We start from the raw sequence: 57,671 nt of genomic DNA, 5'->3' as shown, positions 1-57,671 counted from the left end.
TCTCACCGGGTACGCCATTTGAAAATATCCCCGAAGACTGGGTATGTCCTGTCTGCGGAGCCGCAAAAGCGGATTTTGAACCATACGACGAGTAGATAGATGATATCGCATCTGTACGGAAAATATTCCGTGACATCGGCAATAGCTTGATTGTGCAACCTTTAAAAGTAGTGGTCATTGGCGGTGGGGCAGCGGGTTTTTTTGGTGCAATTACCTGTGCCGAAACTTATCCCCAAGCGCAAGTAATTTTGTTAGAAGCAGGACGACAACCCTTAACTAAAGTTCGCATTTCTGGCGGCGGGCGATGCAATGTTACTCATGCTTGCTTTGACCCCGGTGGTTTAGTGCAATATTATCCCAGAGGCGGAAAAGCGCTTCGGGGGGCTTTTAGTCGTTTCCAAGCTAAAGATACAGTCGCTTGGTTTAGCGATCGCGGTGTCGAATTGAAAACTGAACCGGATGGACGGATGTTTCCCGTCACAGATAGTTCAGAAACAATTGTGGATTGTCTGTTTGAGGCAGCAAAGGCATCTGGGGTGCAGATTCGCAGGGAGACACCTGTTGATGGGATTTCCCGGCAAGTTACTCCTGAGTTGAATCAACCACTCAACACCGGCTTTGAGATCAAGTTGAAGTCTGGAGAGATCCTCAAGTGCGATCGCCTTCTCCTCGCTACCGGCAGCAACCCCCAAGGCTACCGCTTTTGCAAAGTTTTAGGGCACACGATTGAACCACCCGTTCCCTCTCTATTCACTTTTACGATTTCCGACCCCCGGTTGCAAGATTTAGCTGGGGTAAGCGTGGAAAGTGCGCGTCTGCGTTTATTCAGTGCCGGTAAAACCCAGCTAGAACAAATAGGGCCATTGCTGATTACCCACTGGGGTTTGAGTGGCCCTGCTGCCTTGAAACTGTCGGCTTGGGCTGCCAGAGTGCTGCACGATTGCAATTATCAGGCAACATTGCAAATTAATTGGCTGCCCCAGTACAACCCAGAAAAGCTGCGGGAAATGCTCTTCGCAGTTAAGTCCCAATTGCCCCAACGCGCCGTTTCCACCAGCTGTCCGCTTCCCTTGCCTCGACGCCTTTGGCAGAGTTTAATTGCTGCTGTTGGGATTAGTGGGGAACAGCGTTGGGCGGAATTATCGAATAAAGTTCTCAATCAGCTGATTCAAGAACTTTCCGAGGGTAAGTACCAAATTCAGGGGAAGGGTGTCTTTAAGGAAGAATTCGTCACCTGTGGCGGTATCAACTTAAAGGAAGTGAACTTCAAGACAATGGAAAGCCGCATCTGTCCGGGGCTTTACTTTGCCGGAGAAATCCTCGATATTGACGGCGTAACGGGTGGCTTTAACTTTCAGAGTGCCTGGACGACCGCTTACTTAGCGGGTCAAGCAATGGGCAAGGAAGAAATTAAAAATTAAAAATTAAAAATTAAAAATTAAGAAGCCAAAGATTTAATTTTTAATTGTGTCTTGGCGGTGCAAATTCTTGATGAATCTTTTGTATAGCTGCCAATTTATTCACAGTTGTCCATTGATATGCCGATGAAATTTCACGAAATTGTCGAAAAACTGGGTGCTGCTGCCGCCTGCAATAGTTTGACCTCCAATACAGATTGCAACCCGGAAATTACGGGAGTGGCACCTGTCGATGAGGCTGCCGTTGCCACCCTCAGCTACATAGAGGGGGCGAAATTTGCGGCTTTTGTGGGGAAAACCTCTGCCAGTGCCTTAATTTTACCGCTGGATGAAAAGCTACAAGCACAAGCATCTGAGCGGGGAATTGCCTGGATTGCGGTATCCGATCCGCGATTAATGTTTGCCGCAGCGATCGCTCTTTTCTATAAACCTTTCCGTCCAGCGCCTGCAATCCATCCCACAGCAGTGATTCATCCCGACGCCAAAGTTGGTCAAAATGTCTACATCGGCGCTCATGCAGTCATTGAGGCGGGAACAGAGATTGGGAATGCTGTCATCATTCACCCGAATGTAGTCATTTACCCAGACGTGCAGATAGGCGATCGCACTATATTACACGCCAATTGTTCCATCCACGAACGCACCCGGATCGGCGCAGATTGCGTCATTCATAGCGGTGCCGTCCTCGGTGCTGAAGGCTTTGGGTTTGTCCCCACCCCGACTGGCTGGTTCAAAATGGAGCAGTCTGGCTACACTGTTCTGGAAGATGGCGTCGAAGTTGGCTGCAATAGTACCATTGACCGCCCCGCCGTGGGAGAAACCCGCGTCGCCCAAAACACGAAAATTGACAACTTGGTGCATATCGGTCACGGCTGTAAGGTAGGCTCTAACTGTGCCTTAGCCGGACAGGTGGGGATGGCAGGCGGCGTTACCGTTGGCAATCGCGTGCTGTTAGCCGGACAGGTGGGGATTGCCAATCAAGCGCATATTGGAGATGGCGCGATCGCTACCGCCAAAGCAGGCATCCACAATGATGTCGAACCCGGTGCCATTGTCACCGGCACTCCAGCGATTCCCCACAAAGTGTTCCTTAAGGCAGCAGCTATTTACCATCGTCTCCCAGAGATGTATCAAACTCTCAAACAACTACAACGACACCTGGGAGAAAAAAAATAAGATTTGCAGTAAATGTATATACGGCTTTAGCTGTATATATCCATCTCCTGGAAAAGGCTTTTTCTATCTCTTCAGTAATAACACAGAGAATGGGAAGTTTCCAGCTACAGAGGGATTTGGATTCTCTTGATACTCGATAAATTAAGAGTAACAAAAGAGGAGATTTACACATGAAGAATTCAAACTTGTCCAAATTGGTGGGTGCTGGTGTTCTTGCAGCTAGCGTCGCTTTGGTTCCCTTGACCCTACCTGCTTCCGCCCAAACTAATAATACAGCTCCCGATACAACCACCACCACTGCCCCTAGCCAAGGCGTAGATAATACGAATAACGAAGGCGATCGCGATTTTGATTGGGGTTGGTTAGGATTGTTAGGTTTGGCAGGTTTGGCAGGTCTTGCTGGTCGTAAGAACAACGAACCAACCGCTTACCGCGACCCTAATGAAGTAGGTTCCTCTACTTCTCGCCGCTAAAGCTGACAGGGTAGCTTTTTCGTAGACGTTTAATGTCTATCCATCAGTTTTAAAACCAATTTGCTGGATGGCGATCCTGTTGGAAATCCATCAGTTGGAAACATGAGAATAGGAGTTTTACAGATGAAAATTTCAAATTTGTCCAAACTTGTCAGTGCTGGTGTTCTTGCCGCTAGCGTCTCTTTGGTTCCCTTGACCCTACCTGCCTCCGCCCAAACGGATAATACACCTCCCGACACTACCACGAATACAGCTCCCGATACCACCACTGCCCCCCGGCAAGACGTGAATAACGCAAATTATGAAGGCGATCGCGATTTTAATTGGGGTTGGCTAGGATTGCTGGGTTTAGCTGGTTTAGCTGGTCTTTCTGGTCGTAAACACGACGAACGTGTAGCTTACCGCGACCCCAATGAAGCAACTTCTTCTACTTCTCGTCGGTAAAGCACAACAATAGTTTCGCCGTAGTCACTTAAGATTGATAACTACGTTTTAGAAACAACTTTAAAAATTCCTGGTGGAGACTAACCTCCACCAGGAATTTTGTTATTTATGCTTTTTGCTAATAGTTCATCGTTAATCGCTAATCGTAAAAATGCCAGTAATTATGCAAAATTCATCCGAAATTAAATATTCCTTGCTTATACATATAGCGTTCTTGTCGGTTCAATCCTCCTGGGGGATTGCGGTGGCAGATGTGGTGATGTGCGGCGAGTCCTGTCAATGCTAGTTTGGTAGCCTTATTTACCAAGTTTGACTAGAGACTGAACCAAGCTGACCCTGAACCCTTTGTGTTTTCGATAACCACTTATAAACGACTAGCGCTCAATGTGCATCTACTTGAGACCTTTATTTCCAAGTTAGATTTGTAGCCTACCTTGATAAAAAATCACCCCAACTACGAGGACTTACGCTTTTATAGGGCGATTGCTGCTTAATTCTGTCCGGAGTATTGTTATAAATAGTCTCTGACTACAGATAATTGGTTATCTGAGATATGGAGAGCGAGAAATAATCACCAGGACATGACGCATGAACACCTTTGAGTTCGAGATTACCATTCAGAGCAAGTCAGACGTTAGTAGCTGGCCCATTGTTGTCAGGTGTAAGCAACCGGATGGACTAACCATCCATTCAAAAGAAACTCTACAACTAAGTCAGAATGACTTTAACAAACTCACAGAACAGCAAGAGAACGAGAAGGAATACGGCACTCTACTAGGCAAAGCCCTTTTTCGAGGGGCTGTGTACGAGACTTTTGTTCGTGCCCTATCTAAGAGTAGTCAGGACTCCCCTTTGCGAATTTTGCTATCTATTGAAGCTGCTGACAATGACGAACTCAAAACCTTGCATTGGGAAAGATTGTGCGCTCCTATTGATGCCGATGGGACTTGGCGTCTTTTAGCTCGCGATCAGCGCGTACCCTTTTCCCTTTACATTCCCACGATTATCGATCGCCGCTTTCCTCCCATTGGGCGGCGTGACTTGCGGGCACTTGTCCTAGTGGCAAGTCCCTCTAATATAGGAAAGTATCAATTAGCACCTTTTGACGTTGAAGCTGTCTTATCTGGATTGAAAGAAGCCTTTGGTGACATTCCTTATGAGGTTCTGGCAAATAATATTGAAGGTGCTATCGGGCCACCAACGCTACAAGAACTGTCCAAACAACTGACGAATGCAAAGAAGCCGTACACATTACTGCACTTTGTCAGCCACGGCAAGCTGATGGATAACGGAGAAACTGTTCTGTTCTGGGCAAAAGCTGACAATCAAGTTCTGCCAGTTACAGCAGAAGACTTGCTCTTAGAGCTGAAGAATATCGGTAATTATCAAAGGGGATTACCTAACTTTGCCTTTTTGTGTACTTGCGAGAGTGCCGATCCAAGAGCAGAAGGAGCATTAGGTGGATTAGCTCAAAGATTGGTGAGAAATTTGGGGATGCCAGCTGTAATAGCGATGACCCGCAAGGTGAGCGTAGAGACAGGCTTGGCTTTAGGACAGAGCTTTTACCGACGACTGAGAGAGTCGGGAGAGGTAGACATGGCGCTACAAGAGGCAACAGCCGGACTGTCCAAGCGCCATGATATTACTGTTCCGGCTCTGTTCAGCCGTTTGGGTGGGCGTCCCTTATTTAGCGATCGCCTCGACGATCGGGAGCTGACTGACGAGGAAATCGAGTATGGTATTGGCAAACTTAGGCAACTCCTCGCAGAACGCGCCCCTAATGCCTCCGTACTCCAGCAGAGGTTTAAAACGCAGGTAGAGAAGCTCAAAGATACCCAAGGAGCAGAGTCACGCACAGCCCGTGAAGAGCGCAAGCAAGCAATAGTAGAGATCGATAACCTGTGCGACCAAGTCCTAGAAATCAGCTTTGATGCTCTGGCAGCTTTGGGTAAGGAACCACCAGAATACAAGGCTGAGTGTCCTTTTCCGGGTCTATCTTCCTTCAGCGATGAAAAATACCACAAGTTCTTCTTTGGGCGCGATGAGCTAATTAAAGACTTACAAAAAGAACTGGCGAAGGATAATTTCTTAGCTGTAATTGGCACTTCGGGTAGCGGCAAGTCATCCGTGGTGCTAGCTGGGCTGATTCCTAAGCTTCAAGAAGAGGAGCCAAGCTTACAGTCGGCTTACCTGACTCCAGGTAGGGAGCCGCTGCAACAACTAGAAAGACAATTAGAAAAACTATTAAAAATATCAGAGCAGTATTCAGTATTGGTGGTAGACCAATTTGAGGAACTGTTCACTCTGTGTGAGGATAAAGCCAATCGGCAAGAATTTATCGAAAAGTTGTTACACCTTGCCCAGCGGCGGAAAGTTGTAATTACAATGCGGGCGGACTTTTTGGGAGAGTGTACCTTCTACCCAGAACTGAGAAAGCGAATTGAAACACGACAAAAATTGGTTGGACCGATGGAACCTGCCGAACTAATTACAGCGATGAAGATGCAGGCAGACAGTGGGGGACTGCGCTTTGAAGCTGGCTTGAGCCACTCGATTCTCAATGATGTGCAAGGAGAGCCTGGGGCAATGCCACTGCTGCAATATGCGTTGCAGGAGCTGTGGAAGCGGCGGCGCGGACGCTGGCTGTGCGATGAGGAGTACGGGGCGATTGGCAGAGTTCAGCAGGCGATCGCTAAGACGGCTAGTGATTTTTACAATAGCTTACCAGCATTTGAACAAGAGCAAGTCCAGAATATCTTCTTGCGCTTAACTCGCTTGGATAAGAATGGCGTACAGGGAGAGAAAGGACGGGACACGCGCCAGCGAGTGGAGTTAGAGGATCTGGTGACAAGTGGGGGCGACTTGGCAGGGACTAAGAAGTTGGTGCAGCAGCTAGCTGGTGAAGGGGCGCGGCTAGTAGTCACCAGTCGGAACGAAGCTACCGGGAAGGAACAGGTGGAAGTCGCCCATGAAGCTTTAATCCGTTATTGGCCAACGTTGCAGGAATGGTTGAGCCAGAACCGCAGTGACTTGCAACTGCGAGAAACCATCAATCAGGCAGCAGAAGATTGGCATAAACACAAGGATAAGCCAGACAAAAACAGCTATTTAATACATCAGGGGGGAAGATTAGAAGATGCTGAAGTGCTGTTGAAACAGCCCAAATTTGTGCATCTCAACCAAGATGAGGTAGAATATGTCTTGGCTTGTGTAGAGTTGCGCGATCGCCTCCGCAGGCAAGAAAAACAACGCAGACATCGCCTGCTTTTCGCCGCTATTAGCTCAGCTTTTGTCTTTGCTGGATTTGCCATCTTTGCTGGATATCAGTGGCGCAAAGCAAAAATCGAGCAAATTCAGGCGTTAAGTGCTTCCTCAGAAGCTAAGTTGGAAACAGATCAATTAGAGGCATTAATCGGAAGTTTACAAGCTGCCAAAGAAGTTAAGCAATTGTGGCTGCCACAAACAACCTTAATTAATCAAGTAACGGGCAAGCTGCACCAGGTAACTTCTGAAGTCAACGAACGCAATCGCTTAGGAGGGTATGAAGGCTCAGTTACGGATGTCAGTTTTAGCCCAAATGGTCAGATGCTGGCGAGTACTGGAGTTGATGGCACAGTTCGTTTGTCAGACTTACACGGCAAAAAATTAATTAAATTTGTAGTCACTAAAGAGCGAATTAGAAATATCAACTTTAGTCCTGATGGTCGGCTACTGGCAACTGGTGCTGAGGATGGAGCTGCGAAATTGTGGGATTTGCAGGGAAAATTATTAAGAGAATTTCCGAGACATAGAGAAGGAGTATATAACATTACTTTCAGCCCTAATGGTAAGACTCTCGCCACTGGTTCTGGGGATGGCATCGTTCGCTTGTGGAATTTGCAGGGAAAATTATTAAAAAAATTTCCTGCCCATAATACTGGTATTAATAAAAAAGTCTGGGGTATCAGTTTCAGTCCTGATGGTAAGGCGATCGCTACTGGTGCTGGGGATGACACTGCCAAGTTATGGGATTTGAACGGCAAACTATTAAGCAAATTCCTGGGGCACAAAAATACGGTGTTGAGTGTTAGTTTTAGTCCGGATGGTCAAAAACTTGCAACTGCCTCTATGGATGGTACTGCCAAGTTGTGGGATTTGAAAGGAAAAGAGTTGAGAGAATTGTTAGGAGATCAAGATCAAAACTGGGTGTTTAGCGTCAGTTTTAGTCCCGATGGTCAGAACCTCGCTACTGGTTCCAAGGACGGTGTTGTTCGCTTCTGGGATTTGAATGGAAAACTCTTGAGGGAATTTAAAGGGCATTCAGACTCAGTTAGGAGCGTTATTTTCAGTTATGACGGCAAGCTTTTGGCTACAGCTGGATATGACAGTACTGTACGCTTGTGGAATTTGCAAGATCGCCAGCAGCTAATTGATTTCAAAGGGCACAAAGGCACAGTGTGGAGTGTCAGTGTTAGCCCGGATGGCGAGATGCTGGCGACTGCTGGAGCTGATGGCACTGTTCGCCTGTGGGATTTATCAGGCGAGCAGTTGGCGGAATTCAAAGGTCATAAAGGTGTAGTTTGGAAGGTTAGTTTTAGCCCGAATGGCAAACTTTTGGCTACATCAGGAGAGGATGGCACTGCCCGCTTGTGGAACTTATTTGGTAAGCAACGGAGAGAATTCAAGGGTCATAAAGGTGAAGTCTATGGGCTGAATTTTAGCCCGGACGGCAAACTTTTAGCTACATCAGGAAAGGATGGCACTGCCCGCTTGTGGGATTTGTCTGGTCAACAACTGAGAGAATTCAAAGGTCATAAAGGTGCCGTCCTGAGTGTCAGTTTTAGCCCGGATGGCAAACTGTTAGCTACCTCAGGAACGGATGGCATGGTTCGCTTATGGAATTTATCAGGTCAGCAGCTAAGGGAATTCAAAGCGCATCAAGGCTGGATCAACAGCGTTATTTGGAGTAATGACGGTCAAAAACTGGCTACAGGTAGTAGCGATCGCACTATCCGTTTGTGGGATTTGTCCGGTCATCAACTAAAAGAATTAAAAGGTCATATAGGTGCGGTGCAGAAACTCCGTTGGAGTAATGATGGTAAGTTGCTAGCGTCTGCCGGAGCTGACTCAACTGCTCGTCTATGGGATGTATCCGGTCAAGAGGTGGCTGTATTCAAAGGTCATAAAGGTGAGGTCAAGAGCGTCAGTTTTAGTCTTGATGGCAAGCTTCTGGCTACGAGTGGTCAAGATGGAACGGTTAAGTTGTGGCGGGTGGAAGGATTAGATGAGCTGATGGTGCGGGGTTGCACTTGGGTACGTGACTATCTCAATAATCCAGATTCCAAACTTATGCCCGAAGATCGCCCTCTTTGTGATGGTATCGGCACTGCTAATAATCCAGGCAAAGCTAAGTGATCTATTATCCCTTCTTGTATAGACACGTTGTATGGAACGTCTCTATACTTTTTCTTACGTGCGGCGATCGCTATTAACTTCATCCCTTCAACACATTCAACAGATTGGTGGCAATTGACATTGTTGTTTGAAGGGTTTCGCTGCCGTCAGCCAGAGCCTTGGGAGCAGTCTTGACATACTGCTCCAGTGCAGCGATTAGCTGCGTCTGAGCCTGCTTGAGGTCAGCTTCACCCGCCACTGAGTCCGTGCTGCCTTCTGCTTGTCTCGACTCGGCAGAGGGCAAATGCACAGTTTCAATAGTAGGGCGCTCGGCAGCATCTTTACTACTACTGACCACCAACCGGACTGCTGGGTCGCCGATAATCGCATAGTTGCGGGCGTCGTTATTAGCCGTCCACATCCCAGCCAAAGTCTTATTGTTGGGAGTCGCGCCAAACTTAATATCTTCTAACTCAATATTCAGGTCAGAGGAAATTTCGGCATAGCGCTCGTCAAAATACTCCACCGCCGAGCCGACTGGATGACCTTCCAGCAGACGCTTCACGCTACTTTGAAAAACTGCTATCTGCCGTTGCTCTGCACTTGAGCCGCGAATATCTGACCAAGAGAAAGAACAGCCCCAAGCTCGATCGATATGACCAATTACAGCTAAGGCACCTCCCTTGGGATGACTCAGAAGTTTCTGCGGCAAACGGGCAAGAAAGGCGTATGGCGCAATATCTGGTCGTTCAGAAAGAAATTTAGAGTGACCGTCGAATTCATCCTTTTGGGGACAGCCAGCACCATAGCAAGCAAAGTGAAAAGCAATCATTCCCAACAGCCGCGCTTGTTCGCCAATATCGTCCCCAGAAAAGTAAAAATCTTCTGGAATCGGTCTTCGTCCCCATTCCCGACCCGGCCAGTCTTGACAAAGTAATGCGCCTTGGTGAGGCAACTGTCGCGGATCGCCATTGGGAAAGCCCATGCCGTGACTGGCAGTGAAAAGCAAACTGGGCGTTTCGCTGCCTCCTAGCAGTTGCCCCAGACGAGCTTTGGTTGCTTCTTCTTTAAGAATCGTTTTCACATCCCAGTTAGAATGTTCCTCAACCACCCATTCCGATAACGGCTCAATCAGGTCTTGCGTGCTGAGATTAGTGGCAGCATCTCCTGAGTTGCACACGCCGAAAAAGGCAGCGCTAGGGGATAAGGATAGATTGCCAGTTTCCGCTTCTACTACACTGCGAGCGTACTGCGCGTACTCTTGTGCCGTATCAAAATAAATGCGCCCTACGGCGTATTGAACGCTAAGTTGGGACTGAAACCGATAGGGAATTGTGACTGGATCTCCCACAATTAAAAGGTAGTAGGGCATTTTATCCGGATCGGCAGGACCTGGCCCTAATCCCTGACGTGACAAGAACTTATTTTTTGTCTCGTATTGATTTTTTGCCTTATCGTAACGATAGCCTTTGGGACCAATGTATTCCTGGTAATAATGCTCGTGCTTTTGGGTGGCTTGCTTTTGGCGATGATCTAACAACTCGCTGAGCGCTTCTCGGATTGCTGGATCGGCATCGTAGGTAAAAATTACTCCCCAACCCGTTTCTGCGAGGTTTTTGGGATCTACTCCCTCTATAGGAGCAAAATCAGTCTCTTCTTTTTGTCGCTTTTTTAGCTCAATGTCTTCTAAACTTTCTGGATCGAACTCTTCGCCTTGGGCAATCTTAGATACTTGCTCAGCGCTCAATGGCGGCAGCAAATAATCGCCGCTTGCTCCATTAATTCCATTGAAGAATAGCAGGTCTTCGGACATCTCTTTGGTTCCTGATAATTTTCAGCGACTAACACTGCAAGACTGTTTGATTGACCTCTTTCCCCGCTCTTGTTTCGCAAGCAGAGGCGCATCCATTTCCCCTTTGGCTGTATAGCAAAGAGCTTGGAGAGAGTAGGCGGATCAAACAGTCTTAACTAACACTTGCAGTTAACTGACAGAAACTGCCGACCACACCACATGAGCTACTTCAGGCTTGGCAAAGTCGTTATGGGCACCAATAGACTTGTCGGTCACGTCATTAATAAACTTCCTGCTGTCTATGTTATAGATTTTGCCTGGTTTAAACTCATACGAGGTATTAGAGTCAAGCATATCGAGATATTCGGCTGTGAGGTCGTATCCGCAGATGCCATAGCTGCCAATTCCGCCATATTTAGGCAAGTGACCGGGGGCAAAGTCTACACTGCTCAAGACAATGCCCGCAGCCAAGGGATACATCTTGCCAACTGCATAGTCGAAGTCAGAGTAGGTTGTCACAATTGGACCGGTGACTTTATGTTGCTCCAAGATTGAGTTAAAGTAACCTGGGCGATCGCGTTCGTAGGGAATTTTTGCACAGTAAGACCAGAGCGACATCGCTCCTTGTACCAAAGTCACAGAATTAACTGGGCGGACTAATTTGCCTTCACCTTTTGCACCAGCTAGGGTGGAAGAAACCAGAATGCATCCAAAACTGTGACCCATCAGGTGGAATCGCACAGTTTCAGGAGTGTTCTCTTGAAGTTGTTTTAATAAGTTAAAACCACCGCTTTCACCGATTTTGCGAGCGCGGTCTTTCATTTTCCAAAAAGATAGCACTCTTAGGGGGTTCAAAACCGCATCCCAAGTTGAGCTGCTATCGGTACTGAAGCTAACTGGTTCCTGTTCGCTAGCTTGATAGATAGCTTCCGGATCAAAACCGTCCCAATCCGAACCCGGTGCTGCACTTTCACCTTCACTTTTCAAGTCTGCCTCTTGGTTCAATACTTGATAGGCATTCAGTACGTCTGGCGGTAAGCTATCAGATGGACTGCCTTCCATCGCTGCGGTGAGAATTGTTTGTAGCGCTTGCCGTGCTGTCTCAGTGTTAGCGATGCGTTCAGCATACTCATCGACGGCGCTATCGATGGGATCTGCGTCGTTCACGTCAAAGGATACCAAACCACTTTCTAAGTTTTCATCGCCCCAAGCTTTACTGGGCCAATGTACTCCGATCATTAAGGGATAAAATCCCGGTCGCGCTTGTGCGATTTTTTCGAGATCGGCTGATTGTTTAGCCATTGCGCCAATCCATCTGGTGTACTGATCTCGCGCTGCTGGAACGTCACCCATCCAACCGTGGCTCATGATGAATACATCTGTGATTGGCTCGCTTGCAAGTGCCTCCAAGACTTTTTGGCTCATCCGCCCGCCAGATTCTTCGCGTTCTTTACCTGCGGCATCAAAGGATAGCAGGTAATACTTTAAGGAAGTTCCGGATACTGTTTCAATTGGCATTTATAAATTACTTTCATCAATAAATATCTATCCAAGGTTAGATACCACTAGCCAAAAACGAACAGCCTTTGTTAAAAAACTTTGCAAAGTCTGGCTCAGAAAGTACCTACTTCAGTCAGGATCAGTTCACCTGGAAACTGATTGTTCTGACTGATAGTGTGGCTTGTCCCGACCGTCCTCCGTTCAAGGCAGCCGACTCAACAAGAATGTCGTATCGCCTACCTATGTCGTTAGGTAACTCTGGTTGGGTGCCAAGTAACCAAACCCGATGACGGTGCTGATAAACTTGATGTAATCCCAATACCCAGTGACCCGCTGACCAAGCTGGAACAGGGTTTGAGGCCAGTCGCAGGGGATAGTAATTTTGGGTTCAAAATTCTGCTTTTAGTCTGACGGCGATTGAACCACTACTCAACTGACATTTTCAAGATAGGTCTAATGTTGATTTTCACTGTTGTGCTTAGCCATTAGCAGCCTTAGGATGCTGCCTGCAATTCATTGAGACGCGCCAAAACCTCGGTACTGTGAATTGCGGGGTTTACCCCTGTAAATGTCTCGCGTAGCACTCCCTGTGGATCGACAATGAAGGTGTGGCGCATTGAGACAAATCCAATCCAAGAACCGTAAGCTTTGCTCACCTTGCCATCCGTATCAGCCAGCAGCGGAAACTTCAGCTTTTCCGTATCGCAGAACTTGGCGTGAGAATTGATGGAATCAGCGCTGACGCCAATGATTTGAGTATTTTTATCCAGGTATTTCGGCAAGTCTTGCTGAAATCTGCGGGCTTCTAGAGTGCAACCAGAGGTGAAGTCTTGGGGATAAAAGTAGAGAACCACCCATTTACCTCGGTAATCGGAGAGGGAGACTTCGCCATCGCCGATATTCGTTGGCAGGGTAAACTCTGGAGCCGATTGATTCACAGTAGGCAGCTTGCCGCCCAGTGCAGCCGCTGATGGTGAAATGCTCAACCAGGTGATGAGGGCGAAACAACTTGCGAATAGAGTATTGAGAAAGGTGCGACGGGAAATCATGATGAAAAGCGAGAACTTAATTTAACATAAGTTTACAATTTTAATTTGCTCTCCACTCTTATCTGGATATTCGTCGTTAATGGGGTAGTACTCTGTCAGGTTTGATCTCAGGACTTATGCAACATCACCGCATAGTAAGGGCAACCACAGGGGGATTGCCCCTACTTATCTGGATATTCGTCGTTAATGGGGTAGTACTCTGTCAGGTTTGATCTCAGGACTTATGCAACATCACCGCATAGTAAGGGCAACCACAGGGGGATTGCCCCTACAGAACTCTATATGTATAAGCTTTGCGTAAGTCCTGATCTGAAGGGTTCATTTACCGTAGAGGTAAGGGTTGATTGCGTCTGGAACAAACCATCAAAATTGTCTTAAAACTCAAGTAGGGGCGCAAAGCTTTGCGCCCCTACCGCGAACTCAGGAAATGACTGTATTAGCCTTTTTGGAGTTCTTTTTTAGGTTTGTAGTAAACCTTCCCCTCTGTATTCGGTACAAAATGGCAGGAAGGGTTAGAGCGTAGGAAGGCTTGGAAAACTGACCGATCGGATTTTCGGTAGTAATTGCCCAAAATGGGTTTAATCGCCTCAGTAGCTGTCTTCAGGTGGTAGTGAGGAATGCTGAGGAATATATGATGAGCTACATGGGTGCCAATATTATGGTGGATATCATTGATAAACCCATAGTCGTGGTCAATCGTAGATAAGGCACCCTTGAGAAAATACCAGTCTTTGCCACGATACCAAGGAATATCTGGGTCGGTGTGGTGCAGAAATGTTACTAAGGTCAGCCAGACGACAAAAACCTCGTATGGGCCTAGATAGTATTTGACCAGCCACATCCAGCCCCACTGATAAGTTAACCAGCCCAAGCAACCCAGCATCAACGTCCAGAGGGTTGTGCTAGTGATGACATCCCATTTTGCTGAGGGTCGAAACAGAGGGCTGCTGGGGAGAAAGTGAGAACCAGGCTTTCCAGGAGTCCCTTTAAACAAGTACAAAGGATAAGCCAGCAGTAAGGCTAATGCATTAAAGCGGATAAATTTTTCATACCAGGGCATCTGCAGATACTGGCTTTCTGTCATGGGATACCAGCTTTCATCCGTCTCAATGTTGCCGGTATTTTGGTGGTGAGTTCGGTGGCTGATACGCCACCCATGATAGGGCACGAGTATGGGAATATGCGCCAGATGTCCAATCAGGTTATTTAGCCATTTCTTTCTGGAAAAAGAACCGTGACCACAGTCGTGTCCGACTACAAACAACGCCCAGAACATCGTTCCCTGCGCCAACCAAAATACAGGCCAAAACCACCAGGAATCCAGGTAGCTGGCTAGAGCGTAGAGGATGCCTATTACACCTACATCTCCTAAAAAATAGCACAGCGATCGCTTGGTGGAGGGCACAAAGCAATCTGGGGGAATTGCGGCTTTCAAGTCTTGAAGGGTGAAGGGGGGTTCTGAGTGACCCAAATATAATTCTTCTTCGAGAGGATTATTTAACTTGATCAGATGAGATTGCACGAAGTTTCCGATTTGACTTGACTGTAGACCAAAAGGCATTATTCTACAGCGGCGTCATCAGTGCAATTGACGTTATAAGGACTGATTAGTCAAGAGTATGGCTGTTGTATACCTACCAAACCTATTTCACGGTAATTGCGGTTGCGCTTGTAGCATCAGATATGGTAGATAGCAAAGACACTTAGACTCAACCCTTGATTTAGGGACTGGCTTTAACGTGTCAGCAACAACGGCGGCATGGGGAGTTTCAGGGAAGCGATCGCAATTGACAGGTTAAACAATAATTAAACAAAAAGAAACTGCTTGAATCCGGAAAAATCTACGAAAAAAACTTATTTTAGGGTGTATAAGACCCGTGTTCAAAGCAAAGCCGCGTCCTCTCCGGAATAAATCGCTTATCAGATCGGGCTATTAATCATGTGGAAACCCTCTCAAAGCCGTACCGCCCTGATTGTTCTATGCAGCTCCGTAGCGTTTGGCAGTCTTGGCTGTAATAATGATGCTGCCAGCCCTCCTAGCCCACCAGCAGCCTCAGCCCCAGCGACTGTTGCCAGTTCTGCTGCTGCTCAACCGGCTAAACCTGCGTCAACAGCTAAGTCAAAAGCATTAACGGCGAGTAAAAAAACACCAGTTAACCAACCGATTAAGACTGGCCCTGACACCTATAACCAAGCGGTTGATACTGCCCTCGGCGCGATCGCAATTAGTGAATCTGCCAAAAGCCGAGATGATTGGCAATTAGTTGCTAGTCGGTGGCAAGAGGCAGTTGCATTAATGAAAGCCGTGCCAACTTCTAGCCGCAACCACGCGATCGCTCAAAAGAAGTTGCTTCAATACCAGCGCTTTCTAGCCTCGGCTCAGAAACAAGCGACTCCTCCGCCCAAGCCCAAACCCTCTGCACCTCCAATCGTTAACAAACCCTTTTTCACGGTTCCCATCAAACGTCGAGAAGGTGAAACGATTCCCGTCGTTGAAGTGACATTTGATGGCAAAAAGAAATATGAAATGTTTCTGGATACAGGGGCTAGCAAAACCTTGATCACGCGACGGATGGCTTATGACCTGAAGGTGAAACCTGTAGGAATGGCGGGAGTGAAGACGGCTAATGGAGTGGTTGGAATATACTTTGGATTTGTTAATTCGATTCAACTGGGTGGGAATCTCGTCAGAGATGTGCTGGTTGGGATCGGACAACCAGACTTAGACATTGGACTGCTGGGACATGACTTCTATGACGGCTATGACATCACCATTAAAAAAGATGTCGTAGAATTTCGTCGCCAGCGCTGAAGAACGAGCGCAATTTTCAATTGGGTGCAGTGCATTTTGACCTCTCCCCAATCCTCCCCTACAAGCGGAGGGAGCTGGATTTTCTGGCTTCTCTTTCCATACAAGCGGACGCTTGGGGCGTCAACGTGCCATTTAGTTAGCGATCGCACTTATTGATATTTTTCTCTTGAATCATTCCTGAAAAGCTTCTGAAAGACTGCCAAAGTCATAGAGTGGTTAAGTGGATTATCAAAACTGGCTATGCCAACACTGACACCAGACCAGCGCAATTACTACTACCTCTTAGAAGCGGAACGAACTGGCATTCACAAGCCGATTCTGGCAGCGCTTTATCAAGTGCTATCTTCACCGCTGCTTTCGGACGAAGAAAAGGGACTGGGCATCTCCCCAGCTAACCGCATTCCCCTAGAGGAGGTGGATTCTTTTCCCAAACAAGTGCAATATGCCGCCAATACCATCCGCAGTTTCAGCAACAATCTGGTGGCTCAGGGGTGGAAAGGACCGGATCTGTGGGAGCCAGAAAAAGGGCGCTACAGCGATCGCTTTATTCAAGCTGTGGCTGATGGTTATGCAGCCCCAGCGAGCGAACTGACGGCAGCGCGGTTGGAAGCGGGCGATGCCAAGGCGTTACTGCAAGCTTACCTGAAAGACATCGAAACCGATTTCAGTGCGGAAGGCTTGCCCCAAAATCTTGCCTACCTGGATAAAGCGCTACTGACGCTAGTGGAGCGAGTTCCGGAATACTATACTGGCTTGCCTCACCAACGGGATGCTGCCCTGGAAGTGGTGCGGATGTGGCGTCAGCTGGATACGGAGTCAGCAGCGATCGCATCTTTGGTGTCTCCTGGCACTGTCATTGGAGATAACTTCGAGGAGTCCCAGATAGATGTTCCTCTCAAGCAATTTATCCAGCGAATTTCTGCCAATTACTCCGGTTATCCCTATCAGCGAGAAGCCCTGCTGCGGCTAGCTCAGCTGTGGCGTCAGCTAGCATCGCGGGAAGTGGCGATCGCTTCTTTGAAAAACAACACCTCCCCTGATACGGGGATTAAAATTGTCGATCCTGCTCTGATTGCCTTTATCCAGCGCATCCCGCAGTACTATCAAGCTTCAGGCAACCAACGCAACGCTCTAACTGAGTTAGTTCGGATCTGGCGAAAGTTGGACTCTCGCGCTGGGGCGCTGGCATCCTTGGGAATCGATCCCCTATTGCTGAGTGGCATTACTAGCGATCGCACCAGGCTAGCAAATCTTGCCGCCCAAATGGATCGAGACTTGCTGGATTTTGTCCGGCGTCTGCCGATTGAGTATAAAGAATTAGACCACCAACGGGAAGCTTTAATCCGCCTGGTTCAACTTTGGCGCAATTTGGCGACCAGAGATCAAGCCATTCGCTCCTTATTTGACGATCTCAAACGCCTAGATCGGGCGCGGAAAGATTCTCAAGACGCCGCACCCAAGCCCGTCCCAATCGCTGCCGCCCAGCGTCCCGACAGGTGGACGCTGAGGAATATTCAACTGTCTGCCCCCATCGTTCCGGATGGCAACTTTACCTGGGCAGAAGCCACCCACGGCGGCACCCGGATGCCTCCTAACCAAGCGACGCTGGATGCCATGATTCGGATTGCGAGACTGGCACAAAGGGCACGCGATCGCATTGGGCGACCCTTCATCATCACTAGCTGGTATCGCCCTCCAGCGATCAATCGTGCAGTTGGCGGGGCAAGATACAGCCGTCATATTGTTGGAGATGCTATGGATTTTCTGTGTGAAGGTCTTTCTGGCGATCAACTTTACTGGTCTCTCGATCCCTGGTGGCCCGGTGGTTTGGGTCGTTACACCAGCTTTCCAAACCTGTGTCATCTTGATGCGCGAAGCTACCGGGCACGCTGGCGAAACTAAAATTAGGCAAAGGGGAGCGAAACCCAACCTACGACTTTTCAAGGGTTTCAAGAGTTTTGGAGAGTCTTGCAGATCGGGATTTTTGCAAAAGATCCCCTGACCGAAGTTCACAAACCAACGATAAAAGTCTCTCTGGTTTCACCCAGTCCGCGCGATCGCACCTTGCGCTAACACCACTTTCAAGTCAGGTCTCATGAAGTATGATTTGAGTCTAAACTAAAAGTCAAGCCGTCCGAAAAACGGTTTGACATGATTTCACACTCGATTATTTATCCTTGATACTTTTTACTTTGTAATTTTTCCTTTTTTGGGCATCCTGAAAATAGACATCAATTTTTTTTAGGCTAGCGACTATGTCCACTCCGAGCGTTTTTGTAGACTTGCTATTGGCTCAAACCCCTGCCAAGAAGACTCAACCTAAAGCCCCTGTCAAAAAAACTAAAACCGCCCAACCAGCAGCCGCAGCCGTCAACGCTCAACCCGCGCCCATCTGGATGTACGCCTCCGGAGGACTGCTGTTACTTCTCGTTGCTGGGGTAGTATTTGTCAAGATCAAATATGACGAAACGATGAAGAGAGCCAAGATCCAAGATTTCAAAGTCAAAGACCTCCAGAAAAAGTTAAAGTTGGCACTTGACTCTATTCACAGAATGGAAAGCAATCCTGACTTGGTTAACTCACGCGAGTTCAACCTGGATTACCTCAGAATGCGAATGGATGAAGAGGTATTTCACTTTGCCATTGTTAATCAAATAAAAGTCAGAGTAAAAGACTTAATCACTATCGCCCTGCGTCCTACTCAAGCATCGCAAGCATCGGTGGGCATTGCCAGTACAGCCGGACGCCAAGTTGATGAAATTTTTGATGTCATTTATGAGACGGGAGAGGGAACGAAGCGCTCTAAGCGGGTGCTTTTCCGCATTCAAATCAAGTTAATGAAATTACCTACCCAAGCGACTTCTGCTACGATTAGCCAAATTATTGATTGTATTGAAACGTTCCTCAGTCCAGCAGAAGACCACGATACTTGGCAACCAACAATTCAGGGTCGTCTTGCGAAACTACAATGGGATCAAAAAGCCAAGCCGACACCTTTGTTGGTGCTAGAACAATTGAGTGAAGGCGGCAATGTCACCATTCGCACGAAGCGCTAGGATGTTGAGAAAAAAGTACTTTCCCGTCAGCGATCGGGGTGTATTCTGCCCAGTCATTCCTTAGTGACGATAAGCTCAAAACAAAAGGCTTTCTCGAAGTGTAGATTGCCAATTAAAAGATTGCCTTTTGTCGATGAGCCATTAGCAAAAAACTAATGAGTGTATTAAGGGAAATCAAGCCAATTTAATCGAATTTCTAACTCAAAAATCTGACTTAAGCAGGCGTTTTTTCAGAAATAATCGCATCGCGGACTAGACGCCCATCTTCCATGTGAATAATTCGGTCAGCAACATCTAAAATACGATTGTCGTGAGTCACCATCAAAATCGTAGACCCTTGTTCCTTTGCCAATCGCTGCATCAGCTCGACGACATCGCGTCCGGATTTACTATCTAAAGCAGCAGTGGGTTCGTCAGCTAATACTAATTTAGGATGACTCACTAAGGCACGAGCGATCGCTACCCGTTGTTTTTGTCCCCCAGAAAGATTCTCCGGGTAGTAATTTACGCGATCGCCTAACCCCACTGCTTCCAGCATCGCTGCTGACCTGTTTGCAGCTTCCTGTGACGGAATATCCCTATGCAGTTCCACCGACATTTGCACGTTCTGTCGCGCTGTTAGACACTTCAGCAAATTGTGAGCTTGAAAAATATAGCCAATGTGCCGCCGCACTTGCACCATCTGGCTTTTAGAAGCTCCAATCAGTTCCTGTCCTAATACTTTCAAACTGCCTTCCTGAGGAGACCTTAAACTGCCCATCAAAGTCAACAATGTGGTTTTTCCCGACCCCGATGGTCCGGTCATGATCGTGATTTCTCCCGGTTGCATTTCCAGATTTATATCAAATAAAATCTGTTTCCTGAGCGAACCTTTGCCAAAGTAATGACTGAGATTTTGGATTGCAACAATCGGTTCTTGCGGCATAATGTTCCTACTTCATTACAATTAGCAACTAACTATCTTAAAAAATATCAGCGGGATCGGCAGCTCGTAGCTTACGGACTGCGATCGCGCCCGAAATCAAGCACATGAAAATAGTTAAAAGCAACACTACGGTTGCTCTAACAACAGTCATTGCAATCGGTAAATTTGTACCGCCTTTTATAAAAATATACAGTCCCGACGCCAACGAAAAGCCAGGAATATAACCTAAAAATGATAAAATTAAAGCTTCCTGAAAAACAACAATCAGCAAGTAAAGATCCGTATATCCTATCGCTTTTAACGTAGCATATTCAGCCAGATGATCGGCAACATCAGTGTAGAGGATTTGATAGACAATAACCGTACCAACAACAAATCCCATTAAGGTTCCCAAGCCAAAAATGAATCCAATTGATGTACTGGTTTGCCAATATGTCTTTTCAAATTCAATAAATTCTTCATGGGACAAAATTTGTATATCTGCACAATCTTTATTCATATTTTTTAAATCTTGGCATTTTTCATCATTTTTCTTTAAGTTAAAATACTCCTTCATATTTTGAATAACTTGACTTACATCCGCACCGGCTTCTAAATTAACCACTCCAATATCAATCAATCCTCTCTGTCGTCTAGGAAAAATCCGAAGAAAGTTCAAATCGCTCGTGATCAGATTACCATCTGCTCCAAAAGATGCGCCTAGCGTGAATAAGCCTTGTACTTTGACGCGACGGCTTTCTACTTCTGTTTCAACAGTTTTTCCCTGCTTAAACCATTCACCAACCGACCCAAATTCCGGACGAGACGCTTCATCAAATAAAACAACATCTGGAAGTTGAATTTTATCTCGGTTATTGTTAACTTGAGGTAAATTTAAAATTTCCGCTGCGGGATTAAATCCAATTACCATCAGTTGGCGAGTGCGGCGATTTTCTGGGTTTTTCCACAAGCCAAAGCCAAGATATACTGGACTGACCGATTTTACTCCGTCAAAGCTGAGAGTTTGATACAGTCGCCGCTGTGGAAAACTTTTCATAGCAATCAAAGCTGTGGACTGGGAACTGATCAAAAAAACGTCCCCCTGCATATTTTCATGCAAGCTTACGGAACTTTTAAAAAGGGCATCCCGAAACCCTAACTGCACAAACATCAAAATGTCAGCAAAACCAATACCGGCAAGTGCCACAAGCAGCCGCATTTTTTCACGGGTAAGCTGTAACCAGGCTAGAGGAATTTTCCGAACCATCTTCAAAAGACCGAGTACGCAGACATGATTTAGATTGCATCATAACAGCTGCGAGAGGTCAGCTATCTTCAGTTTTAAATGCTGAGAACGAATGAGTAGCGATCGCACCTGAAACAGGAAGCGCGATCGCCTTTGAGTGTTCTACAGGGGTTCTGGGTGCAAATCAACTAGACATCGCTGACAAACCTTACGCACCAAACGCTGCGCCACAATTCCCAATAAGGCATCGCTGACTAAACCGGGATCGAGACCAATATTTTTCAAACGGGGAATCGCAATAACATCATCCTTAATATGCAGCGTTGTCAGCATCAAGTGCTCCGTCAGCTGCAATAGACAAAGTAGCGGTCACAGAAAGGATTTTTAGCATGGTATGCCTGAAAATAACTGAAGAGTTGACTAAGGGGGAACCTGAGGAGCGATCGCCTTGAAGATGAGGGGCGATCGCTCTTAGACTGTTTATTGTTTGATGCCGTTTCTTGAGTTCCAGTAAGCCTGTAAAGGACTCATGGTACGATTTAGAACATCTTGAACATCGGCACTATAACTGCCTTTACCCTGACCATTTCTGACTTCATTCCCATACATAGAAGTCGTATAACCAGTATATGTACTGAGTACACCAAGATGTAAATGACCTTGACCCACTGTACCTAAAACAGTTTGTCCAGCAGTTACTTTGGTACCTACATTGACATTTCTTGTTGCTAGATGACCATACCACCAACGTCGACCTGTTTTCTGTCCATTTGCATCTAATTCATCAATGGCAATCCAGTAGCCATTAAAAGAACCATTCGTGCGATACTGAGGTCTGTTATCAACAACAATACCATTAACCACTGCTTTTAGGCTTGTTCCATTACTTGCACCAATATCCAAAGCAGAATGTGCGCCATATGATGGATAGTACCCCTTATCGTAGGCATAACCTGTAGTAACGACTTTAAGGGAGCCAAAAATAACATTGGATAAATCTTGGTAAACCCCATACACATCTGAAGGCATATCTACTTGCCACATATCGCCAGGAGTGGAGGCTCCACCAGGAAATTGTGCGCTTTCACCACCAATGCGATCCCACATATCAGTAATAGTTTTTTGACTCCAGTTTTCCTTATTAGTATTAGCTGTGTTACTAAAGAAGTTTCGGAGTACGGATTCAATATTAGAGCGATAACTAAGCTTGGACTTGTTCAGCCAATCTGATGATGCGGTAAATGTTTTAACCCTTCCTCCATCTGTGCCAGTAGCAAACAACGGTGTATTATTCGAGGTATATACAACAATATTTCCATCTGCTTGAATGGATAGAAAAGCACCAGGATTACCTGCTGTATCAGTTGCCCAAACAGGTTTCCCGCGATCGTAAAGCACAACATTTCCATCAGTTTGTACTGCCAGTAAATCAGCACTTGTTCTATCTGTTCCAGTTGCCCAAAGTGGTTTTCCCTGTGGACTATATAGCACTAAGTTTCCATCAGATTGAAATACAAACTTGTAGTTAGTAGAGGTAATCCATTGTTTCCCTCGATAAAAATTCAAGCTAGTTGTTCCTGGCTTGACAATGATATTATTGCCACTAGGAGCAACATAAGCACTGCTCAACCACCGTTGGTTAGAATTGCTACTATTACAATCCCATAAATAAACCTTGCCTCCATTATTCCGTGTGGGAGTATCAACACAAAAAGTTGTCTTAGTTCTTCTAATCAAAAACCGACCATTACCAACATCATCTAAATTCCAATTTTGGTCGATGTCATTAGCATCACATGGCCAAACATTTATCTCTGCCCCATTCCGCAAGTAACGTCCATTCAAGCACTTGCCAGTTGAACGCTGTTTTAACAGGCTACCACCACGATTTCCGGATAATTTGTCAAATTGTTGATCGGGATCGTTATTATTACGCTCCCAGATTGACATTCTAGGTTGACCGTCAATCTTGTTGAAGTTGTTATTGGTATTCAATGCTTTGTTATCTATAGAAAAGGTTTCAGCAGCTTGTGCTACTGCTGCACTGATAACTAAAGCTGAGGTAATAATTGCTCCTAGTGCAATTTGCCAAGATTTAATTGCCATAATTTGATGACTCCTGGTAGTTTATGTTTGAGGTTAAAGCAGGAAAATGAATGAAGCTTTTGTTTGGCCGAAAAATGTGGGACTATTGGGAAATCTTCCAGCCAAATTGGTGAGCTATCTGAGGAGGTAAACAAACAACGTTGCCATTACTTTCTCGACAAATGCTCTTATTCAACCAGTAGGGCGATTCCCATTTATCCCAATTTAAAAGGGAGAGAACAGGTAACTGGCTATTAGGTGCTGCTAGCAAAGATGGAATACTTGGTGGGATTGGTTCGTCGTAACCACCCGCTTGAGCTTTTGATCCCAAAATAAAGAAAATGAACAATTCCCAGAAGATTAATGAACATGAAAACATGAAAAAAATAGTTTTTTTTCCAAATTTTTGGTTTTTGTGCATGGCAGGTTTCCTTTTATAAGTGAGCAATTACTCAAGCATCAAACCTACAGCAACCTAAATCCAAGCCATGCAGATGGATGGACTGAGATTTAAAGGGTGCTTTGTGCTGGTCTATAGGAGTAAGGTGCTGAGGCTTTGTATCTGAATGTCAATTTCCTGTAGAATTGATATTTCAGATATTCAGGAGAATAACTGGGTATCTAGCCCAACAAGCAACCCAACAACCCAACTTTTTGTTGGGTTGTTAAATACTACCTTTCCCAAACTATTGGATTACACTTTTAAAATCTGCTCTTCAAACAGAAGGATTATTGCTAAGATGACACAACTCTGCTTAGAGTGTATAGAGGCTGAGGAAAAAACAGGAATAGATATAAGTCGTCTTTTAGAACGACTAACTTCCATCAAAGGCAAATTGCTTTCTCATTCAGAAACCATTTATTTATGTTTATCCTTATGTTGCTGTTATAGTAATTTACAAATAGCATATAGATTATCTAAACATCGATTTCCCACCTTAGAAGAGTTATCTTCTTGCGCGGATATAAAAAGAATAGAACGAAACATGAAAAGTGAAATGTCAGATAGAGTTAATGCTTATATTAAAATAATGATGAATTTAGAAAGTGATGAACGCCGACCTTCTTGGTTTAATATAATTGAATTTCTCAATAAAAATGGATACAAAAAAAATCAGGCAGTGAGTAAAGCCAGTTTAAATACAAAACAAGAGTTTTTTCTTCTGTGCGAAGGTAATAAACTTCCTGAAGAAGTTATTGAAATCTTGCGGCAACATGGTATGCGTACTCTGATAATCAAAAGAGTAATATAGCAATTCTAAATGATTCGTGAATTCCTGTAGAGATGCGATATATCACGTCTCTACACTAAGGCAAATACCCGTTTACGACTTAAATAGGATTGCTATATAAACCTTCAATAATATAAAAAGAGTAATTTATGAGCAAAAATCAAGATGTAAACAGCAGGAAATTGTTTGTATTTGAAGGCTCTCAGGAGGAATTTGAGCAAATTCAAGCTCTTTTTGAATCTGGAGAGCTGAGTAAGTTGCTTGGTGTTCAAGTCCTAGATGTGGGTGTAGTTCCCGAATCCCAACCCAATACAACTAGGCAGGTGCCAGTCAAGCTGAGCGATTGGTTTCAAAATATCTTTGAAGCGGGTTGGCAGACTGTGGAAGAGCTGTTTAGCACACAAGCAGGCAATCCAGCTTTTAGTGCTAGAAGCGTGAGAGAAAATAACGCTAACACCCCACCAGAAAAAGGTGTTAATCGGGGCAAACTGATTGATTTGGGAATACAGGTGGCTGGTAATCCTGTGGCTCTGATAGTCACTCTCACGCCAGCAGAAGCGGATAAAGAATTTGATGTTTGCCTGCGGGTTTATCCAGCTGATGGGCAGATTTATCTACCACCAAATCTGCAACTGGTTGTGCTGGATGAATCTGGAGCTACTTGCCTGGAGACTGAAGCTAGAAGTGCGGATAACTGGATACAGCTTGAGTTTAGTGGTCAAGCCGGAGAACGGTTTAGTGTCAAAGTGGCTTTAGGAGATGTTAATATCACCGAAGATTTTCTAATTTGAGTGCATCAACAAATATCAGGAGACAGTAATGGCAAAGCGAGTTATCCTCACGCTGATGGAGGGGAGCTTTGAGCAGGGGTTTCCAGTCATACTGCGGATTAAGGAGGATAGCGCTCCTGCTGAAACTGAAATCCAAGGTAAGCTGCCTCCTGGGCCTGATGTTCTGGAAGCATTCAACAAGTGGCAGTTAGTATATCGCCAGTTGGTGATGCCGAATTCTCGCATCAAACCCAAGCTAGCCCAAGTAACCAACTTTTCCTGCCCTCAGCTTGGCTTGGAGCTGGAAAAGCGCCTCAATAACTGGCTCAATTCGGGAATTAGAGACTGGCAAAAAATTCGGGATGGATTGCAGCGGAACTTGGTTGAAACTGAGGAGATTCGGGTCATTATCCAAACTGAGGACATTCGACTGCGGCGATTGCCTTGGCACTCGTGGGATTTATTTTCTAACCACTACACGAAGGCGGAAATTGCCTTGAGTGCGCCAGAGTATAAACCGCAAGGCAGCACCGCATCCCGTAACAATAAAGTTAGAATTTTAGCCATTTTAGGCGATAGTACGGACATTGATGTGCAGAAAGATCGAGCAATACTTGAGCAATTACCGAATGCAGAACCGCCAACCTTCCTTGTAGAACCTCAATGTCAAGAGTTAAACGATCAGCTTTGGGATAAACAATGGCAAATTCTCTTTTTTGCTGGACATAGTTCTAGCGAAATGGACGGAAATACAGGTAAAATTTATATCAATTCAACTGATAGTTTATCAATTGCCGATTTAAAGAATGCCCTGAGAAGAGCGATCTCACATGGTTTGCAGCTAGCAATTTTCAACTCTTGCGATGGCTTGGGTTTAGCGCGAGAACTAGCTGATTTGCACATTCCACAAATCATTGTGATGCGCGAACCTGTGCCAGATGTGGTAGCGCAGGAATTTTTGAAGCATTTTCTGACAAGCTTTGCCAAAGGCAAGTCTTTATATTTAGCAGTAAGGGAAGCACGGGAAAGATTACAAGGTCGAGAAAATCTATTTTCCTTTGCGTCTTGGTTACCTATAATTTGTCAAAATCCGGCAGAATTACCTCTAACTTGGCACTCTTTGCGGCATGGAACTGTTAGCGATCGCAACCGTATTATTCAATGGTTATATAAGCCGCTTCTTCTAGTGCTTACATCGTTAATATGGGCTTGGACAATCAATACATTGAGAACAACTGTGCTAGACAACTCTTCCACTACAACACTATGCTACGGTCGTTCCTGTATTAACCGCGATCCAGCAGACAATAAATGCAGGATTAGGGATGAGCCTAAAAACTATCAGACAATAACATCTACACCAGCAGATTTTCTGACTTCAAAAGGCAGCATCGAAAATTTTAAGATTCAATTAAAATATTCAGAGCGATGCAATTCTACTTGGGTTGAAATAGCGGGAGAAAAGTATATTGCTAATATCCCTGGTTCAATTGTTTACATTGAGGATAATCAAGGTATAAAATATGGTAAAAGTTCAGTTCCCAAGGTACATCCATATCGAGAATATTATAACGATATGGGAGCAGGAAAAAGTGGAATCTTTTTTAATTTGTTTACAAGTGAAATCAGGGCTTGTGTTCAAACCCCGCAAAATGAATTAAAATGTACAAATTTCGTAAAGCCGTAAAGTAGGGTAATTATATCATTCATATAATTAAGTTTTGCAATACTTTTAGTGCATAGTACCGTTAGTTAATTAGGGAAGTCTGTACATCCAGTTTCGCCACTTGGTAGCTCAATACAAGCTCTGAGTTCTTTGCCAGGACCCATATCGCTATAGTGCTGTATATATCCATCTCGAACTAGAGCCTGACCATATCTTTGTCCTTCACGATTTTCAACGTAATCACTTGAACCGGAAATAAACGGTCCTGTTTTTCTAGCCCAACTAGCATCACATTTGGCTGAGTATCTCACTTCAATGGTAGTCCCCTGGAATACAGTCGATGCTATTGTTTTTATCTCAGTAGCGCATCCTTTTTGTATAGGATCAAGTCCAATACATAAGTAATTACGACATGATTTTGCTCTCTGTACGATACTGAGGTAAGAAGTTAGAGCAATAGCAGAAAGTATTCCAACAATAAAAAGGGCAATTAATATCTCAACCAAGGTAAAACCTTGCTCGGTATTTATCCTAGGAAAATCGTGTGCGCGATCGCTTTTTTTTATCTTACGTACTGTTGGCAGCATGGCTAGAAAAATAACCGCGTAGCGTAAGGGAAGTAATAGAAACTAGGAGTGTTCTGTTTACTTAATAGCTCAGCACTTAAGCTGTGGCATTAAACACTCCTTTAACTGAAAACGGATGGCTAAATATGAATTTTGACGGTGACTTTGGAGTTAGTTAAACCGGCAACGCGGCGGCTGGAGTCTGCATCCAGGCGGATTTTTACTTCCACTACTCTGGCATCTACATCAGCGGCTGGATCGGTATTTAAAATATCTTTTTTACCGATCTGCAAGCCAATTTGATTGACAGTTCCTTTGAGTTCATCGGCAAAAGCATTGCCCTCGCTATTAATCGTAGCTTGCTGCCCCAGTCGCACTTTTCCGATATCACTTTCATAGATTTCTGCGACAGCAACCATCGACTCGGTTTGCCCAATTTCGACAATTCCATTATTGCTAATGGTTTCTCCAGGATGGGTGTGAACTTTCAAAACTTGACCGGGAACGGGTACTCGTACATAGGCTGATTCCAAGTCTGCTTGCGCTTGTTTGACAGATGCGATCGCGTTCTCAATTTCGGCTTGCGCTGCTTCGATATCAACGGGACGAATTTCCGCAATTTTTTCCAAGGTAGCTTTCGCTTCGTTGATTTGCTGTTGCAGAGTGGCGATTGTCTCCTTCGCCGTGGCTTTCGCTTCGTTAATTTGCTGTTCCAGGGTGGCTACTTTCTGGTTAGCAGTGGCTTGAGTTTCGTTGAGTTGCCGAAGTGCGGTTTCTACTTCTAAGCGTTTGGTGTCAAAGAGAGAGGCTCCAACTGCACCTTGCTGATACAGCTGCTCATAGCGATCGAACTCCGTTTTCGCATTATCCATCTGGGCTGTCAGACGGGCAATCTTGGCAACAGACGCATTTTTTTCTCCTTGCAGTTCGGCTTCTAAGCGGGCTACAGTCGCCTGTTGAGTGGCAATTCTCCCGCGTAACTCCTCTTGGGTGCGAGCGATCGCTGCCTTCTGAGCAGTAATTTCCCCCGCTTGCGCCCCAGCTTTCACTTTATTGAGATCGGCTTGGGCGACTTTGACTTGTTGTTTTGCCTTGTTCAAAGCTGCTTGTAAGCGATCGCGATTGTCGAGAATTGCCACCACTTGACCTTTTGTGACCTTATCTCCCTCTCTGACCAAAAGTTGATCCACGCGAGCCGCGCCCTGAACCGACATGGGAGCAGAAAGTTTGATCACTTCCCCTTGCGGTTCCAGACGCCCCAAGGCAGTCACAGCAACGTTGGGAGGCGTAGTAGGCTCCGCTGTCGGCACCGGCTGCTGAGCAGCCTCTCGCAAGGCATAGAGGTTGTAAACGGCAACGCCACTGGTCGCTAAAGCACCAGCCACGACAACCGCGATCGCCCACCGCCCTATAGGTTTTACGAATGGTTGATTCTTGGAGCCTGATTCCTGCGCCATAACCTCTAAGGAAATTATTTTTATTAATTAATCTTAAGAGGAACGCCTCAATCTGGCGAATGAATCTTTACTAGCAGATTAAGCACTCGGCAAGTCAAACAGAACTGTCGTCATGTAATGTTCTGCCCACTCCGTACCAAAAGCTTTTTCTAGCACCCGACGGGTTTTGTCGTTCTGCTGCTGTTTGGTGCAGTAGTTGTGTTGACCCTGTAAAATTTCAGCTTGCTGTTCGCTAGAAACGGGTTTGGCGGCTTTGGCGCTGACACAATGAATTTCTAAAAACCCCTCGACGCGGGAGAGAAATTGGGTTTCTTCCTCTGGGTTACTTGGTCGAATAAAGATGCAGAATTCCGAAAAGATTTCGCCCCAAGCGGGTAGTTCGCGCGGTTGCGAGAAGTCGAGGGCTGGTAGCGCCTGAAGTTCAGCGGTATAGTTTGCCGGTAAGGTGAGGTTGCTAGTAGGAGAAAGATCGGCGATCGCTGCACTAATTTGTCCCCGTCCCCCGACTAAATCGCAGCCAAACATTGGCAGCGCGTATTCTGAACGCGGAAACATCACGCAGTGCAAAATATCCAGCATCGTGCCGACTTTTGCCAATTCCAGGTGCATTTTGCGGAACTGCGGCGACTGGTAGCAGCGATTTTCAATCGTCAGCTTTTCGCCCTCTAATCGTCCTTCTACATACCCCAACTCATCTGGCAGGTGGTAGGGTGAAAGGTCGAGATGGCGGTGCCAAACTGCCTCGATGGTGTCCGCTAAATTGCGAATCAGAGGGTGTTGTTGTTCGCGTAAGGATGGCTTGGAAGTTTCGAGCATTTTTTTTAAATTTGTTTTCTTTGGCTTACAGGAATCCAGCAATAAAGGCAGGTAGGTTAAGGATATCAGCTTGCCATAGGCAATGAGTCAAAGTTATAAAACAGCTAATAGCTAGGGACAGGCGACAAGTATGAAGGGTGAAGTCTTAGGCGATCGCTACCAAATCGAACAGCAGCTTGGGAAACGCGCTGGAAGACGCACACTCCTAGTACATGACCAAAAAACGCAACAATTAGTCGTCGTCAAGATATTGACTTTTGGCAATGACTTTGTGTGGGACGACCTTAAATTATTTGAACGGGAAGCGGAAACTCTAAAATCATTAACACATCCTGCTATTCCGCGCTACCTTGACTTTTTTGAAGTTAATTCACCTAACAGTAAGGGATTTGCTTTAGTACAAACTTATATAGAAGCAAAATCTCTAGAAGAACATCTTAAAGGTGGACGTAGTTTCAGCGAAGCCGAAATCAAACAACTGGCAACATCAATTTTAGAAATTCTAATTTACCTACATGGGCGTCAACCTGCTGTCATCCACCGCGATATCAAACCGAGCAATATTTTATTAACCAATCGTTCTGGTAATAGTATCGGAGAGGTTTATCTAGTAGATTTCGGTTCGGTGCAAACGCTTGCTGCAAAGGAAGGTGGGACGATTACTGTAGTGGGAACTTATGGCTATATGCCACCCGAACAATTTGGCGGACGTGCTGTTCCCGCCTCTGATATTTACAGTTTAGGTGCAACTTTAATTTATCTGGTAACAGGTCAACATCCTGCCGATTTACCCCAAACAGATAACTTGCAAATTGAATTTTAAAAAGCTGCCAATCTCAGTCCTGCTTTTATCAATTGGTTAAAGAGGATGACACATCCCAGTCTAAATCGACGCTTGAATTCTGCTAGTGAAGCACTGCAAGCACTAAAACAAGAACAGCTTACAATAGATAATAGCGCTCCTTTAATTATTAAGAAACCCCTTGATAGTAAAATTAAACTCACAAAAAATGTAGCTTTTATTGAAATAAAACTCCAAAGCGTAGGATTTAGTTTGGCTGATTGTTTGGGCGGGTGTTCAAAAATATGAGCTTGGCGGTATAAATTTCATAAGCAAGTATTACGCTTCCCTCACTCAACCGGAACTCGAATGGTTAGCGCATGAACTCAGCGAATGGTTGGAAATACCAATTACCAGAGATTATCTTCCTCCAGCCGATCGATAGTCTCTTATAGTTGATCGTGGATAGTTTGCAGGAGACTCGGTATGTTTGGTTTAGGATGGCCGGAAGTGGGCGTGATAGCGATCGCGGCGATTTTAATTTTCGGTCCCAAGAAGATCCCCGAACTGGGAAGCTCGCTGGGTAAGACTTTACGCGGCTTTAAGGACGGAGTAAGGGGCGTGGACGAGGAACCATCAGATGAAAATCAAGACCTCAAATAACGTATAGGGACACGGCATTGCCGTGTCCCTACAAATATATAACCGATGAGCGTTTAAAGGGTCTGTGCTACAGACGCCTTCAAGCTATTTTGATTTTCCACCGACGGCGCAACTGGCTGATGCTCGTTCTCCATTTGAGGGCGACGAGCCTCAATTATGCTAATCGCACGGGTGACGCTTTCTGGCAAAATGACCACCAAACTGCCTTCTGGTGCTTGATCCAGCGCCGTATTTATGGCGGTCGTCTCCTCCAGAATGGTTTCATAGCGGGAATCTGGCTTTTCTTGCTGAATGCCGTGAGAGATTAACGCTGCTGCCTCACCGCGAGGACGCCCCCGCGTATCATCATCTTCCTTGATAACGATGCGGTCAAACATATTTGCCGAGAGTGTGCCCAGCGTGATGAAATCTTCATCGCGGCGATCGCCAGGGCCACCTACCACACCAATTCTCTCACCAGGCCAGTTGCGGACAAAACCACCCAACGCCTCATAGCTGGCTGCATTGTGAGCATAATCGATCAACGCATTAAATTTGCCCATATCGAACATATTCATCCGCCCTGGGGTCTGAGAAGCCGAAGCGCGGAACGTATTTAAGCCCTGACGAATTTCCTCAATCTTCACACCTTCCGCAAAAGCCGCCAAACTTGCTGCCAGCGCATTGGCAATCTGAAAAGGTGCCCGTCCCTCCATCGTCAGCGGCACATTCACCGCTTGTTCAATCCGTAATACCCAATCTCCCTTCAAAATCGACAGATAACCATTTTCATAAGCCGCTGCCAAACCGCCCCGGCTGGTATGTTCTCGCACCAGCTCATTTTCCTCCGGATTCATAGTGAAATAAGCCACTTGTCCTTTCACCCGCCGCCCCATCGCTGCCACCAGGGGATCGTCGGCGTTGAGGACAGCATAGCCTTCTGGCATCACCGATTCCACCACTACGCTCTTGAGATGAGCCATATCTTCAATCGTTTCAATATCGCCAATTCCCAGGTGGTCAGCAGCCACGTTTAAGACGACGCCCACATCACAGGCACTGAAGGCTAAGCCAGAGCGGAGAATCCCCCCACGCGCCGTTTCTAGCACCGCCACTTCTACTGTGGGATCTGAAAGAATCAACTGGGCACTTTGAGGGCCGGTGTTGTCTCCCGGTTCCACCATATAATCCCCAATGTAGGTGCCATCGGTGGTGGTGTAGCCAATCGTTTTCCCCGTCTGCTTGAAGATGTGGGCAATCAGACGAGTCGTTGTCGTTTTGCCGTTGGTGCCAGTGATGGAAACGATGGGAACGCGGGTAGGCGCTCCCGGCGGAAAGAGCATATCTAGCACTGGGGAAGCCACATTTCGCGGCAAACCCTGGCTGGGACAAACGTGCATCCGGAATCCGGGGGCGGCGTTAACCTCAACAATCACCCCATCCACTTCTCGCAAGGGTTTGCTGATATCGGATGTCACCACATCAATTCCAGCAATATCCAACCCGATAATCTTGGCGACTCGTTCGCAAAGCCAGATATTTTCTGGATGGATTTCGTCAGTCCGGTCAACCGCAATCCCGCCAGTGCTGAGGTTGGCTGTTGCCCGCAGGTAACAAATCTCTCCGGCGGGTAGCACTGTTTCCAGGGTATATCCCTGCCGTTGCAACAGCGTGAAGGTGGTGCGGTCTACTTCAATTTTGGTGAGGATGTTATCGTGCCCTTCACCCCGATGAGGATCGCTATTGGTTAGCTCAATCAATTGCTCAATGCGGGATGTGCCATCTCCCACCACATGGGCGGGGACTCGTTCCGCAACTGCCACCAATTTGCCGTTGACCACCAACACTCGGTGGTCGCGTCCGGTATAGTAGCGTTCAATAATCACCGAGCGAGTTTTAGAAGCAGTACTGGCAGCATCATAGGCTTCTTCTGCTTGTTTTAAGTCGGTGATGTCGATAGTAATGCCCCGTCCGTGGTTGCCGTCGAGGGGCTTGAGTACGATTGGGTAGCCACCCACCTCTTGAATGGAGTCTTCGAGTTCGTCCAGGTAGTGAATCACCGTGCCGCGAGGAACCGGCACCCCGGCTTCGCGCAACATTTTTTTGGTGCCTTCTTTGTCGGAGGCAAGCTCGACGCCCAAAATGCTGGAGTGGTTGCTCAAAGTCGCCTGCATCCGCTTCTGGTAGACGCCATAGCCTATCTGAATCATGGCGCGAACGCTTAAAGGCATCCAGGGAATTCCTCGCGCTTCTGCTTCTTTGACAATGGTTTCGGTGCTGGGACCGAGGGCGGCATCCTGCGCGAAATCTCTCAGGTCTTTGAGATCCTGTGCTAACTCCTGGGCGGAGTAGGTGCTGGTGTCTACAATGCTCTGACAGAGGTGCACGGCTGCTCTGACGGCATAGCGACCGGCTTGTTCATCGTGGTACTCAATGACCACCTGGTAAATGCCTGGGGTGGCTGTTTCGCGGGTGCGACCAAAGCCAGCTGGCATCCCGGCAAGTTCCTGAAGTTCTAAGGCAATGTGTTCGATGATGTGTCCCATCATGGTGCCTTCTTTGACTCGGCTCAAGAAACCACCTCGACAACCAGGGGAACAGAAGTGTTCTTCCAGACTTGGCAGCACCTGGATTAATCCCTTGTAGAAGCCAGGAATCTCGTTGGATGGCTTTTCTGCGAGTTCTTCTAAATCTAGGCGCATGACGACCAATTTTTGGCGTCGAATACTCCAGTAGTTGGGACCCCGTAATGTCTGGATTTTTAAAATTCTCATGGCTATTTTTGCGGGTGATTCAGAGGATGTGGGCTGTCGAATGGCGGGTAGGGACGAAGATGCAAGCGATTTAACATCTGCTGCTTTTAAGAGAAAACTTTGCCAGAAAGGCTTCGCCCTTACTGAATCCGCTGCTACTTTAAGCAATTCCCTAGTTTCCAGCTTTAAAAAGTCACTGCACTGTTCTCCACGAACAGTTTTTTGCCAAAAGGGCAATCGTGACAAATTTAAAATTTGGAATTGAAGTACCGCTGGTAATATTCACTCATCAGCCATCGGGTGGCAGGATGACTCGCTGGTGTAAATGGTAGCGATCGCCATAACTGAGAATGTGCAATCGTAGATTGAAAATACTAATCGGATCGGTTGCTCCCACTAAGGATTGATTGGTGTGAGATATCTCCCCAGGATCGATGATAGACACCGTGCCTTTGCCTACTACCTGCAAAAGACCATCTGCCTCCACTAAGGCGCAGGTATCTTCGTCAATCCCAATTCCTAATTTGTCTGGATGAGCCGAAATCGCACTAATTAGACGCGCCATGCGATTACGATTGTGAAAGTGTTGATCCACAATTACATCCGGGAGAATACCTAATCCTAGCGCCATATCGACCAGGGAACGATTAGGAGACTCGCCGCTACCGCCTCCCGCAATCATATGATGACCCATCACCGCCGCTCCTGCACTGGTGCCTGCCAGCGTAATCTCTCCCAGTTGCGCTCGGTATCGGATTCTTTCCATAAATGGCGTCTCGCCAAGCAGTCCACAAAGTCGCAGTTGATCGCCTCCCGTCATGAAAACCCCTGTACACTCTTCAATGTACTCCTGCATCAAGGGATCGTAACTCTGTTCCCGTTCGCGGATATCTAACACTTTCATCACTTTGGCACCCATCTCTTGAAAGATGCTGAGGTAGCGATCGCCAATCACCGCAGGCTCTCTGGATGCTGACGGAATAATCGCAATGCAGGCATCAGTCGAGCCAGCACGATTCAAAAAAGTTTGTAGGATCTCGCGTCCGTGAACTTTGTCTTCCGCACCGCCTATCACCATGATGGCGGTTTTCGTTGATTGGGGCATCCTCTGTACTAAGGATTGAGGTTCTAACTGCAGCATCATGTTGCTCTTGAGCATAGGGTGATATCGAATAGGATCTTTCTGCCAGTTGATAGGAATGCTAATTTATCCTGATGCATGGTTCTCGCTCAACTCTGTCTAGCCCCCTCGAACACCAGGACAATCCCTATTTTCACGCTTGTCAATCGTCTCAATTTCCCACTCAATCTTTCTGGCAGGCGATTTTCCATCAACATCACCAAACAATTTAATTGTTTTTCTAGGTTGTTGAGTAACAAACGTTACAGATCGCCACAGCTTGTCGCTTGTCGGCTTAATCCTATATGCATAATGCCAGATCGAGTCAACCTTTTTTATAAAATATTTAACATTAGCTTCAGATTGGGGATACCGGGTAGTCGGTAATGGGTAGGGAGTCGTAGGTAATGGGTAAAATCAACCTATCTACTCACTATCACCGACTTCTGCTGTGCGATTTGATATTGTCACCCTTTTTCCAGATTTTTTCTCCTCTCCCCTGAGTTCGGGACTGTTGGGGAAAGCTTTAGCCAAACAGATTGCTTCCGTGCATCTGATCGATCCCCGCAACTTTGCTACCGATAAACACCGCCGCGTGGATGATGAGCCTTACGGCGGCGGAGTGGGGATGTTGATGAAGCCAGAGCCGATATTTGGTGCTGTGGAGTCGCTGCCAGTTCTACCCAGACGCGAGACGATCCTGATGACGCCGCAGGGTGAACCGATGAAGCAACCGCTGTTGCGAGAATTGGCAACCAATTATGACCAATTGGTAATTATTTGCGGTCATTATGAAGGTGTCGATGAGCGGGTGCTGAATTTGGTGACACGGGAGGTATCTTTAGGGGATTTTGTCTTAACTTGCGGAGAAATTCCGGCGCTGGCACTGCTCAACGGTACCATCCGCCTATTACCGGGAACGGTGGGGAAGGAAGAGTCTTTGAAAGCAGAAAGTTTCGAGGCGGGATTATTAGATTATCCTCAATATACCCGTCCCGCTGACTTTCGCGGGTGGAAGGTGCCGGATGTTTTGCTATCGGGAAATCATGCGGAGATTGAACGCTGGCGACGAGATAGACAAATTGAGAGAACGCGCGATCGCCGTCCCGATTTATTTGCTGCTTGGTTGAAAGATTCTAGTTCCAACCCAAAACTCAAAACCATGAATCAAAATGAGCTGGAAAATGATATCGTCACCATTAGCCAACTACAGATAGCTCTAACAGCCCAAGCTGGTGCGATTCAATCAAAATTGTCTCAATTAAGTCTCACGGCTAATACCCAAACCCAGGAAGGGTTGATGCAGCTACTACAAGCATCTGTGCAAGCACTGCTAGAAAATTCCGAATGCTGGACTCATATCTTGGGAAGTTCAGAAACAGTTTCCAGTCGGGAAGAAGCGGAAACAGTTTTCAACAAACTTTCGTTACAAGAACGCAGCAAATTTACGGCTGAAACCCTCTCTAACGTAGATGGCAAAATTACCCAGCAACAAGTCGAACTCGATCTAGATGAAGAACTACCAGCATATATCGTAGTAACATTGCTCATCGGTACTGCTGATGACCAGCCGTTATTTGAAAACCTCACTTCTGCACAAGCTGTCAAGCAAGCAAGCGAGAAAGTTACAGCAATCAGCCTCGACTATCTAATGGTGTTTGAACTACTCTGGAGTCCACAAACAGAAACCGATGCGCTCACTCAAGAGGAACTTTTGAGTGAGTACCGTGACATGATAGCGATCGCTTAATATCAAGTTATGCAACTGATTGCTCACAGACTGAGGGATAAATCCAAAAAGCGTACTTGATGCCACAAGCGGACAGCTGCTTTGACGCACTCCTACCCTGCGTGAAAGCCACATCTATCAATTTGTTCTCAATGGCGATCGCCTATTCTTGACGATTAGTGGGCTAAGCAATGATATCCAGAGTGTTGTGCAATCTTTTTCCACTCGCTAAAACCGCTAGCGCAGACTCTAAACTAGAAACCCGCGACTAACAACACAATATTTACTGTCTACTACGTTTCTGTTTATTGAGCTGAAACTTGCTGGATGTTTCTGCCTGTTTCAGACTCTGGCGGGCATCTGCATTATCGGGATTAAGTTTGAGGGATTGCTTAAAAGCTGCGATCGCCTGTGGTAATTTTTTCTGCTTCATCAAGGCTGTCCCCAAAAAGTAATAGATGTCGCCATCTTTATCTTTATCTTTAGGTTTCAGTTCAATCCCTTTGCGGTAGATAGCAACTGCCTCATCTAATTTGTTTTGTTTAACCAGAACCTGTCCCAACTCTTGATAAGCATTCGTATAGAAAGGATATAGTTCAATCGCTTTGCGGTAAGCCGCGATCGCCTCATCCAATCGGTTTTGTTCAGCTAGTATCCACCCCAGCCCTTCGTAAGGCGGATGGTAATTAGGTACAACCTGAATTGACTTTTGGTAGGCAGCAATGGCTTCCTCTGGTTTCTTTTGTATAGTAAAAGCATCCCCTAAGCGCAGGTACGTCAGGTTGGCATTTGGGTCTAACTCAATCGATTGACGATAAGCTGCTACTGCCTCATTTGTTTTTTCTTTTACCAGCAAGACGTTACCTAAGTGGTAGTATGCATCGTCATTCTTCGGTTCTAGCTCCAGAGTTTTGCGAAAACTTGCCTCGGCTTCGTCCCATTGCCGCTCGTAAGTTAAGGCAAGCCCCAACCATAGATGAATTTTAGCTTTTGTGGGTTGCTGTTTAGCTGCTTTGCGACAAGGCGCGATCGCTTTTGCACTTTCTCCTTGTTCCACTAACGCAGAACACAGACCAAAGTGGGCATCGACCAACTTTGGGTCAAGTTGCAGAGCTTTGTTATAAGCTAATACAGCTTGGTTTAAAACCTCTGGTTTGGATAATAGCCACTCCCATGCTAGGGATTGTTGTTGTAACTTGTTAGCGCTCCGAATCCCTTTACCTAAACTTTCCCAGAACGTCATGTAGGCATTGCCAAGGTTGAGAAAGGCTTGAGGATCGGTAGGTATCGCTTGAGTCTTTTGGCGATAGGCAACAATCTTTTTTTTATCTGCTTGCACCTGCCACAAGGTCTGGTAGTCTCCGAAAAAAAACCAGGCATGGTAAGCTCCTACAGCTAGACCCAAACCAAGAATAGAGACAATAAGAATTTTTCGCGGTTGCTTGAATTTTGAAAGCATCATTATTTTCAAGATGAATTAATGTAAAGATATTCGCACGTTGACTTCAACCTTCCCGCTTCAACCTTCTTACCTCGACAATAGCAACGAGTAAAAGCTAGCGTGGAGGAGAAGAATGGAACTGCGAAAATGCTACGAAACGTAAAACTTCAGTTGCTTTGGGCTACAGTCCTGAGTTTCACCGTAGTCAACAGTGTAAATATTCATCTGCCCATCGGCGATCGAGAAACCGGGCTGAAGATTGGCAATGAAGCCCACGCTAGAAGTAGTGGCGGACGGAGTGGTGGCGGATCTTTTCGCTCTTCACCGTCGCGTTCTAGTTCCAGCCCCAGCCGCTCCAGTAGCGGTAGTAGCTCCTCTCCCAGAGACTCTACACCGTCGCAGTCCAGTCGGGGCAATACAGGTGGACGAGCAGGCGGCGGCTCTTTTCAAAGAACCACTCCCCCGCCGTCCTCAGTGAGAACTCAAGTGAGAACTCAACCAACGCGCCCGAACTCGTCTTGGAATCAACCTTACTATAGACAACCGGGAAGCACTGTCATCGTGCCGGTTCCGGTTGCACCGCCCGTCTATACCTATCCCAACAACGTTCCGCCGAATTATTATCCCAACAACGTTCCGGCGAATCAATCAACGTACCCTCAAACTGTACCGGGAACTGCAAATTCTGTTCCTGCTCAAGTACCAACCAATTCTGGCTATTCTTCCAACGCTACTAACTCATCGAGTGACTTTCCTTGGCTTTTCTTATTGATGTTGTTGGCAGTTGGTAGTATTGGGCTTTGGGCTTATTTCATCTTTTTGAAGAAGAAGGGTGGTAGTGCAGCTCAAGAGTTAGAGAATGATACGGTTACTGTCAGCAAGATACAGGTGGCATTGCTGGCTGAAGCTCGAAGCATTCAATCTCAACTGACGGAACTGAGCCTGAATATCGATACCGACGCTTCAGAGGGGTTGATGCAGCTGCTACAAGAATCAGCCTTGGCGCTATTGCGATCGCCCGAAAATTGGACTCATGTTTTAGCAAGTTCGCAGACGGTTAAAAGTCGAGAGGCCGCCGAGGCAATTTTCAACCAAGTTTCTATACAAGAACGCAGCAAATTTAGTGCGGAAACCCTTACAAATGTGGGTGGTAGAGTTAGAAGGCAACAACCCGCGATGCCTGACTTGGATGATGGCCCAGCAGCTTATATTGTGGTCACGTTGCTCGTCGGAACAGCAGATGACAAGCCCTTATTTGAAGAAATTCGCACCGCTGAAGCTTTGAAGTCAGCCTTAGAGAAAGTAGCATCCATCTCCCCCGACTATCTGATGGTGTTTGAATTGCTCTGGAGTCCCCAAGCCCAAACCGATAGCCTTACCTACGATGAGCTATTAACTGAATACACGGATATGGTGCAGATATAGCGTCAGCTATCAGCTTTATAATCTAAAAGCTGACAGCTGAAAACAGACAGTAATGGCTAAAATTCGCATTGGCAATGGCTACGATATCCACCGGCTGGTTGCCGGACGCTCTTTAATTCTGGGAGGGGTGAAAATTGAGCATGAATTGGGGTTGCTGGGGCACAGTGACGCGGATGTGCTGACTCACGCGATTATGGATGCGATGCTCGGTGCCCTGAGTTTAGGGGATATTGGTCATTATTTTCCCCCCACAGATCCCCAGTGGGCGGGGGCTGATAGTCTGGTACTGCTCAAGCAAGTGTATCAGCTAATTCGGGAGCGGGGTTGGCAAATTGAGAATATTGACTCGGTGGTAGTGGCGGAACGTCCGAAACTGAAGCCGCATATTGAGAAGATGCGCGATCGCTTATCCGATGTCCTAGAATTAAAACCCGACCAAGTAGGCATCAAAGCCACCACAAATGAAAAGTTAGACTCAGTTGGGCGAGAAGAGGGAATCGCAGCTTATGCTGTAGCCTTACTGGTAGCTTCTGATTAACTTGGCTTAAATCTATCGAGTCGAAAGATTAAAAATGTCTAGGATAGGAATGAACTGAAGACGAATAAGGTAGAGACTCTCAACACACTGGGAGAATTAAGGCAATGGAAATTGGAAGATTTGAACTGACTCAGGCTAACGATCATCCTGATATTATCGCCAGCAACCGTGAAGAACAAACCGTTCTAGTAGTTGAAGTCAAAGCTACTAAACTCAAAGATAGTCAAACCAAACAATGGGCGATCGAGAAACTCAAGTCGTACCTGCAAGTTGCGAACCCGAAAATTCCCTTCGCTATGCTGGCTGACCTTGAAGACATTGAGATTTTTCAATGGGATGGTGTTAATTTATCGGAACCCGTTAGCATACTTAAGACTGCTACGGTGCTTAATCATTACGACCCCGAATTTAGCAGCAAACGGATATTTGGGCCATACCATAAGACACTCGTTGAAGCTTGGCTGCGCGACTTAGCTTATAACTGGAAGTCGGAAACCCCGCCAGCATCAGCAGAATTGGCAGCCATCGGTTTGTTGCAGGCGCTGGACGATGGAGATACTTACTCTGAAGGTGGCGCTTCTTGGTGATATAACCCGCACACAAGATTTCCTCGGTTGGCTAGAGTCTCAATAAGTTTTAATTAATACTCGTACAGACAAGAATTATGATAGTTTCTGCTATTATTTCCTCAAATTGGCGTCGATGGTTAGCTTTAGTGTTGGCGATGGTTAGCGCGATCGCGCTCCACAGCTGTAGCCTGAATCAACTCAAAACGAAAGCCGCCCAGGTGCCCCAGTTGGTGGATAGTATTCTGCAAGACCCAAAAACTTTTAACTATGCCCTGAGTCAAGAATCGCCCAACGTTTTTAGCTTAATTTACGAGGGATTAATTAGTGAAAACGGCAATGGTGAACTTGAACCCGCCTTAGCCGAATCTTGGGAAGTCGCCCCAGACAAAAAGCGAATTGTTTTTACCATGCGAGAGGGATTGAAATGGTCTGATGGTGAACCGTTGACCGTTGATGATGTCGTTTTTACCTACAATGAAGTCTATTTCAACGAAAAGATTCCCACTGATATTAGAGACATTCTAAAGATTGGCAAAGATCGCCTGCTGCCCACAGTCCGCAAACTTGATGAGCGGCGGGTTGAATTTACAGTTCCAGAACCTTTCGCCCCATTTTTGCGCTACACCGGACTAGCAATTTTACCCGCCCATGCGCTGCGAGAATCCATCGTTACAGCCGATTCAGATGGGAAACCTAAGTTTCTGTCTAGCTGGGGAATCGACACCGATCCCAAAAAAATTATTGTTAATGGGATGTATCAGCTAGAAAACTATCAAACTAGCGAGCGGGTGATATTTAGACGAAATCCCCATTACTGGCGGCAGGATGCTCAGGGTAATCAGCAGCCATACATTGAGCGCATCGTCTGGCAAATTGTCGAAAATACCGATACATCTTTTATCCAATATCGTTCTGGCGGTTTAGATACCCTGGGAATCACGCCGGAATATTATTCTCTACTTAAGCAAGAAGAAAACCGGGGAAAATTTAAAATTTACACGGGTGGTCCAGAACTAAGTACGACTTTTTTGGTTTTCAATTTCAATAAAGCCAAAAATTCTCAAAATCAGCCCCTCGTAGACCCAATTAAGTCTCGCTGGTTCAATCAGCTTGAGTTTCGCCAAGCGGTTGCTCACGCCATCGACCGTCAGAAAATGCTGAACAATCTCTATCGAGGACTGGGAGAATCGCAAAACTCACCGATTTATAAGCAAAGTCCTTACTATTTATCTCCAGAACAGGGTCTCAAAGTCTACGACTATAATCCAGAAAAAGCTAAAGAATTGCTGCGAAAAGCTGGATTTAAATACAACCCACAGGGTCAACTTTTTGACGCAGATGGCAATCGGGTGCGCTTTAGTATGCTCACCAATTCAGGGAATAAGCTGCGGGAAGCCATCGGCGCTCAGATTAAACAAGACCTTGGCGCAGTTGGGATTCTGGTAGACTTTAATGCGATTAACTTCAATACGTTGATTGAAAAGGTCTATACCCAACGGAAATGGGATAGTTATATTGGCAAAATTGGCGGCGGCGGCATTGAGCCAAATGGTGGGGCAAACACTTGGACAACCAAAGGGGGGTTACACACTTTTAACCTGGCACAACAGGCTGGAGAACCTCCGCTGAAGGGTTGGGAGACTGAGGACTGGGAATTGGCAATTGAAAACCTTTACATTAAAGGTGCCAGCGAACTTGATGAAAGTAAGCGGCGAGAGATATATGTCGAAAGCCAACGCATCACCCAGGAAAATTTACCCTTTATTTATCTGGTGAATCCGCTTTCAATGGAGGCAGTGCGCGATCGCGTTCAGGGTATCAAATACTCGGCCCTTGGTGGAGCCTTCTGGAATCTTTATGAACTCAAAGTCGCCGAAAACAAAAACATTCCGTAAACAAGGCAAAAAACAATCGGGCAAAGAGAAAAGAAAGAATGCTTTCCTGCTTCCTCTTTTTCTTTCTTTTTGCTTTTGGCTTTTTCCTTTTGCTTTATTCGGCTGTCACCCGACTTTACTCAAAACTCAGGCAACTGAGAAAGTATCCCAGTTGGTGACAGCCACATTAAGCGATCCCAAAACTTTCAATTGGGTAGTTAACCAAGAATTTCCCCATGTTTTTCTCTTCACCTACGAGGGATTAACGTCTGAAAATAGCGTTACGGGTGAAATTGAGCCTGCATTAGCTGAATCTTGGGAAATATCAGAGGATAAACGGCGGATCGTTTTTACCCTTCGAGAAGGATTGAAATGGTCGGATGGTCAGCCACTGACGGCGGATGATGTTGTCTTCACTTATGAAGATGTGGTTCTTAATAAAGAGATTCTTACCGATGCCAGAGATAGCCTCAAAATTGGTACATCTGGTGCTTTTCCGAAAGTAAGAAAGCTAGATGAACGACGGGTTGAATTTATTTTGCCAGAACCGTTTGCTCCTTTTTTGCGAACTACGACCGGCTCAAAAAGCGATGGAATCGTGATTTTGCCAAAACACGCTCTTGAGGACGCTGTAAAGTCGAAAAACTCAGAGGGAAAACCCAGGTTGATGTCTATCTGGGGAGTAGATACCAATCCAGCAGAAATTATTGTTAATGGCCCTTACAAATTAGAAAGTTACACCACCAGCGAACGGGTCGTGTTTCGGCGTAACCCATATTACTGGCGACGAGATGCACAAGGTAATCAGTTACCTTACATCGATCGCATCGTCTGGCAAATTACGGAAAATATGAACACTCAACTGCTCCAGTTCCGCACTAACGATTTAGATACGACCGACGGGTGGGGACGGATGCGCCCAGAAGATTTTCCCCTTTTGAAACAAGAAGAAAAGCGAGGAAAATTTACAGTTTATACAGGTGGACCGCGACCGGGCACGACTTTTATTTCCTTTAATCTAAATAAAGGACGCCGGAAGGGACGCCCCTTGATCGATCCCGTTAAATCTCGCTGGTTCAATAATGTAGCATTCAGACAAGCGGTTGCTTATGCCATCGATCGGCAAGCGATGATTAACAACACTTTGCGCGGTCTGGGTGAAATGCAAAATTCACCGATTTCTGTACAAAGTTCTTACTACATAACTCCGGCAGAAGGTCTGAAAGTTTACGAATATAATCCGAAAAAATCTAAGGAATTATTATTAAATGCAGGGTTTAAGTATAACAAGCAAGACCAGTTGTTAGACGCGGATGGAAATCGCGTGCAGTTTACATTAATAACGAATGCTGAAAATCAAACCCGCGTGTCAATGGGAGCGCAAATTAAGCAAAGTTTGAGCCAAATTGGCATTCAAGTAGATTTCAATCCGATTGCCTTCAACACGCTTGTAGATAAACTCTCAAACACTCTAAATTGGGAATGTTATTTGCTCGGCTTTACCGGCGGTATCGAACCGCATAATGGTGCGAATGTCTGGTTGACAGATGGCGGGTTACACAGCTTCAATCAAGATGCCGTATCGGGGTCAAAGCCGATAGAGGGTCGAGAGGTGGCGCGTTGGGAGGCGGAAATTGGGCGTCTGTATATCAAAGCAGCGCAGGAGTTGGATGAGGTCAAGCGCAAAGCTATCTATGCCGAAACGCAGCGGATTACGCAGGAATATTTGCCGATGATTTATCTAGTCAACCCGCTGTCAATGTCAGCCGTGCGCGATCGCGTTACCGGCATCAAATACTCTTCTCTTGGCGGTGTCCTCTGGAATCTTTATGAGCTGAAAGTGACCGATTAAAGGCAAAATTTACATTGCCCATTCTTCTTTTTGCATTATTAATTCTTAATTTGAAGCCGTGACTCAACCTGAAGCTTTGCAAATCTTATTAGCAGCGGTTGCCGCTGGTGACGTTAGCCCAGAAGCGGCGTTAGAAAAACTCAAGCATTTTGCCTTTGAACCAGTGGGCGATTTTGCCAAAATTGACCATCACCGCACCTTGCGAACGGGTTTTCCAGAGGTGATTTGGGGGCCAGCAAAGACACCCGAACAGATTGCTGGGATTATGGAGGCGATGCGGCAGCGCAACCCTATCGTCATGGCAACGCGGATTGAACCGGCAGTCTATGCCCAGTTGCAGGAAAAAGTAGCAGGTCTCCAATATTACCCTTCTGCCCGAATCTGTGCCATTTCTCCTGCCACCCTAGAACCCCAGTATTCGGGCACAATTGGCATCCTCAGTGCCGGTACTGCCGATTTATCCGTCGCTGAGGAAGCAGCGGTTACAGCAGAACTGTGTGGCTTCCGGGTGCAGCGCCTCTGGGATGTCGGAGTCGCGGGTATCCACCGCCTGTTAAGTAACCGTCACGTCATTGAATCGGCTAATGTGCTAATCGTCGTTGCCGGGATGGAAGGTGCTTTACCCAGCGTCGTCGCTGGTTTGGCTGATTGTCCCGTGATTGCAGTTCCCACCAGTGTCGGCTATGGTGCGAGTTTCGGCGGACTTGCGCCACTGTTGACAATGCTAAACTCTTGTGCAGCAGGCGTGGGCGTGGTGAATATTGACAATGGCTTCGGTGCGGCTATTTTAGCTGGACAAATCTTGAGGACGGCTCACAAGCTGAAATCATCTGGGTAGTAGAGTGGCATTGACTACTCATGCTACAACGGTGAGCCTATCACTTATATGCTGTTTAATGATGGACAGCTAATAATTAGATTTTTACCCATCAGCTAAACCAGATGCCTACCTCCAAGATAGAATCAAAGCAACTCCTAGAACGCTTGATTTTTGAAGATGAACGTCCTCAAGACTGGGTACAAGATGTTTGGGGACTTAGTCCCACTTTGGGAGACAGCGCTGCCAAATTGTTAGAGGTTTTTGAAGCGTTGATTGAGTGCTGTCCTGAAGAAAAATTAGAAAATTTATTGCAAACTTTGTATCGGGACTCGCTTCAGTAATTATTTCAACTGAGGACGCGATCGCACCTTTCCTTAATTGATAGCAGCGATCGCCATCAGGATGCGATCGCTTCTATCGAGCTTGCAGGCAATTTTCTGACGCTACATTACCCGCGCTACACCAGACTTAAACAGCTTGGTTAGACTGATTCAATGCAGAACGCCCATTCAGCGACAGCATCACGCGGGAAACTCCCGTGAACAGAACGCTGACACCCACTAGCGTCCCAATCAGCCAAGGGGCATTGAAGGGCCACTGGAACCAAATCATTGCGCCCAACACCAGCGTAATAATGCCATCTGTCAGCACCCATGTCCAGTTCGGTTGCGGACGCACCCGGAATGCCAGGATCAGGTTGAATACACCTTCCGTCAGTAAAAAACTACCTAGCAACAGAGTCAGCGTCAGGACACCTGTTAAGGGGTAGAAAAATAGCATCGCGCCTGTGGCAATGTAGAGGGCGCTCAACAAGAGTTTCCAAATGAAACCTCCTTGCTCGCGGGTTTGAAAGGCATAGACCGCCTTGGCGACTCCCGCGCTAGCTAGGATCAAAGCAATCCAAGTCTCAGCGACAATTGTCGAGACATTCGGTACAGCGATCGCAACTATCCCCAAAATAATCAAAAGAGCGCCAGTCAAGAGCGATCCATTAATACCTTTGTTCTTGTTGATGTCAGTAGAAACGTCGGTTGTCATACAAATTTTTTTTGGCACGAGTGAGCTATAGGTTCAGGCTAGGAAATTTCTCAAGAACTGGGTAGAACCTTAAGGTAGACCACCCTGCTACACCAAGCTCTACCCGCTGATATAGTTTGCGATCGCATTTTCCCGTCAATTTCTGGGGGCGATCGCTTATTCTGACTCCTCTGGTACTTTAGACTTGATGCGAAACCTAGAATAAAAGGTAAAGCTTGTCTGATTCCGCTCTTGGAGGCTGCCTCAATGGTACAAATATCCTCTAAATCCATCACCTTAGAAGAGTTCTTGAAACTCCCAGAGACAAAGCCTGCCACAGAGTATATCAACGGTGAGGTGATTCAGAAACCAATGCCTAAAACTCGTCACTCCAGGCTTCAGGAAAAGTTAACGGGTACAATTAATGGTGTTGTTGAGGAACAGCGAATTGCCTACGCTTTTCCGGAACTGCGATGCACATTTGGAGGACGGTCAATTGTTCCAGATGTTGCCGTTCTTCGCTGGAACCGGATTGAATTCAATGATGAAGGCGAACCTGTAGATGATGTATTTATTGCTCCAGATTGGGCGATCGAGATTTTATCTCCAGAACCGAGTTCAAATCGAGTGACGGGTAATATTTTGCACTGTCTCAAGCATGGTTCCCAACTCGGATGGCTAATCGATCCTAGCGATCGCTCTGTACTAATTTTCCTACCCAACCAACAGCCAGAATTGTATCAAGGAAGCGATCGCTTAGCTGTGTTAGACGGGATTGACCTAGAATTGACAGCGGAGCAAATTTTTGGCTGGTTAAGAATGAGAAGTTAATTGGTTAGGGTAGATGCGATCGCACTTGTCGAACTTGCAGCCAACTTCGTTGAAGACGGGAACATCCCAATTTTGCAAATATACCTGGCGAATTCTATTCGCCCTTTTTACTCCTTAAAGCGAGTTGATATGGGTAAAGCGCTACCGTTGAGAGGTTTTTAAGTCAATAGTATTTAGGTCAAGGTAAATAGTCTATGCTTAAAGCGTATCCTGCCATTATTCTAAAAGCCCCATGACTAGCAAGGAAGTGCTAAGAAGCGTTGCTTCGGAAATACAACTATTCGATGATATTGAGCAGAAGGAAACTTTTTTGTTCGTGCTGGGAGCATTATTTTCTAGAGTTATTAGCTTGAAAAAAGCAGCAGAAATTATGGGAATAGAGCCTGATGTGTTTCTTACGTTGTTAGACTTGATGGGGCTTGAGTTTTCCTATTTAACTCCACAAGATATTCCACTTGAGAAGAATTGGTAGGCTCTCTTGAAGGTTATTTTTAACTCCTCTCCATTAATTTTTTTATCACGGCTGCAATTTCTGGATAGTTTTGTTGACTCTCCCGATGAATTCTACCTGCCAATGTTTGTTGCAGAAGAAATCAGTGCTAAATCTGACGAAGCTTGTCTGCAAGTGAAAGCTTTGATTGATTCCGGTAAAATTTCAGCCAGGACAATTAAATTAACTTCCTTAGCCAACAGTATAAATATGCGACTGGGGAGAGGAGAGGCGGAAGCGATCGCCCTTGGCATTGAATTGCAAACAGACTACATTATTTTGGATGATTTTGCAGCCAGGAAGGAAGCAACTCGTTTGGGACTGAATGTTAAGGGAATGTTAGCAATTATTAGGAAACTTCAAGCAGATAGCAAAATTACCATTGATAGCTTAGATCAATTGTATCAAGACCTAGTGGCGATTAATTTCAGGATTAAGCGATCGTTATTTGATGCCATCTTTGAGGATTAGACGAGCGCGATCGCAATTTTATCGTAATTTCAAGGAAGCGATCGCACCTTTATTTTGATTGTATCTATATAACTCGATTTTTCCAGTATCCAGGTTCTCGACTACAGTGCATCACTGCCACAATTAGAATGAAATCTTGCTCAATTGTGTAGAGAATTCCATCAGGAAATTTGCGCGTCAAGCATCGACGAATTCTTCATCAATTATGCGCCAACGAGTGGGAGACTCGATAATTCTGAATATTGCATCCTCAACTGCGTTGATAAATGCTTGAGCCAACTCAACTCGACTCCGTGAATAAAACTGTACCGCTTCACCATATTCAGTTAATGCTGCTGGGTGAAATACATACTTCATTGCTCTAGGAGTCGCCTTACCTCAGCCAATGCTTCTTCCCCAGAAATTGGTTGAACTGCGCCGCTTCGGATTTCGTCCCTACGATTCTTGGCTTTAGTTGTCCAAAGTGTTTGAATCGTTTCGTCTACATCGAATTCAAGGCTTTCAACTAGCCTCTCCGCCAGGAGCGCTCTCGATGCACTTGGTAAAGATAAAGCTTCTTTCATCAGTTGCTCGATCGATAGCATAGCTACTTAGAAATCAGAGTTATTCACAGTTTAACAATAAAGCGATCGCATTTTCCCGTCAATTTATTAAAGCGATCGCTAATCAGTTAGTCGAAGCAATCCTGCAACGTGCCTAGTTGGTTAGCGAACGGTATTTCCAGGTTATCATCACCCATCCTCACAAACTGTTATTCTAACAGCCACCCAAATACATCTCCTACATTCAGCTTTAGTTCGCTAGCAAATGAAGGAACGGGAAGCTGCTGTTCTGGTTCGTCAAACACCTCTGGTTGTTGCTTAGGTTGATAAACGAAAATCGTCTGCTCATTTGGGTCAATTAGCCAGCCCATTTGTGTTTTATATTTGAGAGAATGCAGAATTTTTTTCGTGACTTTCGTAGCGCTTTGGTCGGGAGATAAGATTTCAATTATCCAATCAGGAGCAGATTGAAATACATTTGCTACACCGCCGTTTTCTTTGCGGGGAATTCTCTCCCAGGTAAATACTGCTACATCTGGCACAATTGACCGTCCACCAAACGTACACCGCAATTCTGGAAATGCCCGTGCAACTTTTTGGGGCTTAACGACAGCATTAATAGTAATAATCAACTCACCTTGAATGGTGCTATGTTCTCCCTGCGGCATTGGCTTCTGAATAATTTGACTGTCAATGTACTCGCTGGCGGGTTCAGTTTCTGGTAGCTCCAGAAACTCTTCTAAAGTCAAAGCTTTATTGGGTGTTTGTACCATTTGAAGTTACTTCGATTTATGCTGAATGCAAATATAGCTACGCAGGGTGAGCATTACCAGGACAACAATTGAGACTTAGGCTCACATATCCTCAGCTTGCCCGCCGTAACCAGCCAAACACTTGCTCAACCGTCAATTCTAATGGGATATCCTGTAGGACAGGCAAGCGATCGCTATCTCTGAGCAAAGCCATCCGAGTATCTGACCACAGCACAATAATCACTCGTTCTGTCGGATCGAAGAGCCACCCTAATTGAGTTCCTTCTTGCAAACAAGTTTGAATTTTAGCAATTAGTTTAGTGGCGCTTTGGTCGTAAGATTGCTTGTTACTTAGCGGTTAAAGCTAGGGTTGCGGTGGGCAATATCCCACCGCAACCTTTTAGACTTATAGATTGAGTTTAACCAAGGCAGCGAGAATTGATGCTCAAAAGCGATCGCGTAGCGTATGTCCCACAAGCGCGGCTTCTCACACTTACACCTTAAACTTCTCAGTAATTCGCTTCATCGCCTCTTCGACATTTTCCCGACTATTAAATGCCGAAATGCGGAAGTAACCTTCACCCGCAGCACCGAAACCAGAACCAGGAGTACCGACAACATTGCAAGTTTGCAGCAACTTATCGAAGAAATCCCAACTCGATAAACCATTAGGCGTTTTCACCCAGACGTAAGGCGCATTCACGCCGCCATATACTGCTAATCCAGCCGCCGTCAGTTGTTCGCGGATAATTTTGGCATTTTCCATGTAGAAGTTGACTAGCGCCTTCGTTTGCGCCTGTCCTGACTCGGAATAAACTGCCTCAGCGCCGCGTTGCACGATGTAGGACACGCCATTAAATTTGGTGGACTGGCGGCGATTCCACAGCTTCCATACTTCCACATCGGAACCATCGGCGGCTTTTGCTTTAAGCGTTTTCGGCACTACTGTCAACGCACAGCGGGTTCCAGTAAATCCGGCATTCTTAGAAAACGAGCGAAACTCGATTGCACAATCTCTTGCACCTTCAATTTCGTAGATGGAATGGGGAAGCGCTGGATCGGTTATAAAAGCTTCGTAAGCCGCATCAAAGAAGATAATGGAACCATTAGCTTTGGCGTAGTCTACCCACGCCTTCAGGTGTTCCTTGGTGGCAGTTGCGCCTGTAGGATTATTGGGGAAGCAGAGATAAATTAAGTCAACTTTCTGCGAGGGAATCTCGGCGGTAAAGTTGTTCTCTGCGGTGATGGGTATATACACCAAACCGCCAAACTCGCCTTTATCGTTAGCAGCGCCTGTATGTCCCGCCATCACGTTGGTGTCTACATACACCGGATAAACCGGATCGGTGACAGCGATCGCGTTATCATCACCAAATATATCGAGAATGTTGCCCGTATCGCACTTAGAACCGTCGGAGATGAAGATTTCGGAAGCATCAACTTCGCATCCCCGCGCCTGGAAGTCATGTGAGGCAATTGTCTCCCGCAACCAAGCATAACCCTGTTCTGGGCCATAGCCTTTGAACGAAGCGCGATCGCCCATTTCCTCCACAGCTTTAATCATCGCCGTGCGACAGGCTTCCGGTAAAGGTTCCGTGACATCGCCAATCCCCAGCCTTATAATTTTTGCGTCAGCATTAGCCTCTGCGAAGGCATTCACCCTTCGCGCAATTTCGGGAAATAGATAGCCAGCTTTGAGTTTGAGGTAGTTATCGTTAATCGTTGCCATGTTGAATCGCCACGAACGCCGTAAAATAGCTTACTGCCAATCGTCGCGTTACGATTCCAAGGTTAATAGTGTTGACGTTACTCCCCAACTACAGACAGCCAGCTAGGATAAGCAAAAGAATCCTTACCTTGCAACTTTGAACCTTGGTAAGTTTGAAATACTTGGCTGGCTACCGTTTCAAGATTATCCATTAGCTTGTCATCTTCGCCCGTAGCTTCAAAAGCTAGACTCCACCAATCTTTACCCTTAATATCTAGTTGAGTGAGTTCAACGGTACAGTCTTGGTAAACACGCTGCGATCGCACCTTCTTCACACCCATCCACGACTCTTTTCCCGCCACCTCTGCGGGAATAAAGCATTTTGAAGTCGGATCTTCACACATCCACTTCGCCCATTTCTCTGCCTTACCCTCAACCAAATCTCCAAAACGCAGCACCTTTAATTCGGTTTGACGCCACTTGATTTCCAGCTTTCCTTGCCGCAGTTTGATACCCAGGTAATCACTATTAGGTAAGTATAAATACCAGTCTTCTCGGTCTTCTGGTGACTCCATCTGTCCACCGAGACTATCTTGATTGAACCAGCGTTCAATCTCTGTGGGGATTGTGCCGCGATAAAACCAGCGCAGCTCTATCGTTGTTAGCATTATGTCCTCTCTAGAATGTTTAGTTGCCGACTTGGGAATGTCTCAAAGACAAGAAATTTGTCCTTTATTTAGGTAGATAGGAGGCAGTTATTTTATAAACTTATTTAGTTGCATAAAACGTGTATAGCAATCCTAAATCATTTGTGAACTCTCTCTTTTGCCTCTCTTTTGCTCTTCCTTGGCGCTCTTGGCGTTCTTGGCGGTTCGTTAAAAATAATTTTTGTCACCAATCAAATAGGACTGCTATATTTATTTAAAGCTTTGGCTAATAACTATGTAGATGGAGCTAATTATTTGTAGGATGGGTAGAGTATAAGCGTTACCCATCAAACCCGTGTCATGCGTTGGGTTTCGTTCCTCAACCATTCTCTACATCAGATGCGCGAGTTGAATTATGTCTACCTAATTATATAATAGTTAACAATAAAATTTAATATATTAAAGCAATGCTTAATTCACATTTTTCGATGAGTTATGATTTGATTGAGAAAGGTTTCTATTAGTCAAAATAAAGCAAGCACAGCTTCTATACTGATTTATCGGCAAATCTAGTATCCCCACCTAGAGTTTAGGTAAACTGGCTTGTAAAGTGTAAAGGCATCCGGGTTCAGGAAACAAGGCTAGTTAGCTGAAAGACTATCCAAAACTCTTGAAACCCTTGAAAAATCGTAGGTTGGGTTGAGTTCACGAAACCCAACAAACTGCACCAGTGCTGGGTTTCGTGAACTCAAAGGGAGCCTACACATCCGAGATTTGGATAGTCTTTCAAGGCTAGTTAGTGTGGGTCAAGCGTGTCGGATAAAAATTGAGTAAAAGTGATTTAAATGATGTTATTAAGTATTTTAGAGCAGGCTACTGTTGCGGCACAGCAAAAAAACTGGTCATTGTTAAACCAATGCTTGCAGCAACTGCCACTTAAAAAAGAAGAGGTAAAGCAGGGGGAGTCGGCAAGAGGAGAGGATTCTAAGGTTTCGCCTTACTTAGAGGAATTACTGAACCTGGCTTTAGATGTACTTGACGCGGGGGATTTTCAGGAACGGTGGGAAGTGGCGAAGGTGTTACCCAAACTAGGGGAAGGCGCGATCGCACCTTTGATTTCCATCCTGAAAGACGAAGACGCCGACCTGGAGGAGCGCTGGTTTGCTGGTCGCATCTTGGGAGAATTTGACAATCCTGCTGTCGTCACCGCCTTGGTGGAGCTGCTGAAAACATCTGAGGATGAAGAACTCACAGTGTCAGCGGCGGCTGCTTTAGCGAATATCGGCTCTCCTGCTGTGGAAGCTTTGACCGAATTATTAGCAGAGTCAGAGACACGACTGTTAGCCGTGCGATCGCTTGCCCAAATCCGCCGTTCGGAGACCATTGCGCCTCTACTTAACGTGGTTCAAGATCCTCAATCTCCAATTCGAGCCGCTGCAATTGAAGCACTGGGTAGTTTTCACGACAGCCGGATTCCGCCAGTATTGATGGATGCCTTGAAAGATCCAGCCGCACAGGTGAGAAAAGAAGCGGTAATTGGCTTGGGGATGCGCTCCGATTTACTAGAAGAATTGGATCTGGTAAATCAGCTGCAACCCCTGCTATTTGACTTTAATTTGGAAGTTTGCCAGCAGAGTGCGATCGCGATTGGAAGACTGGGGACAGATGAAGCCGCCGCTGCCTTGTTTCAGGTACTCTCATCCCCGAATACGCCGCTTAGCTTGCAAGTAGACATCGTGCGATCGCTCCCCCAAACAGCAGCCGCCTTGGAGTATTTGCAACAAGCCCTTTCTGTTGAGTCTCCGGTGCTATGGCAGGAAATTGTCACCGTTTTAGGGCGAGTGGATTCTCCAAAATTAGTTCCAACAGCCGCTAAAATTCTGGTGACGGCACTCGAATCAGAAAGCCCAACTGCTCAAAATCCCAAGGTTAAACAAGCGGTGGCAATGGCATGGGGACAGCTAGGAGATGCCATTGCGATCAGCCAGCTAATTGAGCTGTTGGCAGATCCCGATGCGGGGGTAAAACTGCACGCGATCGCTGCCCTGAAAAAATTTTCCGTCGCTTACCAGCAATTAAAGCAACTCGCTAACAACGAAAATCTGACCCCAGAATTAAAACAAGGGGTAGCGATCGCTTTAAAAGAATGGACAGTTAATAGTTATTAGTTAATAGTCATTAGTCACTAGCTAGTGACTAGTAACTATTAACTAATAACACGGAAGTGTCACGGTAAAAGTCGTTCCTACCCCAACTTGACTATCCACCGCTATCTTGCCTCCGTGTATTTCTACGCACCTTTTGACAATCGCCAGTCCTAAGCCAGTTCCGGGAATTTTGCCAACATTTTTTGCGCGATGAAATGTTTCAAAGAGTCGTGCTAAATCTGCTGGAGGAATGCCAATTCCTTCATCTCGAATTTGAAAAATAGCCTCTTTATTCTGACAAATCAAGCCAAAATGAATGATGCCGCCTTGAGGAGAATATTTAATTGCATTTGATAACAAATTATTAAGAATTTGTCGCAGCAGTTTTTCATCCATAAAAACGATAGTCTCGGATTCATTTTCAGGGATGGTTAAAAATTCTAGATTAGAAGATTGAAGAGAGTAATCTTCAATATTTAACCTTTCCGGCTTGAATTGTGTTTGATTGCTGACAAAGTTGAGAGCGTGCTGATTGCTAGCACTCATTTGGATTTCTTCTACCAAATTGCGGCAGAATTCTGTTAGATCGAGGGAGACTGGGTTAAATTCTGCTTTCCCTGCATCTGTTCTGCCGATTAAAAGCACATCTTCTAACAGATCGGTCATATTTCTAACGATGTCTTTAATCCGCAGCAAATATTTGCTTTTTTTCTCCGGAGACCATTCATTAGAGCAATGTTCTAACATATGGGCAGAAAGAGAAATCGCTGTCAGCGGATTGCGGAATTCGTGGGAAACCATTGAGACAAAGCGAGATTTCAATTCACCCAATTGTCGCTCTTGTTCCAACGCCTTGTGAATTTCTTCTTCTGCTTGCTTGCGAACGGTGATGTTGCGGATAATGCTAGTGACGAGAAATCCTTGGGGGGTTTCAATGTGGCTGAGGCTGACATCTACGGGGAACTCACTGCCATCCTTGCATCGGGCAAACAGCTCAATACCCACTCCCATCGGTGGTACTTGAGGTTCACAAGAGTCGGTGCGTTCTTTATCGTGTACGCGACGGATGTAATCGGGTAGCAACATCTCCAGGGTATTCCCAAGCAATTCATCGCGCTCATAGCCAAACATTTTCTCAGTTTGAGTGTTAACGAGAACGATGCGATCGCCTTTGCCAACAATTGCGATCGCGTCTGGTGCTGCTTCTAGAAACTTCCGAAATTTTTCTTCGCTTTGCCGGAGTTGGGCTTCTGCTTGTTGATGCTTAACAATTTCCTGTTGCGATCGCTCGTTTGTCTCCTTTAACTCAGCATTGCGCTGTTTGAGATCCAACGAGAGTTGTCGCGTCCGCAACAAAATCACCACTCGCGTCTGCAATTCTATCTTCTCGATGGGGATTGTGACTAACTCATCAACACTCTTCCACAGGTGTCGAGTCATCAACCCCACATCCTGACGAGGAACGATTAACAGAAACGGTAGAAAAACTGGTAATTCAGCCGCTTTTCTAGCTTGCACCTGTTCCCAAAACTGCTTTAGAGCCAAACCATCTAAGATGCACAGGTCAAAAGGAGTGTTGAGGATTAAGGACTGAGGACTGAGCGGTAGGGGCAGAACAGTACCATGCCCGTGCTGAGCGCTGAGCGCAGTCAGGGCGGGGAGATCCCGTTCCTGCTGAGGACTGAAGAGACGCTGATTTATCGCGTCTCTACAAGACTGAGGACTGAGTAAGATTTCTCTCCTGCTCCCTCTCCCTCTCTTCTCTCCGTCGGGTAGCAATATCTCGTGATGCCCAGCAAGCCACTCTGAGAGCAGGCGGCGGTTTTCTTTTTGCTCTACAAGCAACAAAATCCGGCTCATACTTAATCTCTTTGTAGACTGCGAACGATCCCCAGAAACTTTTTGACAACTAGCGGTTTAACTAATGTACTCTGCGTTCCGCGAGCTAGGCTAGGCTGCTCAATAGCGGCGCTTTGCTTAGGCAAGAGTAGTAGAAAGGGTATTTGCCGATCCCGAATTCGTTTGCAGCGTTCCCAAACACGCCGGTAAAAACCGTCCCTGTCCATCAGCGCCAAACCGATTGCTTTTGGCTCGGTCAGGGCTAAATCGAGCGCTTCTAAACAGTTAGCACTTTCGACAGAATTTCCTTCTTTGCCGAGGAATTGAGCCACAAGTTCCAGGTGGCGCTGGTTTCGAGCTGCCGCCAAAATCAACGGTTGCTCCTTCAAATTTCCCCTTTTTTTTTGGCTTCTCTTTAGTGGTACCGTAATTTAGTCAAAGGTGCCGTGATATGGCTCACAATGATTAAATATTCAGTTATTTATATCCTGCGGTTCGCCTGAAATTGGATGGATTTTAAAGCGATCGCGTCCTTCCTCTTTTGCTACAGATAGCGCCCTTTGCGCCTCAGCAATCAAGACTTGGGGGGTGGAATTTCTCTCAGGAATCAACGTGGCAACTCCTAAACTGATAGTCACGCGATCGCTAATCGGGGAATTAGCGTAGGAAATGTTTAAAGCTGCCACATTTAAACGCATCGCTTCTGCCACGACAATCGCCCCAGAGCGATTTGTATCGGGGAGAAGTGTCACAAATTCTTCACCACCATATCGGGCGACAACGTCTCCACATCTTTTCACAGCAGCACTTAGAGCTTTTGCGACTTCTCGCAGACAATAATCGCCTCGCTGAAGTCCGTAGGTATGGTTAAAAGCTTTGAAAAAATCGAGATCGATCGTAATCAACGACAGAAACCTTGCCTCTCTGGCAGCACGTCTCCATTCCCGTTCCAAAATTTCCTCAAAATGATGGCGGTTGGCAATTCCTGTTAGGGCGTCTCTAAAAACCAAATCATCTAACACTTGGGGAAACTTCTGTAGATGTGGTGTCACTTTTAATAGCCCCTTGTCGCGGGCTTTCCCAAGCTCAAACTTGGATTTGTGTTTCAAAATCGAACTGATTCGTGTCAGCAGTTCTCCCTTACTGACGGGTTTGATCTGATAGTCCCCAGCGCCAGCGATCAACGTAAATTGCCAGTCTGCTGAGTCAGCCTGATTAGAAAGCATCAGAATTGGGATTGCCTCTTGTCGCAGCCATTCCCAAATCCGACTGTCGAGACTAGAGATATCTACTAAGGCAAGACTGATTTGTGTCGGTTGCCTCAAAGCTTGCTCGAACTCCTCTAAACTGTTAGCTGTGAGGAGCGGGTATCCTTCCTGGGTTAAGAATTGTGCTAAAAGTTGCAAGTTGTAGTGGTTTCGGCTGGCTACTAGGAGCGACGGTTGTTTCTTCATGCTGATTCATCAGAGACTGGTAAGGGATATCTTTTTGATCGCTTATTTTGATGCGATCGCCGTAGGCATCGCATCAAAAATGAGTGTACGGTTGCAGACATGGTATTTATAGCGTTTCAAGAGTTGGGTGGAATATATGGCAGTTCTAACGTTCAGTAGGGGCTTTTTGATTGCCATGCCCCTACAGATGTAAGATGTATTGCACCCAATCGATAATTGCTATATTTCCAACGGTTTATCCCGTTGATGCTGTTGGTAAAACCCATCTGTGCCACCCTGAGCGAGCTGCTGTATCAAGCCCTACCAAAACAGTTAAGCAAATCCGCTAAATTCATTTCATCGGCTTTAAATGTAATTTAGGCTACATATCATGCGACTAGAGCAGTTGCAAGCC

The 57,671-nt window shown here is 46.0% G+C and carries 50 protein-coding genes and 4 pseudogenes (2 of these 54 only partly in view); 29 read left to right on the top strand and 25 right to left on the bottom strand.

What is annotated here, in order from left to right; genetic code table 11:
• The 6 genes from rd to AC2VDX_RS20675 form a co-directional block, all read left to right on the top strand.
• A protein-coding gene (gene rd, locus AC2VDX_RS20700; RefSeq protein ID WP_378184482.1) for a rubredoxin crosses the window boundary here: on the top strand, nt 1-95 show its 3' portion. It extends 70 nt beyond the left edge of the window; the window shows 95 of its 165 coding nt (coding positions 71-165); the start codon falls outside the window, past its left edge; its stop codon occupies nt 93-95.
• 57 nt (nt 96-152) lie between these two features.
• Complete coding sequence (locus tag AC2VDX_RS20695) at nt 153-1,421, top strand: BaiN/RdsA family NAD(P)/FAD-dependent oxidoreductase (protein ID WP_378184481.1); 1,269 nt, start codon at nt 153-155, stop codon at nt 1,419-1,421.
• A gap of 123 nt (nt 1,422-1,544) precedes the next feature.
• Nucleotides 1,545-2,594, top strand: coding sequence for a UDP-3-O-(3-hydroxymyristoyl)glucosamine N-acyltransferase (gene lpxD, locus AC2VDX_RS20690; protein ID WP_378184480.1), 1,050 nt, complete (start codon nt 1,545-1,547; stop codon nt 2,592-2,594).
• A gap of 170 nt (nt 2,595-2,764) precedes the next feature.
• On the top strand, nt 2,765-3,067 hold the full coding sequence (locus tag AC2VDX_RS20685) for a WGxxGxxG family protein (RefSeq protein WP_378184479.1): 303 nt from the start codon (nt 2,765-2,767) through the stop codon (nt 3,065-3,067).
• Nucleotides 3,068-3,190: 123 nt separating this feature from the next.
• Nucleotides 3,191-3,511, top strand: a complete 321-nt coding sequence (locus AC2VDX_RS20680) for a WGxxGxxG family protein (protein ID WP_378184478.1) — start codon at nt 3,191-3,193, stop codon at nt 3,509-3,511.
• Nucleotides 3,512-4,099: 588 nt separating this feature from the next.
• Nucleotides 4,100-8,905 (top strand): nSTAND1 domain-containing NTPase, encoded by a 4,806-nt coding sequence (locus tag AC2VDX_RS20675; RefSeq protein WP_378184477.1) that lies wholly within the window; start codon nt 4,100-4,102, stop codon nt 8,903-8,905.
• A 79-nt stretch (nt 8,906-8,984) separates the two neighbouring features.
• Here AC2VDX_RS20675 and AC2VDX_RS20670 read toward each other — a convergent pair whose 3' ends face one another.
• Together AC2VDX_RS20670 and AC2VDX_RS20665 are read right to left on the bottom strand one after the other, a co-directional pair.
• Nucleotides 8,985-10,697, bottom strand: coding sequence for a hypothetical protein (locus AC2VDX_RS20670; protein ID WP_378184476.1), 1,713 nt, complete (start codon nt 10,695-10,697; stop codon nt 8,985-8,987).
• A 168-nt stretch (nt 10,698-10,865) separates the two neighbouring features.
• Nucleotides 10,866-12,194 carry a hypothetical protein gene (locus AC2VDX_RS20665; RefSeq protein ID WP_378184475.1) on the bottom strand — a complete coding sequence of 443 codons (1,329 nt, stop codon included), beginning with the start codon at nt 12,192-12,194 and terminating at the stop codon, nt 10,866-10,868.
• 68 nt (nt 12,195-12,262) lie between these two features.
• On the opposite strand from AC2VDX_RS20665, the gene AC2VDX_RS20660 reads away from it, so the two are divergent.
• A complete protein-coding gene (locus tag AC2VDX_RS20660) occupies nt 12,263-12,466 on the top strand; it encodes a hypothetical protein (protein WP_378184474.1) in 204 nt (67 codons plus the stop codon).
• A gap of 204 nt (nt 12,467-12,670) precedes the next feature.
• On the opposite strand, the gene AC2VDX_RS20655 is transcribed toward AC2VDX_RS20660, so the two are convergent.
• The gene (locus tag AC2VDX_RS20655) at nt 12,671-13,225 is read right to left on the bottom strand and encodes a peroxiredoxin (RefSeq protein ID WP_378184473.1); all 555 of its coding nucleotides are present in this window, start codon (nt 13,223-13,225) and stop codon (nt 12,671-12,673) included.
• A gap of 436 nt (nt 13,226-13,661) precedes the next feature.
• Entirely contained in the window at nt 13,662-14,747 is a 1,086-nt protein-coding gene (locus AC2VDX_RS20650; RefSeq protein ID WP_486928236.1) for a DUF3474 domain-containing protein, read from the bottom strand.
• Between the two features lie 417 nt (nt 14,748-15,164).
• Here AC2VDX_RS20650 and AC2VDX_RS20645 point away from each other — a divergent pair, with 417 nt between their 5' ends.
• The 3 genes from AC2VDX_RS20645 to AC2VDX_RS20635 all read left to right on the top strand — a co-directional run bounded on the left by AC2VDX_RS20645 (nt 15,165) and on the right by AC2VDX_RS20635 (nt 19,093).
• Entirely contained in the window at nt 15,165-16,037 is an 873-nt protein-coding gene (locus tag AC2VDX_RS20645) for a retropepsin-like aspartic protease family protein (protein WP_378184471.1), read from the top strand.
• A 240-nt stretch (nt 16,038-16,277) separates the two neighbouring features.
• Nucleotides 16,278-17,939, top strand: coding sequence for a D-Ala-D-Ala carboxypeptidase family metallohydrolase (locus AC2VDX_RS20640; RefSeq protein WP_378184470.1), 1,662 nt, complete (start codon nt 16,278-16,280; stop codon nt 17,937-17,939).
• 353 nt (nt 17,940-18,292) lie between these two features.
• Nucleotides 18,293-19,093, top strand: coding sequence for a hypothetical protein (locus AC2VDX_RS20635; protein ID WP_378184469.1), 801 nt, complete (start codon nt 18,293-18,295; stop codon nt 19,091-19,093).
• Nucleotides 19,094-19,307: 214 nt separating this feature from the next.
• Here the strand turns inward: AC2VDX_RS20635 and AC2VDX_RS20630 are convergent, their stop codons facing one another.
• From AC2VDX_RS20630 to AC2VDX_RS20610, 5 genes and pseudogenes are all read right to left on the bottom strand, one after another.
• Nucleotides 19,308-20,018 carry a DevA family ABC transporter ATP-binding protein gene (locus AC2VDX_RS20630; RefSeq protein ID WP_378184468.1) on the bottom strand — a complete coding sequence of 237 codons (711 nt, stop codon included), beginning with the start codon at nt 20,016-20,018 and terminating at the stop codon, nt 19,308-19,310.
• A 37-nt stretch (nt 20,019-20,055) separates the two neighbouring features.
• Entirely contained in the window at nt 20,056-21,264 is a 1,209-nt protein-coding gene (devC, locus tag AC2VDX_RS20625) for an ABC transporter permease DevC (protein ID WP_378184467.1), read from the bottom strand.
• Between the two features lie 153 nt (nt 21,265-21,417).
• Nucleotides 21,418-21,591: pseudogene (locus AC2VDX_RS20620) on the bottom strand (ATPase, T2SS/T4P/T4SS family); the annotation flags it as partial.
• A gap of 132 nt (nt 21,592-21,723) precedes the next feature.
• Nucleotides 21,724-23,349 carry a ricin-type beta-trefoil lectin domain protein gene (locus tag AC2VDX_RS20615; RefSeq protein WP_378184466.1) on the bottom strand — a complete coding sequence of 542 codons (1,626 nt, stop codon included), beginning with the start codon at nt 23,347-23,349 and terminating at the stop codon, nt 21,724-21,726.
• 82 nt (nt 23,350-23,431) lie between these two features.
• A complete protein-coding gene (locus tag AC2VDX_RS20610; protein WP_378184465.1) occupies nt 23,432-23,749 on the bottom strand; it encodes a hypothetical protein in 318 nt (105 codons plus the stop codon).
• Between the two features lie 145 nt (nt 23,750-23,894).
• On the opposite strand from AC2VDX_RS20610, the gene AC2VDX_RS20605 reads away from it, so the two are divergent.
• The 3 genes from AC2VDX_RS20605 (at nt 23,895) to AC2VDX_RS20595 (ending at nt 27,017) form a co-directional block, all read left to right on the top strand.
• Complete coding sequence (locus AC2VDX_RS20605) at nt 23,895-24,581, top strand: hypothetical protein (RefSeq protein ID WP_378184464.1); 687 nt, start codon at nt 23,895-23,897, stop codon at nt 24,579-24,581.
• A 128-nt stretch (nt 24,582-24,709) separates the two neighbouring features.
• Nucleotides 24,710-25,351, top strand: a complete 642-nt coding sequence (locus AC2VDX_RS20600) for a DUF1822 family protein (RefSeq protein ID WP_378184463.1) — start codon at nt 24,710-24,712, stop codon at nt 25,349-25,351.
• 28 nt (nt 25,352-25,379) lie between these two features.
• The gene (locus AC2VDX_RS20595; protein WP_378184462.1) at nt 25,380-27,017 is read left to right on the top strand and encodes a CHAT domain-containing protein; all 1,638 of its coding nucleotides are present in this window, start codon (nt 25,380-25,382) and stop codon (nt 27,015-27,017) included.
• A gap of 65 nt (nt 27,018-27,082) precedes the next feature.
• Here the strand turns inward: AC2VDX_RS20595 and AC2VDX_RS20590 are convergent, their stop codons facing one another.
• The 3 genes from AC2VDX_RS20590 to AC2VDX_RS20580 form a co-directional block, all read right to left on the bottom strand.
• Nucleotides 27,083-27,583: a prepilin-type N-terminal cleavage/methylation domain-containing protein gene (locus tag AC2VDX_RS20590; protein ID WP_378184461.1), complete on the bottom strand. Its 501-nt coding sequence runs from the start codon at nt 27,581-27,583 to the stop codon at nt 27,083-27,085.
• Nucleotides 27,584-27,702: 119 nt separating this feature from the next.
• Complete coding sequence (locus AC2VDX_RS20585; protein WP_378184460.1) at nt 27,703-29,019, bottom strand: ABC exporter membrane fusion protein; 1,317 nt, start codon at nt 29,017-29,019, stop codon at nt 27,703-27,705.
• A gap of 78 nt (nt 29,020-29,097) precedes the next feature.
• Nucleotides 29,098-29,835, bottom strand: a complete 738-nt coding sequence (locus AC2VDX_RS20580; protein WP_378184459.1) for a phycocyanobilin:ferredoxin oxidoreductase — start codon at nt 29,833-29,835, stop codon at nt 29,098-29,100.
• Between the two features lie 130 nt (nt 29,836-29,965).
• Here AC2VDX_RS20580 and AC2VDX_RS20575 point away from each other — a divergent pair.
• Nucleotides 29,966-30,886 (top strand): annotated as a pseudogene (locus AC2VDX_RS20575) (serine/threonine protein kinase); the annotation flags it as partial.
• A 216-nt stretch (nt 30,887-31,102) separates the two neighbouring features.
• Nucleotides 31,103-31,279 (top strand): twin-arginine translocase TatA/TatE family subunit, encoded by a 177-nt coding sequence (tatA, locus tag AC2VDX_RS20570; RefSeq protein ID WP_190412322.1) that lies wholly within the window; start codon nt 31,103-31,105, stop codon nt 31,277-31,279.
• Between the two features lie 53 nt (nt 31,280-31,332).
• Here the strand turns inward: tatA and cphA are convergent, their stop codons facing one another.
• Together cphA and AC2VDX_RS20560 are read right to left on the bottom strand one after the other, a co-directional pair.
• Nucleotides 31,333-34,032: a cyanophycin synthetase gene (cphA, locus tag AC2VDX_RS20565; protein ID WP_378184458.1), complete on the bottom strand. Its 2,700-nt coding sequence runs from the start codon at nt 34,030-34,032 to the stop codon at nt 31,333-31,335.
• A 268-nt stretch (nt 34,033-34,300) separates the two neighbouring features.
• Complete coding sequence (locus tag AC2VDX_RS20560) at nt 34,301-35,152, bottom strand: cyanophycinase (RefSeq protein WP_378184665.1); 852 nt, start codon at nt 35,150-35,152, stop codon at nt 34,301-34,303.
• A 430-nt stretch (nt 35,153-35,582) separates the two neighbouring features.
• Here AC2VDX_RS20560 and trmD point away from each other — a divergent pair.
• Nucleotides 35,583-36,269 (top strand): annotated as a pseudogene (gene trmD, locus AC2VDX_RS20555) (tRNA (guanosine(37)-N1)-methyltransferase TrmD); the annotation flags it as partial.
• A 24-nt stretch (nt 36,270-36,293) separates the two neighbouring features.
• Complete coding sequence (locus AC2VDX_RS20550) at nt 36,294-36,881, top strand: DUF1517 domain-containing protein (protein ID WP_378184663.1); 588 nt, start codon at nt 36,294-36,296, stop codon at nt 36,879-36,881.
• Nucleotides 36,882-37,143: 262 nt separating this feature from the next.
• Here the strand turns inward: AC2VDX_RS20550 and AC2VDX_RS20545 are convergent, their stop codons facing one another.
• Nucleotides 37,144-38,322, bottom strand: coding sequence for a tetratricopeptide repeat protein (locus tag AC2VDX_RS20545; RefSeq protein WP_378184457.1), 1,179 nt, complete (start codon nt 38,320-38,322; stop codon nt 37,144-37,146).
• 126 nt (nt 38,323-38,448) lie between these two features.
• Here AC2VDX_RS20545 and AC2VDX_RS20540 point away from each other — a divergent pair, with 126 nt between their 5' ends.
• From AC2VDX_RS20540 to AC2VDX_RS20510, 7 genes are all read left to right on the top strand, one after another.
• On the top strand, nt 38,449-39,726 hold the full coding sequence (locus tag AC2VDX_RS20540) for a DUF1517 domain-containing protein (RefSeq protein WP_378184456.1): 1,278 nt from the start codon (nt 38,449-38,451) through the stop codon (nt 39,724-39,726).
• A 52-nt stretch (nt 39,727-39,778) separates the two neighbouring features.
• A complete protein-coding gene (gene ispF, locus AC2VDX_RS20535; protein ID WP_378184455.1) occupies nt 39,779-40,264 on the top strand; it encodes a 2-C-methyl-D-erythritol 2,4-cyclodiphosphate synthase in 486 nt (161 codons plus the stop codon).
• A 104-nt stretch (nt 40,265-40,368) separates the two neighbouring features.
• Nucleotides 40,369-40,851: a type I restriction enzyme HsdR N-terminal domain-containing protein gene (locus tag AC2VDX_RS20530; protein ID WP_378184454.1), complete on the top strand. Its 483-nt coding sequence runs from the start codon at nt 40,369-40,371 to the stop codon at nt 40,849-40,851.
• 77 nt (nt 40,852-40,928) lie between these two features.
• Nucleotides 40,929-42,728, top strand: a complete 1,800-nt coding sequence (locus AC2VDX_RS20525) for an ABC transporter substrate-binding protein (protein ID WP_378184453.1) — start codon at nt 40,929-40,931, stop codon at nt 42,726-42,728.
• Entirely contained in the window at nt 42,691-44,559 is a 1,869-nt protein-coding gene (locus tag AC2VDX_RS20520; protein ID WP_486928235.1) for an ABC transporter substrate-binding protein, read from the top strand. The genes AC2VDX_RS20525 and AC2VDX_RS20520 overlap by 38 nt, the downstream gene beginning before the upstream one ends.
• Before the next feature lie 58 nt (nt 44,560-44,617).
• A complete protein-coding gene (gene larB, locus AC2VDX_RS20515) occupies nt 44,618-45,397 on the top strand; it encodes a nickel pincer cofactor biosynthesis protein LarB (RefSeq protein ID WP_378184452.1) in 780 nt (259 codons plus the stop codon).
• A 104-nt stretch (nt 45,398-45,501) separates the two neighbouring features.
• Nucleotides 45,502-45,720 carry a hypothetical protein gene (locus tag AC2VDX_RS20510; RefSeq protein ID WP_378184451.1) on the top strand — a complete coding sequence of 73 codons (219 nt, stop codon included), beginning with the start codon at nt 45,502-45,504 and terminating at the stop codon, nt 45,718-45,720.
• 127 nt (nt 45,721-45,847) lie between these two features.
• On the opposite strand, the gene AC2VDX_RS20505 is transcribed toward AC2VDX_RS20510, so the two are convergent.
• Nucleotides 45,848-46,417 carry an HdeD family acid-resistance protein gene (locus tag AC2VDX_RS20505; RefSeq protein WP_378184450.1) on the bottom strand — a complete coding sequence of 190 codons (570 nt, stop codon included), beginning with the start codon at nt 46,415-46,417 and terminating at the stop codon, nt 45,848-45,850.
• A 246-nt stretch (nt 46,418-46,663) separates the two neighbouring features.
• Between AC2VDX_RS20505 and AC2VDX_RS20500 the strand changes: the two genes are divergently transcribed.
• The 3 genes from AC2VDX_RS20500 to AC2VDX_RS20490 all read left to right on the top strand — a co-directional run bounded on the left by AC2VDX_RS20500 (nt 46,664) and on the right by AC2VDX_RS20490 (nt 48,188).
• Complete coding sequence (locus tag AC2VDX_RS20500; RefSeq protein WP_378184449.1) at nt 46,664-47,227, top strand: Uma2 family endonuclease; 564 nt, start codon at nt 46,664-46,666, stop codon at nt 47,225-47,227.
• A 232-nt stretch (nt 47,228-47,459) separates the two neighbouring features.
• Complete coding sequence (locus AC2VDX_RS20495; RefSeq protein WP_378184448.1) at nt 47,460-47,699, top strand: hypothetical protein; 240 nt, start codon at nt 47,460-47,462, stop codon at nt 47,697-47,699.
• Between the two features lie 6 nt (nt 47,700-47,705).
• Nucleotides 47,706-48,188 carry a PIN domain-containing protein gene (locus AC2VDX_RS20490; RefSeq protein ID WP_378184447.1) on the top strand — a complete coding sequence of 161 codons (483 nt, stop codon included), beginning with the start codon at nt 47,706-47,708 and terminating at the stop codon, nt 48,186-48,188.
• Nucleotides 48,189-48,252: 64 nt separating this feature from the next.
• On the opposite strand, the pseudogene AC2VDX_RS20485 reads toward AC2VDX_RS20490, so the two are convergent.
• The 6 genes and pseudogenes from AC2VDX_RS20485 to AC2VDX_RS20460 all read right to left on the bottom strand — a co-directional run bounded on the left by AC2VDX_RS20485 (nt 48,253) and on the right by AC2VDX_RS20460 (nt 51,858).
• Nucleotides 48,253-48,545, bottom strand: a pseudogene (locus AC2VDX_RS20485) (type II toxin-antitoxin system RelE/ParE family toxin).
• Nucleotides 48,542-48,772, bottom strand: a complete 231-nt coding sequence (locus AC2VDX_RS20480; protein ID WP_378184446.1) for an addiction module protein — start codon at nt 48,770-48,772, stop codon at nt 48,542-48,544. Before AC2VDX_RS20480 ends, AC2VDX_RS20485 begins: the two are co-directional and overlap by 4 nt.
• Nucleotides 48,773-48,939: 167 nt before the next feature.
• Nucleotides 48,940-49,503 carry a Uma2 family endonuclease gene (locus AC2VDX_RS20475; RefSeq protein WP_378184445.1) on the bottom strand — a complete coding sequence of 188 codons (564 nt, stop codon included), beginning with the start codon at nt 49,501-49,503 and terminating at the stop codon, nt 48,940-48,942.
• Nucleotides 49,504-49,594: 91 nt separating this feature from the next.
• Entirely contained in the window at nt 49,595-49,774 is a 180-nt protein-coding gene (locus AC2VDX_RS20470) for a hypothetical protein (protein WP_378184444.1), read from the bottom strand.
• Nucleotides 49,775-49,975: 201 nt separating this feature from the next.
• Entirely contained in the window at nt 49,976-51,211 is a 1,236-nt protein-coding gene (locus tag AC2VDX_RS20465; RefSeq protein ID WP_378184443.1) for an LL-diaminopimelate aminotransferase, read from the bottom strand.
• Between the two features lie 77 nt (nt 51,212-51,288).
• Entirely contained in the window at nt 51,289-51,858 is a 570-nt protein-coding gene (locus AC2VDX_RS20460; protein ID WP_378184442.1) for a hypothetical protein, read from the bottom strand.
• A gap of 824 nt (nt 51,859-52,682) precedes the next feature.
• Between AC2VDX_RS20460 and AC2VDX_RS20455 the strand changes: the two genes are divergently transcribed.
• Nucleotides 52,683-54,005 (top strand): HEAT repeat domain-containing protein, encoded by a 1,323-nt coding sequence (locus AC2VDX_RS20455; protein ID WP_378184441.1) that lies wholly within the window; start codon nt 52,683-52,685, stop codon nt 54,003-54,005.
• A gap of 42 nt (nt 54,006-54,047) precedes the next feature.
• Here AC2VDX_RS20455 and AC2VDX_RS20450 read toward each other — a convergent pair whose 3' ends face one another.
• From AC2VDX_RS20450 to AC2VDX_RS20440, 3 genes are all read right to left on the bottom strand, one after another.
• Entirely contained in the window at nt 54,048-55,844 is a 1,797-nt protein-coding gene (locus AC2VDX_RS20450; protein ID WP_378184440.1) for a PAS domain-containing sensor histidine kinase, read from the bottom strand.
• A 2-nt stretch (nt 55,845-55,846) separates the two neighbouring features.
• Nucleotides 55,847-56,212, bottom strand: a complete 366-nt coding sequence (locus AC2VDX_RS20445) for a response regulator (RefSeq protein ID WP_378184439.1) — start codon at nt 56,210-56,212, stop codon at nt 55,847-55,849.
• An 84-nt stretch (nt 56,213-56,296) separates the two neighbouring features.
• Nucleotides 56,297-57,277 carry a diguanylate cyclase domain-containing protein gene (locus AC2VDX_RS20440; protein WP_378184438.1) on the bottom strand — a complete coding sequence of 327 codons (981 nt, stop codon included), beginning with the start codon at nt 57,275-57,277 and terminating at the stop codon, nt 56,297-56,299.
• 370 nt (nt 57,278-57,647) lie between these two features.
• On the opposite strand from AC2VDX_RS20440, the gene AC2VDX_RS20435 reads away from it, so the two are divergent.
• Nucleotides 57,648-57,671, top strand: the beginning of a protein-coding gene (locus tag AC2VDX_RS20435; RefSeq protein ID WP_378184437.1) for a LysR family transcriptional regulator. It continues 975 nt past the right edge of the window; 24 of the gene's 999 nt are visible here — the first part of the coding sequence; the start codon lies at nt 57,648-57,650; its stop codon lies beyond the right edge, outside the window.

This window comes from Coleofasciculus sp. H7-1 (assembly GCF_057473865.1).
Note: the sequence above shows the minus strand (reverse complement) of the source record. Positions and strands in the feature narration are given on the sequence as shown.

Coding starts and splice junctions, on each gene's coding strand:
- tatA (WP_190412322.1), top strand. CDS start 31,103: ATGTTTGGTTTAGGATGGCCGGAAGTGGGCGTGATAGCGATCGCGGCG.
- AC2VDX_RS20635 (WP_378184469.1), top strand. CDS start 18,293: ATGTCCACTCCGAGCGTTTTTGTAGACTTGCTATTGGCTCAAACCCCT.
- AC2VDX_RS20455 (WP_378184441.1), top strand. CDS start 52,683: ATGATGTTATTAAGTATTTTAGAGCAGGCTACTGTTGCGGCACAGCAA.
- AC2VDX_RS20505 (WP_378184450.1), bottom strand. CDS start 46,417: ATGACAACCGACGTTTCTACTGACATCAACAAGAACAAAGGTATTAAT.
- AC2VDX_RS20675 (WP_378184477.1), top strand. CDS start 4,100: ATGAACACCTTTGAGTTCGAGATTACCATTCAGAGCAAGTCAGACGTT.
- AC2VDX_RS20560 (WP_378184665.1), bottom strand. CDS start 35,152: ATGCTGCAGTTAGAACCTCAATCCTTAGTACAGAGGATGCCCCAATCA.
- AC2VDX_RS20525 (WP_378184453.1), top strand. CDS start 40,929: ATGATAGTTTCTGCTATTATTTCCTCAAATTGGCGTCGATGGTTAGCT.
- AC2VDX_RS20500 (WP_378184449.1), top strand. CDS start 46,664: ATGGTACAAATATCCTCTAAATCCATCACCTTAGAAGAGTTCTTGAAA.
- AC2VDX_RS20595 (WP_378184462.1), top strand. CDS start 25,380: ATGGCAAAGCGAGTTATCCTCACGCTGATGGAGGGGAGCTTTGAGCAG.
- AC2VDX_RS20580 (WP_378184459.1), bottom strand. CDS start 29,835: ATGCTCGAAACTTCCAAGCCATCCTTACGCGAACAACAACACCCTCTG.
- AC2VDX_RS20670 (WP_378184476.1), bottom strand. CDS start 10,697: ATGTCCGAAGACCTGCTATTCTTCAATGGAATTAATGGAGCAAGCGGC.
- AC2VDX_RS20640 (WP_378184470.1), top strand. CDS start 16,278: ATGCCAACACTGACACCAGACCAGCGCAATTACTACTACCTCTTAGAA.
- AC2VDX_RS20480 (WP_378184446.1), bottom strand. CDS start 48,772: ATGCTATCGATCGAGCAACTGATGAAAGAAGCTTTATCTTTACCAAGT.
- AC2VDX_RS20550 (WP_378184663.1), top strand. CDS start 36,294: ATGAATCAAAATGAGCTGGAAAATGATATCGTCACCATTAGCCAACTA.
- lpxD (WP_378184480.1), top strand. CDS start 1,545: ATGAAATTTCACGAAATTGTCGAAAAACTGGGTGCTGCTGCCGCCTGC.
- AC2VDX_RS20545 (WP_378184457.1), bottom strand. CDS start 38,322: ATGATGCTTTCAAAATTCAAGCAACCGCGAAAAATTCTTATTGTCTCT.
- AC2VDX_RS20510 (WP_378184451.1), top strand. CDS start 45,502: ATGCCTACCTCCAAGATAGAATCAAAGCAACTCCTAGAACGCTTGATT.
- AC2VDX_RS20685 (WP_378184479.1), top strand. CDS start 2,765: ATGAAGAATTCAAACTTGTCCAAATTGGTGGGTGCTGGTGTTCTTGCA.
- AC2VDX_RS20450 (WP_378184440.1), bottom strand. CDS start 55,844: ATGAGCCGGATTTTGTTGCTTGTAGAGCAAAAAGAAAACCGCCGCCTG.
- AC2VDX_RS20495 (WP_378184448.1), top strand. CDS start 47,460: ATGACTAGCAAGGAAGTGCTAAGAAGCGTTGCTTCGGAAATACAACTA.
- AC2VDX_RS20520 (WP_486928235.1), top strand. CDS start 42,691: ATGAACTCAAAGTCGCCGAAAACAAAAACATTCCGTAAACAAGGCAAA.
- AC2VDX_RS20530 (WP_378184454.1), top strand. CDS start 40,369: ATGGAAATTGGAAGATTTGAACTGACTCAGGCTAACGATCATCCTGAT.
- AC2VDX_RS20615 (WP_378184466.1), bottom strand. CDS start 23,349: ATGGCAATTAAATCTTGGCAAATTGCACTAGGAGCAATTATTACCTCA.
- AC2VDX_RS20585 (WP_378184460.1), bottom strand. CDS start 29,019: ATGGCGCAGGAATCAGGCTCCAAGAATCAACCATTCGTAAAACCTATA.
- AC2VDX_RS20680 (WP_378184478.1), top strand. CDS start 3,191: ATGAAAATTTCAAATTTGTCCAAACTTGTCAGTGCTGGTGTTCTTGCC.
- AC2VDX_RS20600 (WP_378184463.1), top strand. CDS start 24,710: ATGAGCAAAAATCAAGATGTAAACAGCAGGAAATTGTTTGTATTTGAA.
- ispF (WP_378184455.1), top strand. CDS start 39,779: ATGGCTAAAATTCGCATTGGCAATGGCTACGATATCCACCGGCTGGTT.
- devC (WP_378184467.1), bottom strand. CDS start 21,264: ATGGTTCGGAAAATTCCTCTAGCCTGGTTACAGCTTACCCGTGAAAAA.
- AC2VDX_RS20605 (WP_378184464.1), top strand. CDS start 23,895: ATGTCAATTTCCTGTAGAATTGATATTTCAGATATTCAGGAGAATAAC.
- AC2VDX_RS20610 (WP_378184465.1), bottom strand. CDS start 23,749: ATGCACAAAAACCAAAAATTTGGAAAAAAAACTATTTTTTTCATGTTT.
- AC2VDX_RS20440 (WP_378184438.1), bottom strand. CDS start 57,277: ATGAAGAAACAACCGTCGCTCCTAGTAGCCAGCCGAAACCACTACAAC.
- AC2VDX_RS20465 (WP_378184443.1), bottom strand. CDS start 51,211: ATGGCAACGATTAACGATAACTACCTCAAACTCAAAGCTGGCTATCTA.
- AC2VDX_RS20590 (WP_378184461.1), bottom strand. CDS start 27,583: ATGCTGCCAACAGTACGTAAGATAAAAAAAAGCGATCGCGCACACGAT.
- AC2VDX_RS20475 (WP_378184445.1), bottom strand. CDS start 49,503: ATGGTACAAACACCCAATAAAGCTTTGACTTTAGAAGAGTTTCTGGAG.
- cphA (WP_378184458.1), bottom strand. CDS start 34,032: ATGAGAATTTTAAAAATCCAGACATTACGGGGTCCCAACTACTGGAGT.
- AC2VDX_RS20540 (WP_378184456.1), top strand. CDS start 38,449: ATGCTACGAAACGTAAAACTTCAGTTGCTTTGGGCTACAGTCCTGAGT.
- AC2VDX_RS20655 (WP_378184473.1), bottom strand. CDS start 13,225: ATGATTTCCCGTCGCACCTTTCTCAATACTCTATTCGCAAGTTGTTTC.
- AC2VDX_RS20665 (WP_378184475.1), bottom strand. CDS start 12,194: ATGCCAATTGAAACAGTATCCGGAACTTCCTTAAAGTATTACCTGCTA.
- AC2VDX_RS20460 (WP_378184442.1), bottom strand. CDS start 51,858: ATGCTAACAACGATAGAGCTGCGCTGGTTTTATCGCGGCACAATCCCC.
- AC2VDX_RS20630 (WP_378184468.1), bottom strand. CDS start 20,018: ATGCCGCAAGAACCGATTGTTGCAATCCAAAATCTCAGTCATTACTTT.
- AC2VDX_RS20645 (WP_378184471.1), top strand. CDS start 15,165: ATGTGGAAACCCTCTCAAAGCCGTACCGCCCTGATTGTTCTATGCAGC.